The organism is Sphingobium aromaticiconvertens (genome assembly GCF_037154075.1).
GTDB classification, from domain to species: domain Bacteria; phylum Pseudomonadota; class Alphaproteobacteria; order Sphingomonadales; family Sphingomonadaceae; genus Sphingobium; species Sphingobium aromaticiconvertens.
The window spans coordinates 3,584,163-3,641,833 of the sequence record NZ_JBANRJ010000001.1; the positions used below are offsets into that span (position 1 = coordinate 3,584,163).

The window sequence follows — 57,671 nt, forward strand, 5'->3', positions numbered from 1 at the left end:
AAGGTCTGGTCGAAGGCCTGATGACCCGCGCCTGACGGTCGAGCGCCGCTGACCGGCTGAGTATTGTCTGGAGCCGGATGACTTGGGTTTCGCACCCGACCTCCGTTCGTTTCGAGCGAAATCGAGAAACGTCGCGCAACCCGTGAGGCCATGACAAAATCAAGCTATTATGTAGGTTGCAAACCCATTCCCTAAATGCCTGTCAGGGTTGGGAGCGGACAGTCGATCCGCCAGCTTTGCTAACAAATCACCATGCAGTTCAAGGCATTGACGGTGGGGTATGCTCATGGGCAAGCTTTCGGTCGTTCGATCGGCCACGGGCAAATGGCCGCACTGGACCTTATTATACGCGGGGCGGTGCATGACGGATAGGCACCGGCGCATTGCACAAATCTACGCCGCCTGCGGGCAGGTTATAGAAATCATCCTTGCGGTTGGCGCGGACCTTCAACCAGGCGGCGAAGCTGGCCGATGCGGTGTCCATAATCTGAAAGCGGGGTTGTTTGGCCGCAGGCAGATCGCTGCCCAGGCGAACCGAGAGAATCGGTATGGGACGCTCCTCTCCCTTGTAGAAGCCCAGGTCGCCCGATCCGCGCGGGAGGCTGGAGAGGACCTCCATCCCTTCTATCACCCTGCCGACCACAGCGATATTGCGATCGAGCTGGCGTGGTGCCTGACCGATGACAGCATAGAGCTCCGCGCCGGTGCCCGCGTCGGGCGACAGGTTGCGACCGACGCCGACCATCGCATAGCAATGCGGCAGCCAGGCCACCCGTTCATCCATTGCGACCGGCCAGCCATCGATGAAACCAGCCTTGCGCGCATAGCTGTCGGGATAGGGCAAGGGCGTGATGCGCGCGCCACCCAAGGCCGAGAGCGGCACCGTATAGGCTTCGACAAGGCCTGTTGGCATATCTGCGGGCAGCGGCTTCTTTTCGCTGCGGTCGCCCCACTGGACGACATAATTATCCTGCACCCGGTTGATGCTGGTTCCGTCCCACCAATGCGCGCGGGCAAGTGTGCGGATATTGGCGACATGCGCCCGACTGAAAACTGGCGCCAACTGGATGACGACGCGCCGGTCGTCCGGAAGCATCATCACCAGCAGGTCGTTAGCCGGAATGACCTGCCACGCGGTTGCGGGCGCCTGTGCGACCACGAAACTGGGCGTAACCGGCTCCGAATACACAGGCGCTGTTGCCAGCAGGGCAAGGGCAAATGACGATCCAAAAAGCGGGCGCATCATCGCATCAAGCCTGACGATATGGAGAAAGTAAAGACGGCCCCTTGCCTAGTGCCTCACCGCGCGATAGGGAGCCGCCTTCCAGTGCATGCGGAGCGGTGGCCGAGTGGTCGAAGGCGCTCGCCTGGAAAGTGAGTATACGCCAAAAGCGTATCCAGGGTTCGAATCCCTGCCGCTCCGCCAAGCAGTCCGTATCCGGACAGCATTATCCATCAAACCTCTTAAAAACGGCGCAGTTCTGCGCCCTTCCCGTCGTCAATCCGTATCGCAGATGACGACAGCTGCCGGGTGTGCGTCAGCATTCGACCTGGTTTCTCCGGCACCCATGTGCGAACTACGCTTCGGGCGGTCGGTCATATAGAAATTTATTGATGCCCGCTGCATAAAATCTTGGAGAGAATGGCTTTCATCGAGCTGTAATCTATGGAATATTTCTGAAATCCGACGACATTCTTCCAAATGCAGCAGCAGGTCAGAACAGGTAATAAATTGCTGAAAAAAACAAAGCGATCAGGCATAACTCTGCCTGATCACTTCAAAATGCCGTTTGGGGGTAATACTCGGTCAGAACGCCCGTTTTACGCCGTATTCCAGCATAACCTCCGTCTCAAGTGCCGTCACATCGATTTCGGAGATATCGGCGTTGAAGGCGCGTGATCCTTTCCGCGCTGCCATGAGCACCAGATCGATAAAATCCTGGCAAAGCAGGCGCCGGCATTTGTCCGATGTCAGCTCTATAAGCCGGGCCTCGAACAGGGTAACCTTCTCCCTTTTGCCCATATGGCTGATAATCCAGATCCGCTCGTTCGCCATGTCCATGACACGTGAATGCGGGTCGCCCACCGTTTCGCGGCCTTTGGTATCAGCGCTCAAGACCATGTTCTTCCAGATACTGGTTGAGTTCTCCCTTGCGCCGGAGCTCATTGATATAGGCCCTGTGCTCTTCCTTCATTTCATGTCGCCGGCGATTGTCACAGCGTGCCGCCGCTCCAAGGACGATTTCAATGGATGCCTTCGCGGCAAGCCGGTTGGCCGCCTTGCCCGTCATGAGAGCGAGCGCATTATAATCGAACAGGGTCATCGTGTCTGGACTGCCGCTCGAGTCCAGAGGCACCAGCCGGTTGGCCACGTCAAGAATGGCCAGATCAAAGTCTATCATCGTCTCGCGACGGACAATTTCCTTCTTGGGTCGTCCCCTTTTGTTGCCCGATACGCCCGGTCCGAACCGGCCACTCCTGTCCCGGTCGGTCATGACAGCGGATCCGGTTCGAGCGCTGCATCGGCGATGCGCTCCATTGCTGCCATCCGCCGTGCCTTGACCTCGGCAAAGGTTTCGCCGGTCGCGTCCAGAACCGCTGCCTTACGGGTCAGCATCTGCCAGCGGCGTATCGTCACAGCACAATAGCCCGGTTCATACTCGATCAGCCGAGCACGGCGCTTCGTCTTTTCCGCCGCGACCAGCGTCGAGCCCGATCCCCCGAATGGGTCGAGCACGATCTCGCCACGCTTCGAGGTATCCTTGATCGCATCCATCACCATCGGTACGGGCTTGACCGTTGGGTGCAGGGCCAGCTCGGCATTGGCGCCGGTCTTGGTGGCACCGCGATAGTTCCATATGTTGGTCCGGTAGCGGCCGTTCCTGCCAAGCTCCACCGTATTGAGATGCGGCGCTGTACCCACCTGTCAACGGGCACCGAAGTTTCCCTAAAAGTGGGCGCCTAAAATTCCCTGCTTTGGCTGGGCGGATTGATGTCGGTGATCAGCCGTACGCTTGATCGGATGGCGCCTTTAATGGTGGCCGCCCGCGCCGTTTCGGCGTTGGCGGCGGGTTGATGGGAGAGCTTGATCTGCTGTGCTCGGGTAGAAGGTCGGCATGCTGGCGCATGCGGTAGCTGGAGCCTTCGATTTGGACGACGACGGCATGGTGGAGCAGCCGATCGAGCAGAGCGGTGGCGACGACGGGATCGCCGAACACGTCGCCCCATTCGGCAAAGCCGCGATTCGATGTGAGGATCATCGCGCCTTTTTCATATCGCGCGTTGACCAGCTGGAAGAACAGATTGCCGCCACCCGGCGTGACCGGGAGGTAACCGATCTCGTCGACCACAAGCAGCGACGAGCGGCACAGGAACCGGATCTTCTCGCGCAGCACGCCTTCGCGCTCGGCCTTGGCGAGGATCGCGACCAAGTCGGCGAGCGGGATGAAGTAGACACTTTTGCCGGCGCGGACCGCCTCGACCGCGAGCGCGGTGGCGAGATGGCTTTTGCCGGTGCCGGGCGGGCCGAGCAGATGGACGACCTCGGCGCGGTTGATGAAGTCGAGCCCGGCGAGCGCCATGACGCGGCCCCGATCGAGCGACGGCTGGAACGAGAAGTCAAAGCCCGCCAGCGTCTTGAGGATCGGCAACCGCGCCATCCGCAGCGCCGCCTTGATTCGGCGGTTCTCGCGCAGGGACAGTTCCTCGGTGAGAAGATCGTCGATCGCCTCGATGCCGTCGATCTCGCCGCGCTCGATCCGCCGTAGCGTAGCATCGAGCATCTCGAGTGCGCGCGGCATCTTCAACCCGACCAGGCTGTGACGGATATTATCGACCCGCGATGCGCTGCTGGTGAGCGTCATGGCCGGCCTCCGATCGCGAGCTGGGCGCCGATCGCCTGATAAATGTCCAGCGGCCTCGTCGGCACATGGTCGCCGATCCGTCCGATGGTGATTCCGGCCGCGCTCATTGTCTTGCGCCTGCCGCTGCCGCCAGTGCGGTGGCTGCGATCGATGCGGTATTGCTTGCGGCCCTCGATAACGGGATGTTCGGCGACGACAGTACCGAGGTCGAGGATCCGGATCATGTCCGGCAGTTGTTGCACCTCGACCACGCGCCTAGTCCGGTCAGGTACGCTGTAATAGTTGCCGCCGATCGCGACGAACCCGTCATGGCTGACCCGCCGCTCGAGCTTGAGCACGGCGTCGAACCGATGTTCAGGCAGGGTCTGCAACTCGCCCTGCTCGGCAGCAAAGGCCTCAGCGATCACTTGCTGGGTGGTGCCATGGACGCGCACATTGGCGACCGTGTCGAGCCAGTCGATCAGCTGCGCGTTCAGATCCTCCAGATTGCGGAAGCGGCGCCCGACGAAGAAGTCCTGGCGGATGTAGCGGAACGGTCGCTCAACCTTGCCCTTCGTTTTGGCCCGGTATGGTCGACAAGCGCGCGGCTGGAAGCGGTAATGCCGCGCCAGCGCCAGCAGCGAGCGATTGTAGACGATATGCCCCTGATCGTCTTCGCCGGTTACTGCGGTCTTCATCCGGTCGTACAGGATCTCGATCGGCACCCCACCGAGCGCGTCGAACGCCTGCATATGGCACCGCAGCAGCGTCTGCAGATCCTGATGCAGCACATAGCGGGCGAACAGGAACCGCGAGTGTCCCAGCACCAGGCTGAACAGCCATACGATCCGCGTCGTGCCGGGATCGTCGGCGAAGTCGACCACGAACCGCGCAAAGTCCACTTGCGCCTGGACGCCCGCCGGCGTCTCAAACCGCACCTCGTAGGGCCTGGGCCCATTCTCGGGCCGGATCGCGGCGAGGTAACGCTTCACCGCGGTATAGGCGCCGACATAGCCGAGTTCGCGGATCTCGCGGGTCAGTCGCGCGGCGCTGAGCTCGGGATATGCGGTTACCCGCTCGCGCAGGAAGTCGAGATACGGTGCCAGCTTGCTCGGCCGCCCAACGCTACGCGGACCATAGGCCGGTGCCTCGATACCGCGCTCGATATATTTGCGGACGGTCTTCGGGTCACGCCCCGTCCGCCGCGCAATCGCGGTGATCGGGACACCCTGTCGGTGCAGCTCCAGAATCATCATCAGTTCTCCAAGTCGGACCATCGACACCGCCTCCCCGCAATGCGGAGATGGCATGGATGTCGGCGAAGCCCATTTTGCCGGGGCTAGCCCCGGCAAAATGGGCCGGCGGGTCAGCCAACCAGGGAATTTTCAAAGCCCACTATTGCGGAGAATTACACGCCCACTGACACCCACCTTCCACACGAACACCAGTTCATGCTGCGAACGATAGAAGCTGCCCATGCCGGCATTGTCCTTGGACCAGATGCACAGGTTCTTGAGTTCCGAATAGACTGCCTCTCCGGCCCTCATCATCTCGTTGATGTGTCGCCAGTCCATGCATTGATAGTGGATGGCGCCGTCGATGCTGACGTCAGCGGCGTTGCGGAACGCGGTTTCCAGAAAGCCCGAAAATTCATTCGTGCTCATCTCGCCGGTCGCCATCGCGAACTCGGCATGCTTCGTCTTGCCAAGGCCACCGACATGACCCTGGATCTTCACGTTGAACGGCGGGTCCGAGAATACCAGCCGCGCGCGTTCATCGCCCATCAAAGCAGCAAAGCTGGCTGGTTCCCGTGTGTCACCGCACAGCAGCCTGTGATTGCCCAGCACCCATAGATCACCCCGCTCCACCCCGCAGGTCTCGCGCCTGTCCACCTGAGGCAGTTTCTCAAGCTTTGCCTCCTCGGGCGCAGCCATGGTCAGCAGGTCGATCTCGGTTGTGGAAAAGCCGGTAATCTCGACATCGAAGGCAAGCTCGATCGCGTGCAGCTCCTCGAACTCGAGGCGCAGCACCTCATTGTCCCAGCCGGCATTTTGCGCGATCTTGTTGTCGGCCAGCGCATAGGCTCGCAGTTCCGCACCGGTCAGATCGGAGATCGGAATGACCGGTACATCCTCAAGACCCAGCAGCACGGCCGCCGCATGTCGGCCATGGCCAGCCACGATGACACCCTCACCATCCACGAGGATCGGATTGGTGAAGCCGAACTGGCGGATCGACGATGCGATCTGGCCCACCTGCTTCTCGCTGTGCTTGCGGGCATTGCGCTCGGCGGGTTTCAGCGCAGCCAGCGGGCGCAGTTCCACCTTGAGGGAACGGATAAGGCCGTCCCCCCGGTTAATGTTATCCATGTTCACTGGTTATCTCCCGATAAGGGGGGCGTCAGGGCTTGCGGATTGCTCCGGCAGACTGTGAATTGATCAGCGCCTCGATCAGCGCTGCCTGTTCCGGCATCTTCTCGCGGGCCATTTCGGTGATTTCCCGAAGAGCAGCTTCCCGGCTGAGAATGAAGAGGCCTTCGGGCAGGGCCTGGCAAAACACCGTTTCGCCGGAGGCAAGGCCATAGCGCGCCATGATTTCGTCCGGCAGCCCGATCCCGCCGTCATCGCCGATACGGGCGACGATCACCTCCCCAACGGCATCCCGCAGCGGGTGCGGCCTTTCAGCAGGAGCGGCCTTTTCGATCGCGCCTGCGCGCAACAGCACATTATAGACATGCTGATAGCGGATATCGAGATAGCGCCCGATATCGCCGGTGGTGACCCCTGCAGCATTGAGAGCCCGCACCTTGGCCGCCTTGCTGCCAAGAGTCTCGGTCAACCGGTCCATTTCCTCGTTCGTCATCACGCCTCCCCGATTTGATGGAGACGTTCCTATGCTATATATAGCATATGGTCAACAGCTACTCACTCGTCGTTAGCACAAGATCACTCCATGCCGCAGACTGCCAGTGCGGCCAGCAGGGATGCATCGATCGGTATTGGTGCAAGCCCGTCCTTCCCATACTGGCCCACCCGATAAATGTTGCTGTCTGGCAGTCCGTAGGACGCTGCTGCAGCGGACGCCCGATATATGAGGCCTTTTCCCGATTTCAGTTCGGCCAGCATCTCGCGCGCCTTGTCACCACTTGCCAGCGTACTGGTTGCGGTCGCTGCAAGGATCAGGCGACTGGTCAGGGCAGTCGTGTCCGCCAGAGCCTTTGTGACCGCATCATTGCTGCCCGGTGGTATGGCGGTACCGCCTGTACCCGCCGGATTATCCTCAGCCTTAAGTTCGCGGAAGGGCCGGTCGTCGACCCGCCAGACAATGGTTCCGGTAGGAAGGCGGAATCGGCCACCGCTGCTGACCCCGATCAGAAGGCCCTGCGCGCTGTTCATCTCGATGATGGGATAGAGGTAGCCGGTGCGGGAATAGCGAGTGCTGCCCACATAATCGAGCGCCGATACCACGCAGCTTGTTGCGCCGGTAATCGGATCCGCCGCGCGGGTGGCCTGCCAGGTGCGGGGCTGCTTCGCCTTCGCGCAGACATGGCTGGCCGGGATGGTGAGGGTCAGGAGGCAGGCGGTGCTCCACGCTGTCCGGATCATCGAACCAATCCTTCCCGAAGCTGCTGGACAAGCCGGTCGAGCAGAATCCGTTGTGTCGTGTCCGGCTCGCGCCCCGCAAACCGCTGGCGGCGGTGTTCGAGAAACAGGGTTAGCCAAAGCTCATGGGATTGGCCTGGCCAGAAACCGGATGCTGTTGCAGCTGCATGCCGCTCAAGCAGAAATTCGCTCGTATCGGTAAAACCCAGGTCATTCGCGAGGGCATAGCCGTCTATGAGATCAGCCAGCGCTGCGGAATGGTCCCAGTCGATCTCTTGGGGGATCGCGGCAAAGTTACCACTCCGAACTTCAGCGAGCCATGGCTCGAACGCTGTTTCATTCGCGGATGCCATCATCGCAATGAGACGCTCCCATTCAGGATCGGGCGCGGCACCGAAAAGCCGATCGACCAGATCCGCCACCTCGATTACAGGCTCAAAGCGCTGGACGGGAATGACGCGGTGAAGCGGGCGCTCGCCCTTCAGGCCGTCCTTGTTGCCCCGGCTGTGTCTGGCAGGCTTGTTACCAAGCGCAGGAATGGGCGATGCCGGCGTGCCTCCGAAGAAGCGGTAGCTGACCGGACGAAGCGTGGCGGGATCGTAGGTCATCCAGATGATGCAGGCCGAGGGCTTGTTCGCCAGATTGACATGGGCGGTGATCTCCCGGCTGGCGCCACCCTGTACCTGCGCCTTGAGCTGAATATGGCGCGTGACCCCACCCGCCTCGATCACCAGATCGTAGCCGTCGCGATCGCAATCGGTGCGCAGCAGTTCCCATGGCTGATTCCGTCGCAGCAGTTCGCCGGTAATCGCGCCGCTGAGATGATATTCGAGGGTTTTCTCGATCAGCATGGAATGGCGGGCCAGACGGCTGTTGGGGCTGGCAATCGGGGTGTGCATTGTCATCAACGCAAGCGCGCTCCTGTGTAAGAGAGCGGCGCGTCAGACGCTGGCCTCATTCGTCGCTCCTATCTCCTCTCGGGGCGACGGCCTGAAGCCGGATGCTAGTAAACCCTGGCAAAGCACAGAGCGCATGCGCCTTTACCGTTGCCGGCTGGACATGCGCGCATGCCACCCGGCCTTCGAATTGAGGACCGAGTTTGCTCTGCTTGAGGGGTTACTAGGCCCCACCTCCCGGTTTTCACGGGAAGCCACGCCACATTGCTCGACTTGACCGCGCAGGCAAGTGGAATGTGCGGGGCGACGCCATAGTTCTGGGATACAGGCAGGGGGCGACGACGGACACGACGCCATTTATTGATGGTGCAAGGGCACTACATCGCTCCCAAAGGCATGACCGCTAAATCATCGAAAGAGGTGGAATGTCCTGTGGGTATCATTGGGCGCGCCAGTTTTCGGTATAGTTTGGGACATTCGCGACCGTCCGCTTCCGGATCGCAAACCGAACGAAGCGGACATCGGTAGGCCGCTGTGCTCAAAGACCGCATTGCATTGTGTGGAGAGCGGTTCGCCTTAGTCTGAGAGCACCTTATGAGTCCAGCAAGCGCTTTCTAAACAGCGCCTTGACCAGCCGATCTTCGAGGATTCGCCCGACGACATAGAGAGTGGCGAAGATCGCCGCAAAGACATAGGCGGGCGTGGGCGAGGGCTTCTTATCTTTGTCCTTATCCGCGCCGTCTTTTTTTGGCTTTTCGGGTGCGGGGGCGCCCAGGGCCTTGTCTATCGGGTTTTGCGGCAGCGCCGCATCCTTCTTCGTGGACTTTTTAGACTTATCCACGGCTTCGGTCGACGGTTTTTCGAGATTGCCCACCGCTATGGTAAGCTGAGCGAAGCCCAGAAACAGCAGCGGCAACACAAAGCAGAAAAGCAATGCGCGGCTGGTCAGATGATAGTGCAGCACAGGCGCAGGCATGCCTTTTGCAATCTGCAGGACGCCACCATCGAAAACAGACATCTTGTCCTGGGCCGCCTGGTTCTTCTTGCGGAAAATCAGCGTGTCGTCTGTCCGTTCGTGGCTGGTGCCGGTCTGACGGAACAGGGGGGCGAGCCTGTCAAAGGCCTCATCGCTCGATTGCTCGGGAGCAAGCGTTAAGCTGCCCCTGATGTGCCAGATCCAGTCGATGAGATGCCGGTTCACATGATCTCCTTTCGAGAAAGCCTTTCGATGCTGGCTTGGTCAGCAAGGCTCATGCCGGGCCGCTCCTGACCTGGGCATGCCGAATGGGGTGAGGAAGGTGGTGCGGGCGGCGCAGCTCCATCACTCGGTCGGCACCGCTGTCCCCGGCCGGTCGAATCGCTCCTTGCCGAACCGTTCCTTGAGCGTCTTCCAGCCCTCGGTGAAGGGATAGGTCATCGTCTCGCGGATCGACATGCGGCGCCCGCCTTCCATGCCCAGCAGTTCCGCCTCGCCATCCACGCAGGTGCCGAACATCCGGTCGATGAAGACCCAGGTGCTGGCATAATTGCTGCGGGTGGCTTCATAGTCCTGCGAATGGTGCAGGCTGTGATGCTCGGTGGTGTTGAACAGGAAGCGCCACCAGCGCGGCGAGTTGAAGCGGACATTGATATGCTGATAGGTGCCGACCGCCAGGCCCAGCGTGCCGGCGAGCAGGGCAGCGCGCGGCAGGAAATCGAAGAATCCTCCGATGCCGAGCCCGATCAGGAACAGTTCGACGGGATTGCCGACCGCGCCCTTGTTGATGTTCAACTGGGTTATGTAGTGATGCGGCGCGTGGGTCAGCCAGAGCGGATACCAGTTATGCATCCCGCGATGCATCCAATATTGCCCGAAATCGAACATGAACGAGATCAGCAAGGCCTGCACCAGCAGCGGCAGGGCCATGAACCATGCCAGCTTGTCCCAATCAAAGGACTGCTGGACCGCTTCAATCATGGCTCCATCGCCGATGTAGGTGTCGGCCATGCGGAGCAGCGTATAGCCGAGCCCGACATAGAAGAGGTCGGTGACCAGTTCCTTCCAGGTCAGGCGCCAGCTTTCGTAGCGCGGGTTCACCCATTCAAGCGCCAGCAGCAGCACCTTGAAACCGATGCCGATGCCGATGGCGGTCGATGCCTTGGCGATGGAATTGGGCGCGTAATACCAGAACGCGATCAGCGCGAACAGCATCGTCGGTTGGAACCAAGTGAAGATGAACTGCTTGACGGGGCCACCTTCCACCCTGGGGATGTTCTCCCAGCCCACGGTCACCGGCGCCTGTGTTCCGATCATCCTTTTACCTACGCGAACTCCATCCATATCGCACGCCCTCGCAATGCTTGGTTGCTCTCTCCAATACTACTAACTTATGCAATCGTAATACCACGATGATTCCCCGTGTCTACACGCATAATGAGGTCGCCCTTGCCTCTTCGGGATAAAATGCTGGTCTGCTATTCCAATTCAGAACCCGAAGTGATTGGTCGCGTGGTCACGACCTGTGTCCTCTATCTTTCATTGCCTGCGGGGAACGACGCTCAACTTCTCTGGATATAGGCGCGCCAACCACCAAGATGGGTGATGTCCTCCGCATCGGTCAGAGCGCGAGGCTCGGCGACGAAGCCCTTGACGCTGGTGCCGTCACTGAGCGTCACCGTCCCAATCGCCAATGGAGCCGGAACCTCCACGACGAAGCTGCCGAACGCCGCGATGTCGAGCTCGTAGATCTCGACGGCGATGGCTGCTCCGTCCTCGCTGTGCACCAGCGCCGGCTTGGGCGGGAGGCTGTTCGCCATCGCATAGAGACGATAAGTCGGGGCGGTCTCGAATGCGCCCAGGAAGGTCGCGTTCCTTGAGGTCAGCTGCCAATGCAGCGGCATTCCCTCAAGATGGGCACCGACGACGGCCAGTTTCACGCTTTGCATTTTTCCCTCCATATCGAGTGATGGCGGGCAAGGGAGGTCGGCCGCCGTGAGATAATCGCCCGCCATGGCAAGCAGTCCCTGGTCGCCATCGGCGGGACCGATCAGCGTGATGCCGAAACCCGTGCCATTCGATCTTGCGCCCGCAGGGACGGCCACCGCCGCCATGTCGAGCAGGTTCACGAAATTGGTGTAGAGACCAAGATTGCTGTTCAGTGCGATCGGCGCTGCCAGCAATTCCGCCACGCGATAGGTGGTGCCGGTGGTCGGAAAGGCGAGCAGGTCGATCGCGTCCCATAAACCATCCGCACCGCGCTGGAGTTCGGCAAGACGATACATGCCGTTGAACAGTTCGATCGCGCTGATGTCCGCGCCCGGCGCCACGACGCTACGCACGGTTTCGTCGATGGCATCGGGATTGTTCGCCAGCAGCTCGGCGATGGCAGCGGTCCGTTCCGCGACCCATGGGCCGCCATAGAGGAGGCGTGCTGCCTCCAGCAGCGGGGCCATATCGACCTCCACGATCTGCGCTGTCCCGGCCAGCGTGCCGAGTGCGCGGTCATAGAGATATTCGGATTCGCTGTCGCCGAACCACGCACGTTGGTCGCGGCGGGGCACACCGATCCGGTTGGCTTGAACAGAGCGGTCTGCCTGCGGCTTTGAGTAGGGATCGGCGGGATCGAAGCCTGCAACGACGTCGTCGATGCGCCGTGCGTCCGGGACTTCGGTCGTGAACACGGTGATGCAGTCGAGCGTGCGGCAAGCAGGGACTAGGCCGCGCGTACTCCATCGGCCTTTGCTGGGCTTGAATCCGATCAGGTGATTGAACGCGGCGGGCACGCGGCCCGAACCCGCCGTGTCGGTGCCCAGCGCAAAGCCGACCAGGCCCGCGGCCACGGCGATGGAAGAGCCGGAGCTGGAGCCGCCGCTGACATAAGCCAGATTATAGGCGTTGCGAGGAACGCCATAGGGACTGCGTGTTCCGACCAGGCCGGTCGCGAACTGATCGAGATTGGTCTTGCCAATGCAGATCGCGCCGGCGGCAATCAGCCGCTCGACGACGCCGGCTGATGCGGCGGGTCGATAGGCGAAGGCGGGACAGGCCGCCGTCGTCTCGAAACCCGCGACGTCGATATTGTCCTTCACTGCGAAGGGGACGCCCGCCAGCGCTAACCGTTCTCCGGCTGCGATCCGCGCATCGACGGCCCGGGCGGCGGCGCGCAGCTCGTCTGGTGCGATCCGGCTGATCCATATTTGCGGCTGAACCGCGTCATAGGCAGCGAGGCGGAGCAGCGTCTCCTCTGCTTGCGCCAGAGCCGTTGATGTTCCGCCGTTCACGGCATCGGCGATTGAGGTCACTCCGCGCCGGTCGAGAGCGGTTTGCGGCGTGGTCACGGATGCCGCCTCAGCGCAAGCAGCGGCGTTCCGGGCTGCAAGGATTGGCGTTCCTGCATGTAGAGAGCGGCAATCGTGCCACTCCCCGGACTTTCCAACGGACATTCCATCTTCATGGCTTCGATCACCGCTATGATGTCTCCTGCTTTGACTGTGTCGCCCGGCGCCACCAGCAGCTTCCAGACGCTGCCTCCAAAGGGTGCCTCGATCAGATCCGCGCCCGCGGGCACCTCGATGGCGGCGGTGGCGAGAGCGTCGCCTTCGGTCCCGTCCGTCAGATCGGTGACCCGGTCGAATTCGCCACTGCGCTGCCATTGCGCGCGCTCTTCATCGAAAGCGGCCTGACGTTGCGCTTCGAAGGTCGCGATCGACCCGGCATTCCCCGCGAGAAAAGCGCGATAGTCGGCCAGACGGAATTCGGACTGCTCGACTTGGATGGATCGGCGGCCGGTAGGGAAGTCCCGGCGCCACTCGGTCAATTCCTCGGCACTGACCTTGAAGAAGCGGATCTGGTCGAAGAAGCGCAACAGCCAGGGTTTGCCCTCTATGAAGGCGTCGGTCTGGCGATGCGTGTTCCAGACCTGGATGGTGCGGCCGAAAAGCTGGTAGCCGCCCGGCCCCTCCATTCCGTAGATGCACATATAGGCGCCACCGATGCCCACGACATTGGGCGGCGTCCAGGTGCGGGCCGGGTTATATTTGGTGGTGACGAGCCGATGCCGGGGATCGACCGGCGTTGCCACCGGCGCGCCGAGATAGACGTCGCCCAGCCCCAAAACCAGATAGCTGGCGTCAAAGATGAGGCTTTCGACCGCATCGGCATCGGGCAGGCCGTTGATACGCCGGATGAACTCGATATTGTCGGGGCACCAGGGCGCGTCGTCGCGGACGGCGCCCATATATTTCTCGATCGTCTCGATCGTGGCCGGGTCGCGCCAGCTGAGCGGCAGATGCACGATGCGGGACGGGACCGAGAAATCCTCAAGATCACCCAGCCGATCTTCGGCCGCCATCAGAGCGGTCAGCGCGCCGGACTGGTCGAGCACGGTGCCGTCAAAATGCAGTTGCAGCGAACGGATGCCAGGCACGATGTCGATGACGCCCGGCAGAGCCTGGCGCACAAGTTCGATCATGAGCGCGTGGACGCGAATGCGCAATTCTATGTCCAGCACGATGGGGCCATATTCGACCAATATGTTGCGGTCGCCCTGCTGCCGGTAGACCGAGCGCGGGCGCCCTCCCGACGCCGGAATGTCGGCAAGGATTGGCGAAAGGGTGGCAATGTCGCGCGCCGGCCCTTCCGCAACAAGCGTCAAGGCGGCGCGATCCGCCGTTGCAGCGTCTTGCGGCGCGATCGGCACGAACCGGAGGCAGTCGCCTGGCGCGAGTTGCCCGATCTTCCAGCGATCCGCCGCGATCACGACGAACGGGCATACGAACCCGCCCAGCGAGGGGCCGTCAGGCCCCAGAATGATCGGCATGTCGCCGGTAAAGTCGACGGCGCCTATGGCATAGGGATTGTCATGAATGTTGGAAGGGTGCAGCCCCGCCTCGCCGCCGTCCGTCCGCGCCCATTGGGGCTTGGGCCCGACCAGGCGAACGCCGGTGCGGTTGCTGTTATAGTGCACCTGCCAATCAGCGGTGACGATCGTGGCGATGTCGTCGTCCGTGAAGAAGTCCGGTGCGCCATGAGGACCATAGAGAACGCGCAGCGTCCACGTCTCCGCGAATTCCGGCGTTGGCATGGGGGGCGCAGGGGTGCCGACCTCCGCCATACCCAGATGCAGCGTATCACCCGCGAGCAGCCGCCGCGCCGCATGGCCACCGAACTGGCCGAGTTCGAAGGTGCTGCGGCTGTCGAGATAGGGTGCGATGTCGAGACCACCGGCAAAGAGGATATAACCCCGAATGCCGCCGCCGGACGCGCGGCCCAGAGCGAGCGTCTGCCCTGCCTTCACCTCGATGGCTGTGCCACGTTCAACCGGTGTCCCGTCCAGCCGGGCCCCGAAATCAGCGCCGGTCAGGCACAGGCGTGCGGGGGAGTTGAAGAACAGGGTCGGCCCGCTGACCGTCATTTCGAGTCCTGCCGTGCCCTCGGCATTGCCAAGCAGCCGGTTCCCGATGCGAAAGGACCGATCGTCCATCGGGCCGGACGGTGGCACGCCGATAGCCCACAGACCCTGCCGGCCCGGCCAATCCTGTACAGTGGTTGCGGTGCCGCCGCTCACCACGCGAATGCTGCGTGGGTTGTAGGCGATCGTGTCGAGCAGCCGGGTCGAAACCTCTCCCTCGCAGAACGCCTTGGCTCGGACGACCTCGCGCAGCCAGCGAAGATTGGTCTCGATGCCGTCGACCTGGCTTTGGTCGAGCGCGGCCTGCATGGCTGAGATGGCCGCCTCTCGCGTGACTGCATGCACGATCAGCTTGGCGAGCATTGGGTCGTACCAGGCGCTGACCGTGCTGCCCGCCATGACCCAGGTCTCGGCGCGAATGTCCGGCGGGAAGCGCACGGCTGTCAGCGTGCCCGATGTCGGGCGATAATCGAGGGCGGGATCCTCGGCGTAGAGGCGTACTTGCACGGCATGGCCGCGCGGTGTCGGCGGCTCGGCGTCCAGGAAAGCGAAATCCCCTCCTGCCCCACGAATCATCCATTCGACGAGATCGATGCCCATCACCTCTTCGGTGACGCCATGTTCGACCTGGAGCCGGGTATTCATTTCCAGGAAGAAGAATTGCTGCCGCTCCGCGTCGAACAGAAATTCCACCGTGCCGGCGGAGCGATAACCGGCCGCTTCGCCAAGACGGACGGCGGCGGCGATGAGTGCGCTCCTTATGGTGGCGGGCAGGAGCGGCGCGGGGGCTTCCTCCACGACCTTCTGGTTCCGACGCTGAAGCGAGCAATCGCGCTCGCCAAGGGGCATGACGCGGCCGGCGCCGTCACCGAAAATCTGCACCTCGATGTGGCGGGCGCGGCCGACATAGCGTTCGAGGAACACGCCGGCATCACCGAAATTGCCTTCGCCCAGGCGCGCGACGCCCGCAAAGCCCTGCCGCACGGCGGCTTCATCCTCGCAGATGCGCATGCCAATGCCGCCGCCGCCGGCTGTTGCCTTCAATATGACTGGGTAGCCGATCTCCCGCGCGGCGCTTGCGGCCTCTTCCTCATCCGTCAGCAGCCCGGTTCCGGGCGCGAGCGGGACGCCATGCTCGGCCGCCAGCGCTCGGGCACTGTGTTTCAAACCGAATGTGCGGATATTCGCCGGTGTTGGGCCGATGAACACGATACCGGCAGCGGCGCACGCCTCCGCGAACTCCGCATTCTCGGCCAGGAAACCATAGCCCGGATGGATCGCGCCGGCGCCGGTCTCGCGCGCGGCCTTCAGGATCGCAGCGGTGTCGAGATAGCTCTCCGATGCCGGGGCGGGGCCGATGCAGATGGCGACGTCCGCCTGCGAAACATGGAGCGAGTCGACGTCCGCTTCGGAATAGACCGCGACAGAGCGCAGGCCCATATGGCGCAACGTCCGGATAATCCGGGTGGCGATCGCCCCCCGATTCGCGATCAGGACCGTGTCGAAGCTCATGCGGTGATGATCATCCGTACTGGCGTGGGATTGAAGCCATTGCAGGGATTGTTGATCTGCGGACAGTTTGACACGACGACGATGACATCCATTTCCGCGCGCAGATCAACCGTCAGGCCAGGCGCTGAAATGCCGTCGACGATGCCAAGCGCACCGTCTTCCTCGACGGGGACGTTCATGAAGAAGTTGATGTTGGAGACGATGTCGCGCTTGCCCCGGCCTTCGGTGAGATTGGCCTCAAGGAAATTCTCGACACAGGCATGCTGCGACTTGGTGTGGTGGCCATAGCGCAGCGTGTTGGATTCGCAGGAGCAGGCGCCGCCGATAGTGTCATGATAGGCGACCGACGTTGCAGCGATCGTCATCATCACGCGACCCTCATTCGACCGCAATTGAGTACCGGCGCGCAGGAACAGGTTTTGCTGTGCGGCAACCGTGTCCTGTGCGCTGTACCGTTCCGCGTCGTCGGCGGCGGCATAGAGAAGAAAATCGACGGCCTGATTGCCGTCAAGATCGACAATGCGAAGCGTCTGGCCCGCGGCGACATGGTGCAGCCAGGGCGCCCGCGCAGGCACGATCTCATCATGAACGACTGTGCCGGAAAGGCCCAGGATATGCGGGTCGATGGTCACTTCGGCCTCTTTCTCGCTAGCGACGGAAATAGTCTTCGACATTCAGGAAGGCGCGAAGTCCCTCCGGCGTTGCGGTGCGGACGGGATCGTCGGCGGGGGTGACGGCTCCACGCCACGCCGAAACGCGAAGCGGCGTGACCGTCCATTCGTCGCGCGGATCCAGAACATGCGGGCAATTGGCCAGCACGACGATGACGTCGATCTCCGCCCGCAGGATCATGGCTCGCCCAGGGGCATAGGGGCCCATGAGTGGCGTGATGGTCCCGTCCGCCTCGATCCGCGCACCCTTGAACAGGTTCACGCAAGGATGGACATCCCGCCGCTGCAGCCCATGCTTCGCCGATCCCAGTAGGAGGCGGTCGCGTCCGTTGGGAAAGGCGCCGCTATTGCGACCTTCTCCATATTTCGCATAGTTTGTCGCCGCATTGGAGGCGCCGCAAAATGCGTCATGTGTACTCGCTTCATCCTCCAGGATGCTCATGAGCACGCGCCCCATATCGGATAAAAGCAGCTTGCCTGCACCCAGATAGGCATTCCATTGTATCTTCACCGTGTCGGCAACGTTGAGCCGCTCGGTCGGCATCTCGGCATTGAAGATCAGCACCGACGCGCAGGCGTCGCCCTGCAGATCGACAAGGCGAAGACGGGACCCGCGGGCAAGCCTGCGGGTCGCATAGCCGCCCGCCGCAATCGTTTCCTCCCACAGCAGATCTTCGGCGGACATGCCAGCCGGGAGGTCATCGGCGACCGGCGGCAAGAGCGGCATCGCCTCCACAACCGTTCCCGCCATCGCGCGGGCATGGTCGCGCGCGGCCATAGGATCGGCAAGCGATCCCGTCATGCTGCGATGTCCTTGCTTACTTGTTTCTTACTGGAGGTTGCGGCCGGATTTTTTCCCAGGCCATCCTGCTCATGGAGTGGTGGAAGCAAGGCAGTTGTCGTCACCAGTTGCAGTTGATGCACGCCGCGGATGCCGCGCAACGCATCGCACATTTCCTTCAACCGCATGGCCGGCCCTTGCACCAGCAGCACTTCGAGCGACTGGTCATCCTCCAGAAAGACGTGCTGCGAAGAAATGACTTCCTTCAGATAATCCGCCTGGGTCTGGGCGAGCTGCTGCCGCACGCGGCCCCGGTCGCCCCGATAAACGATCGTGACCGTCCCCGCGAGCATGTTCTCGGGACGGGTTAGCGCCTCATGTTCGGCCAGCGCATGGCGGATCAGCTCCGCGATGAGCTGAGATCGGGAAGGCAGGCCGCGTTCTTCGACCATTATGTCCAGCTGGCGGAAAAGTTCTGCCGGAAGGCTCATGCTGAGCCGGGCAAGGCTAGTGGGTTCGGTGCTCATGCCGTAGCCTTCTCAATTATTACCAATGTCGTCAAGTTTAATACTCTCATCGATCACGTGCGGGGGCTGAGTCTTTTTGATAAGAGGCAAATCATAGACCGCCGTGGCGCCAAAACGGTGAGGTGCGTGCGGATCGCGGCGGCGCTTGTCCAGGGTCAGGACGCGGGTGCCCAGGGAAAAGGCTTCCCTGATATCATGTGTAACCATGATGACAGTTAGTGAATAGTCGCGCCATAATCGGGTTATGAGGGCGTGCATATCCGCCTTTATTCCAGGATCAAGCGCGCCGAAAGGTTCGTCGAGAAGCAGGATACGGGGCCGCTTGATCAGGGCCTGTGCGATGGCGAGCCGCTGCTGCATGCCGCCTGACATCTGCGCGGGATAGAGGTGGAGGCTGTCGCCAAGGCCCACTGCGCCCAGCATCTCTTCCGCCTCCGCGATGGCCGCGCGGCGGCGGGCGCCGAACAGCCGCGCTGCAATGGGGGCCTGCGCACATTCCAGACCGAAAACGGTGTTCCGCAGGACCGACAGATGTGGGAACACCGAATAGCGCTGGAACACGACGCCGCGATCCGGCCCGCATTCAGGTGTAAGGGGCGTGCCGTCGAGCAGGATCGAACCACGCGTCGGAACTTCCTGGCCCAGCACGACCCGCAACAGGCTGCTCTTGCCGGCGCCGGATGGCCCGATGATCGAGACGAAGGAGCCAGCCTCGATGTCCAGATTTACCCGCTCCAGCACGACCTTGTCGCCATATTCGACCCACAGGTTGCGAAGGCTCAGCAGCGCGCTCAATGGCTTGCCCCATGTGCCCAGGGAAAGAAGCGACGGCTGAACCACATCAGGATCATATCCATCACGATCGCCAGCAGCGCGATCCAGGCGACATAGGGCAGGATGATATCCATCGACAGGTAGCGGCGGACAAGGAAGATGCGATAGCCCAGGCCGATGTCGGACGCGATCGCCTCCGCCGAGATCAGGAAGACCCAGGCCGGGCCGAGCGACAGGCGCACCGCCTGGATCAGGCGCGGCATTGCCTGCGGCAGCGCAACGCGCAGCATCACTTGCCAACTACTGGCCCCCAATGTCTGGGCCTTGACGATCTGTTCCCGCGGGAGCGCGATAATGTGGGCCGCAACGTCCCTGATCATGAACGGCGCTATGCCGATGAAGATCAACGCCACCTTCGATGTTTCGCCAAGGCCGAAGGCGATGAACAATATCGGCAGCAGCGCGACGGGGGGGATGACCGCAATTCCCGTGACCAAGGGGCCAAAGGTGGCCCGTACCGGCGGAAGGACGCCCAGTAGCAATCCCACCAGCAGCGCTGAAAGGGCGGATAGACAAAGGCCTGTGCCCAGTCGCTGCAGACTGGCGACCGTGTCGGCCCAGAAGATCAGCTGGCCAGAAAGCTGGTCCGGCTGGAACAACAGCGCCGACATCGCATCGGCCATGTCGCCGGGCAGGGGCATTATCTTGTCGCTGGGGTTGGCCGCATGGCGGCTGGCCGCTATCAAGAGATAGACCAGCACCAACAGCAGGATCGGGATCGCGCCCAGCAGGACGCTGCTGCCCCGTCCGATGCGGCGGTTCACCCAGCGCATGACGCGATGGCCCCGTTCCGCCTTCGCCGCTCAGAGCTTACCATCGGCGGCCATCTGCATGTAGCTCGGATCGAAGCGCAAGGTCACATGGTTGGCATCGCCCAGCGTCTTGTTGCCTGGAAAGGACATGCCGACGGCGTCGGCGGATTTCGCCCCCTGACCAAAGAGGCCCTTTGAAAAACTGAAGTCCCGCACGCGCGTCATGGTGGTAATCAGCGCGGGAGAGGAAGTGGCCGCCACGGCAGCCTTCGGGTCGGCGTAAAGATAGGTGGTGGCAAGTTGGCCGTCGAAAAGATCCGGCTTGCTGCCTGCCAGCTTCGCCATGGCGGCCCGTGCCGCTTTTCCTTCCGCATCCTGCCGCTGCATCAGCGCGGTCGTCTCGTACCAGATGCCGACCAGGGCTTTTCCGAGATTGGGATTGGCCTTCAGCGTGGCAGTGTCGACGCACAGCAAATCCAGTATCTCGCCGGGAATTTGAGCTGAACTGAAGACCTGTTTCGCGCCCGGCGTTTCCTTCATGGCCGAAAGCTGAGGATTCCAGGCGGCTGCGGCCGTGACTTCCGGGGTTGCGAAGGCGCCGACAATGTCTGCGTCCGCCGTGTTCACTGTCTTGACGTCGGACAATTTCATACCGACGGAATTGAGACCGCGCGCGAGCAGGTAATGGGAGACGGAAAGCTCGACGAGATAGACCTGCCGGCCCTTGATGGCGGCAAGCGTGTCGGCGCCTTTCAGCATGATCCCGTCATTGCCGTTCGAATAGTCGCCAATGATGATCGCGCTGGTATCCTTGCCGCCCGCAGCCGGAATGGTGAGTGCATCCATATTCGCGACGGTCACGCCGTCCAGCTTGCCGGCCGTATATTGGTTCACCGACTCCACATAATCGTTCACCTGAACGATATTGATCTTGAGCCCGTATTTATCCGCCCATTTTTTCACGATGCCGGCCTGCTGGGCATAGGGCCACGGCATCCATCCCGCGTAGATCGACCAGCCAATGTTGAACTCTGCTCGAGGCTCCGGCGCCTTGTTCGATGTTTGCGAACAGGCCGCGGCCATCAATGCGCACGCCATGAGCGCGAGTCTTCCAAAGCCGCGGACACTGTCGAGCATGATTCGTCCCCTTTCGCACTGCAACATTGCCGCAAAACAGACCCTTGTCCATACATCATTATTACTATTGCAGCAGTTGGTAATATCAATATCATGGGTGCGTCGCGACTGGATCGTGTTCGATCGGAGAGGCATGCATCAAAGGCGTTTTGGCACAAGCCGCCAAAAATGCAGTCGGCAACGGGACGCGCAGATCCCAACGATAATCTCGATCGAGACACAGGGTGTCGGAAGGGGAATGAGCATGAAACGATCCGCTGGTTTGATACCATTGTTGGTAGCGCTCTGTGCCGCGGCGCCGCCGGAGCCGGCGGCGTTTCGCGAAAAGACCCTCACCGTACCGGGCTTTGCGGACTTTCTGGCGGTTGACGGCGACACCGTGTGGGCCACCAACGACGGTCGTGTCGAACAATGGTCGACCCAGGGCAAGCGCGCATCTGTCGCCATCCCGAAACCCTGCGGCGCCATGGCGGTGGCCTTCGGCTCCCTTTGGGTCGCCAACTGCAAGGACGGCAATTTGTACCGTATCGATGTGAAGACAGCGACGGTGCAGGCGATCATACAGACAGGTGTCGCCAACCCCAAGGGGGAGACGAACGTCGTCGCAGGCGCGGGTTCGATATGGGTGCCAAGCGAAGGGGCGGGAAAAATCGCCCGAATAGACCCGGCAACCGACAAGGTGACAGCCTCCATCGCTGTCGACCCCGGTACCTTCTATCTCGCCTTCGGGTTCGACGCCCTGTGGGCTGTGAGCAGCGACGAGCAGTCGCTTCAGAAGATCGATCCGCAGACCGACATGGTGACGAGCAAGGTCAAACTCGGCCGGCAACCCGGCTTTCTCGCCGCTGGCGAAGGGGCCGTCTGGGTACAGGAGCAAGGCGACGGCACGGTCGCGCGGATCGATCCGCAGACGGTCGAAGTGTCCGGCCGTGTGAAGATCGGCAAGACGCTGATCTATGGCGACATCGACGTGGGGGGTGGCAAGGTCTGGCTCCGCACAACTGAAGATCAGACCTTCGTGGCGATCGATCCGCTATCAACGAAAATACTTACGCGCGCCGGCAAGTCCTCCGGCAGCGGGGCTCTGCGCTACACGCCGTTCGGCATCTGGACATCTGCGCATGACGTGCACACCTTGTCCTGGTGGAGTGCAACGCGCGATGGGGAAAACTAGTGCGCCGATCCCCTTCGGGGCGAGCGGCTGGCGAATCGCTGGCAATGTGTGCGCTATAGATGCCCCGATACCGTTGGCTCACCCTTCGACCATGCGCGTTCCGGCGATTTCCTGAACGCCGTTCCGGGAATGTCCACTTTTCCTCGTCCAGCGCATCGGAACACCCTATCGGCTGGACGTTAAATTAATACTCTTGACGCAATTGGTAATATCAATACCGTAGGCTCCATCGCCAGAAAGAGCGACATTACTGAGACCAGCGAGAGGATTGAGATGTTAGGCCGCTATCCGGCTTAATGGGGAGATCTTTATGGATCAGAATCCGACCTGCAATGCTGCTGTCTCAAGCGATGCGCAACCCGTCGTCGATAGCGCTTCTGCCGGCCCAAGCCCCGATTGGAGCTATGGCCCGGCTGCCACGGCGAAAACGGACAATGCGGCAACGCACGGGAACGCGATCAAGATAGCCCTGATCAATCTCATTCCGCCCGCGATGATTGTGGTGGTCGTACTGTTCTGGGCGTTCGGCCCCAAGGCTTGGATCAAGAATGATTGGTCCATCCTCATAGCGGGCGGCCTTACAACCGCGTTCGTGCTTTCGCTTGAGGCGGTACTCGAGCGGTATGCAGGCTGGCGTTTGAACAAACGTGAATTCGCCACGGACTTCTTCTATCTGATCCTGGGTTATACGGCGATTTCCTGGGTTTCGAACAAGCTGGCCGAGGAGCCGTTGAAGGCGGTCAAGACTTCGCTCGGCATCACCACCGAATGGGCGACGCAACTGCCGTTCCTCGTTCAAGTTGTCCTGATGATTTTCCTTATCGAATTCGGTCAGTACTGGATGCACAGGCTGATGCACAATTGGCATCCGTTCTGGCTGACCCATGCGCCGCATCACCACATTACCCAGCTCAATGCGATGAAGGGTGCGGTTGGCAATCCCCTGGAACTGTTCCTGATCAGCCTCAGCGTGCTTGCCCTGTTCGATTTTCAGCAAGCCGCCATGTTCTGCGCAATTAACGTGCTGGGTGTGGTGTCCACCTTCGCCCATGCCAATGTGCGTTCCGACCCGCCGACGTTCTACTCCTTCTTCTTCACCACGGTCCGGCATCATAGCCTTCACCATTCGGTGGGCTACGAGGATACCCGCTGCAATTACGCCAATTCACTGATCCTCATCGATCGCCTCTTCGGCACCTATCGCGAGGGGGAATCAGCAATCGTCGGGCAGGACGAGCGCAAGAGGCTGTCGATCTGGGAGCAGTTCATGTTCCCGTGGCTGGGCTGGATCGACAAGATCAAGACAAGCCGAAGCAAGTCGATTTCCGCGGCCGGTTGACCCTTGGCGGGCAACTGACCGGATCGAACATCTCGACGAATTGGGAAGGTCGAGCATTAGGTACGCCAGCCAGCAACCGGAAAAGCGGTGGCCGGCGCATCGCAAAAAGGCCCTCAATCGAAGGGCCGCTCACGTTCTGGCGAGGAGACGCCAGGGCACGGGAGCATTCACCATAAAAAAGGGGCAAGCATATGTCATATCGCGCGAAACTGAGGACGGGGCTTCTATCGGCAACCATATTCACGAGCACGGCGCTCACCACGCCGGCGCTGGCGCAGCAGGCACAGGAAGCCGCCGCCGATCAGGATGCCAACACCATCATCGTCACCGGCACGCGCCGCAGCACGACAATCATGGAAGCCCCCATCAACATCTCGGCAGTTGGCGCCGATGAGATAGCGCGTCAGCGGATCGGCGATGTGCGCGATCTCGCCGATTTCACGCCCGGCCTCACAATTTCGGACACGGGCCCTGGAGGGACCGGCACGATCGTGCTTCGCGGCCTCAGCGCGTCGGATACCGCGTCGGACGGTGCCAGCTATGATGACGCGCTGGGCGTCTATCTGGGTGAGGTTCCGCTCTATTACGACTTCAAGTTGCTCGACATCGACCGCGTGGAAACACTGCTCGGGCCGCAGGGCACGCTCTACGGCCTCGGCACGCTTGCCGGCGCGATCCGTTACATCCCCAACCGGCCCAATGTGGATGCGTTCGAAGGGGAAGCGCATGGAAGTTTCTACGGCAAAAGCCACAGCGGAAAGCCCGGCTATCAGGTAGACGGCGTCATCAACATACCGATCGCCAGGGATTTCATCGCCTTCCGCTCGGCGACGGGCTATTATTACGATCCTGGCTTTATCGACTATCCGCTGTTGGTCCAGACGCCCGGCGTGTCGCTGCCCCAGCCGAGCGGCACCGGTGGCGTGACCGACGCGGGCTATGCGGCCAACCTGACCGGTCAAAAGGATCTCAACTTCGAAAAGACCTTCACCACCCGCAATCAGTTGCTGTTCACAAGCAGCCCCGACTTCTCGATGATTTTCACCTACGCCTATCAGCGGACCAAGACCGACGGCGCCCAGTCCAACAGCGCCGGCGTCCTGGGGACAGGCAAATATCAGAGCGGGGCCCGCTATATCGAGCCGGTCGATCGCCGTGCCCACCTCCTGAGCCTGGAAATCAACGCCAATGTCGCGGACATCGCCGATCTCGTCGCGACGACGGCCTACACCAATGTCAGGAACAGATCGCAGAGCGATAATACCGATCTGCTGCTTGATCTCGACTATGACTATGAGCTGTTTCCGGCCTTTACGAGCTGGAACGAGAGTGACTCCAGGCGCGAACAGTATAACCAGGAAATCCGCCTTGTTTCGAACCATGGCGGCCCGTTCAGTTGGGTGCTCGGCGGCTTCTACAATGAGCAGAAACTGCAGCGCGACTATGCCGAGCATGTGCCCGGCCATCCGTGGGTCGACCTGGCTACCAATCCCCAGGAGCTTGAATATGTCTCCTACACCACGTCGAAAGTGACCGAGCAGGCGGTCTTTGGCGAAGGCAGTTTCATGGTGACGCCCAAGTGGCAGGTGACCGCCGGCGCCCGCTATTTCAAATATTCATCGGACATTGCAGGGGCGGCAACGTTGCCGCTGCTCGGCCAGCCGCTCAGCCCCTATGATCTGCCTGTGAACGGCGGAAGCGCGAAAAAGGACGGTTGGGTGTGGAAGTTCAACACCTCCTATAAATTCAGCCCAAGCCTGATGGCCTATGCCACCTACAGCAAGGGCTATCGCATCGGCGGTCCGAACACGGTCGCGCCGTGCCAACTCCCCCTGCCTCCGGGGCAGAACATCTGCGCCCTTCCAGACGAACTGCAATATGGTCCGGACAGCACCAAGAACGCGGAGATCGGCATCCGCGCACAGCTGTTCGATCGCAAGCTGTCGTTCAACGTCAATGCCTTCCAGATAAAATGGCAGGGCATCCAGGTCGACTCCGCAACCGTCAATGGTATCGTCGGGATCACTGTGAACGGTGGCGCGGCCAAGTCGCAGGGCTTCGAAACGTCGTTCCAGTTCAAACCCATTCCTGAACTGTCGATTCAGGGCATCTATTCCTATACGGATGCCAAGCTGACCGAGGATGTGCCGGGCATCCTCACCATTCGCGAAACACCGGGCGACTATTCCAACCGCTTCGTTCAGCTCGACGCGCTCGATGGCGATCGCCTGCCAGGCTCGGCCAAGAACAGCGGCAGCCTTGGCGCGACCTACACCATGCCCGTGAAGGACGGGGCCATCATTGCCAACTGGACCGCGACCTATCGCGGGAACGTCGTATCGCGGCTCGGCTGGGATCGCGCCTATGGCGACAAGCTCCCCGGCTATGTGCTGCACCGCGCGACGCTATCGTATGAAACCGACACATACAGCCTCAGCCTGTTCGCCAACAACATCTTCGACAAATATGCGGTAGTCTCGGTCGGCCAGGACCGGTCGCGCATCGGCGTCAATGATGGCACCCTGGCGCGTTACTATCGGCAAACAGTGTTGAACCCGCGCACCTTTGGTATTGAGGCGCGGATCAAATATTGATGCAGGAAACGACCGAGGCGCTATCCGGAAACGGATGGCGCCTCGGGTTCAAGGGGCCGGTCTAAGCTTTTGTTTTTACACATTTTCCGAGTCGTCAGGTGATTCCACCTGACTAGAGCATCGTGCGAAAAAGTGGGCACCGGTTTTTCGCAAAAACGATGCGACAACAAACAACTAGAGCAAGCTGCCTGCGTCCGATTTAACGCAGCTTGCTCTAGAAAATGCTCTAACCGTCGCAGGTGATGTCACGCGCTATCTGAGCGTGATGTTCTGCGCTTCCAGCCAGGCTCGCGCTGGTTCCAGCGCTTCTTCATGGGATCGCCATCTTTCGACGGCATCGGCATTGATCGGCCGCCGTACCTGCGCCGCGCTGGGCGTTGCCACGGCGGCGCTGTTCTCGTGAAACGACAGGCAGGCCTCGTCCCACGCCAGGTCGCAATGCCGCAATAGTCGCTGCGTCTCCCCTTCCTGATCCGCGACCAGCGCTTCATAGGACAACTGCAATATCCTCCCCGGCCAAAGCGTGTCCCAAAGCCTCATCAACCGGTCGAAGCGCGCATAGTAGCGCGCCGTGTCCATCAGATCATGGGAATAGGCATAATAGGCCGACTGGCTGGCGAACAGATTCTTGTAGTTGCTCCAGATGGTGTCCATCGGATTGCGGCGCAGGCACAGGATGCGCGCATTGGGCAATGCCCGCGCGATATGGCCGATATAGAGGAAGTTGGCCGGCAGCTTGTCGATAAACCGGGCCTTGTCCCTGGGCCGATGATGGCGCGCGCGCTCCAGATAGGCGTCCCCGAGTGCAGCGGGATCAATCGCGCCGCTCGCCGCAACCGTGGCCGGGTCGATGACGACGCGCGATGGCGTAGCCGCGATCTGCTTGACCGCGAGCGGCATGGCCTGAAGCTCTCCGGCCGATCCGACATCCCGGTGCGAAGACAAAATGCGATCGACCAGCGTGGTGCCTGTGCGCGGCATGCCCACCACGAATATGGGCGCGGGATCGGCATTGCCCACGCCGTCTCCAAGAGCGTCCATACCGCTGCCGAACAAAGTTTCGATAGCGTCGAATATCGCGGCATCCTGAGCGAAGTCATAGCGGATCGCTTGTTTGTGCGCGGTGTTGGCCGCTGACAGATGCCGGAAAGCGCCGGCGGCATTACCTATGTCCTCCAGCTCCTTTGCTAAGGCATATCGAATGCGTAGCGTATCTTCGGGCCTTCGCGCGCCAGACAGCGCGGCTTCCAGTCTGGGCACATGATTGGCCTTTGCCGTCTGACGGGACAGAATGGCGAGGGCATAGTGTACGCGCGCGTCCCCCGGATTGCGCGCAAGGATCGCCTCATAATGTCGCCGGGCCTCTTCGACGCGACCGGTGAAACCGCATGCGGCCGCCAGATTATAGCGGAAATCGGGATTGTCCGGCTCGGCTTCAACAGCGCGGCCAAAGGGTGCCAGCGCCCCCTGATGATCGCCCAGCCGAACCAGGACGCATCCGATCGTGTCGAATGTCAGGGCATCCCGAGGGCCCAACGTCCAGGCGCGTCGTGCCGCCTCCCCGGCTTCGCCGTCGCGGCGCAGGAGGCTCAGCAGGCGGGCGAGTTGCGCGAGATGCTCCGCCTCCGGTTTGCGCGCCACGGCTTCCTGCAGCATCTCGACTGCCCGCGCCACATGACCTGATTGAGCGGCCGCCATGCCTAGCAGGAACAGGCCGGCAGGGTGCGACGGCTCGGCCAAAGCCATCGCTTTAGCCGCTTGGGCAGCCGCAGGCAGGTCGCTGCGTTTCAGTGCGTCCCTGGCCTGTGCCTCCAGCCGCGCACGATCTTCGTGGGGACGCGCATCACCCATCGAAGGCGGCATGACATTCGTCTTCGGTCGCTCGAACCATGTTGTAAGTGGCGTTCCCGGCCCCGTCCATGATCCGAAGATATATCATCCTTCTCGTTTGACCAATTTCGCCGACGTTCGCAAACGGGTTTCGATCGAAAAGAGGAAACAATGACCGCGCTAATTTCAATGGACGAGCGACGTGAGCACTTTGCTTATTGCGTTCAACTGTTTGGTGGCACCACTGCTTTCTCGCGGCGCCTTGGCATAGACGAGCGGGCCATTCGCCGTTTTATCAATGGCGAATGGCCTCTTGGTGCCGGACTTCTGGATGACACCGCAAAGGCATTACGCCTGCTCATCGCTGAAGCGGCCACGGCCGAAGCACAGATCGCTGCCACATTGAGCGTCCTGCCGACCGATCCGTCGTAGAGTACCCATTAGACTCGTCCCGGTTAGCGTTCGATAGCGGATGGTCAGGGCTGCGGCAGTTTCAGCCATTTTTTGAATTTCCCGGAAGCAGCAGTTCCGGCGATTGCATACCATTCATTGAAAGCTATGCCGGCCTGTCCGTGCCCTACCCCAAGGCCGACGCAATTCCTTTATGACGACGATTGGAGAGGGGCGGCCGCAATCTCTTCTACCAGCCAATCCCGAAAGCGCCGCATCGCGTCACTTTCGGGACGCGATATCAGGCGAGTAAGCCAATAGCGGCCGGCGTCGATCGTGACCGCAAAGGGCTGGACGAGCAGCTCAGACGCGAGTTCGCGGATGAACATCGCGGGCGGCGCGAGCGCGACGCCGAGGCCCGCGGCGGCCGCCGAGGCCATCAGCGCTGAACTGTCGAAAACGGGACCGCGGAGGACCGGGATGGGCACGCCTGCGGCGTCGAACCAGAGCGCCCATTCGTCCGAGCGGTACGAGCGCAGCAACCGTTCGTGGACGAGTTCGGCGGGGGATTTGAGCCGCGCGGCTATGTTGGGCGCGCAGACCGGCGCCATCGGCGCCGCAAGAAGCGCTTCGGCATGCGTCCCGTGCCACGCTCCATCGCCGAAGCGGATCGCGAAATCGAGTGCTTCGCCGGCCAGATCGACGCGATTGTTGTTGGTCGAGATGCGCAGGTCGATCGATGGATGTGCGCGGGCGAATGCGTCGAGGCGCGGGAGCAGCCAGCCGGTTGCGAAGGTGTCGACGACGCCGACCTTCAGCGCCTCGCGAAAGCGGCCATCGGTATATTGGTCGAGCGTCGCGGCGACACGGTCGAACGTATCGGCGAGCACGGGGACGAGCGCATGGCCCTCGTCGGTGAGCGCGAGGCCACGCGGCAGGCGGTGGAAGAGGCGAGTGCCGAGGCGGCGTTCAAGCTGTGCCACCTGATGGCTGACTGCGCCCTGGCTGACGCAAAGTTCGATCGCGGCGCGGGTGAAATTGAGATGGCGGGCTGCCGCCTCGAAAGCGCGAAGGGCGTTGAGCGGGAGTTGGGCGCGATCCATGACCTCTCATCAATTATTCTCATGGCTCTGTCGAGAAATCATGCTTTGTCGTGCGCGATCCCGATTGGCATCCCGGCGGTGAAGGGAGACAAAATGATCGCAATGATGATAACTACCGCTTGGCTCGCGGGTGCGAGCCATGTGCCGCTGCCCATTATGGAGGACGTGCATGCGCAGTGGATCGCCGGTGCGGCGAGCGTCGCGGCGGCGGGCGCGGATGACCCTTTGACGAGACCGATGGCCGTGGAAAGAGCCAGGGAATGGCTTGCGCCTTTGCCGCCCGAGAAGATTTTCGGGAACACTTATCTCGTCGGTTTCGGGGGGTTGAGCGTCGCGCTGATCGATACAGGCGCAGGGCTGATACTGGTCGACGGCGCGCTGCCGCAGGCGGCGCCGGCGATCCTGGACAATATTCGCAAGCTGGGGTTCGATCCTAAAGACATCAAATTTATTCTGAGCACGGCGAAGTGCTAAAGCTCGGCCGCACGGCGATCACTGCGTATGCGACGCCGGGGCATACGATGGGCAGCATGAGCTGGGGCTGGCAGGCGTGCGAGGGGAAAGCGTGCAGGGCGATCGTCTTTGCATCGAGCCTCAACCCGGTATCAGCCAATGACTATCGCTATACCGCGCCGTCGAGCACTGCGATCGTCAGAGGTTTCGAGGCTAGCTACAAGCGTATGGATGGGCTGGCGTGCGACATATTGATCTCCGCGCACCCCGATAATGCGGGCGAGGGGCGATATAACAACAATCCTGGAGCATGCCGCAGCTATGCCAGGCGGTCACGAGAACTGCTCGCGAAGCGGCTCGCCCGTGAGCGCGCCGGGACCGGGATGTAGCGTGTTTTTGCCCCTCCCTATGTCGCAGGCATGGGGAGATGGTAGCCCGGAGGGAAATAGGGGCGGCGTTATGTGTCGCGGCGCTTCTCCTCCCCACCCATCATCGCCGCGCCAGCCTGCTGCCCGAGGAGCAGGCGTTATTCGACAGCCATCGGCAATGGCAGCTTTCCTGCTTCAGCCTTTCCGAACCGAACAGACAGCTACCGGCCAGCCTTGACCGTCCAAGCCGGGAAAGCGGACGGTCAGCACCTGGGGATCGAAAATCAGTGGCTGAGCGTCCGGCAAGGGTCGATCTCGGTAGGTGGCAGTTGGGACATGCTGGCCGTCGCAAGATTGTCGCCGGACGGCGGCTATCGACGGAAGCGGACGTCCCGACGGGGGAACTCGCGGCAAGTCCGTACGGACAGGACATCTGGGATTGATGAGATGCCCGCGACGCGTACGCCATTGAACTCCGTCAACCAGTCGGTCCCTGGCGACGGTATCCGCAACTTGGCCAACGTGCCGCCCGATGAAGGATGTGTATGACCAGCGTAATCGTTTGGCAGGACCGGGAACTCGACGAGACGAACTTCGCCACCCCTTATGTCTGGGAGCGCGATATCTGGATCGCCGCCGACAGCCGCATCAGCACGCCATCCGAGGGACATCGAGGCGGTCGCCGCGTGCTGACCGATGTCGCGCCAAAGATCCTTCCCATCCACTTCGATCTCTATGAGCGTCCTGAGCACGGACCGGGCATCACCCATTGCTACGAAGGCGAGCTCGGCTTCGCCTATGCGGGCAACACGCTTCCCGCGAACATGACCTATTCGGCGGTGGTCTCGTCCCTGGCGCGAATGACGGCCGAATTTGATTCCGAGCTGCCTTCGCTCGAAGACATGGTCATCTTCATCGCCCGGGTCGGCGGCCACTACGCCCGCGAAACCGGCGCACCCTTCGAGGCATTCGTAACCGGCACCTGTCCGCGCGATCCGCACGGCGGCGCGCAGGTCTATCATCTCACGCTTTGGTCCAAGAAGCCGCCGGGCTATCACCGACTAAAGTTCGATGCCGATCATCGGATGTACCTGATGGGCAACCGCAAAGATGAATTGCGGCCGGTATGCCGCGCCGGTTTTGCCGCAGACATCAGCTACAATCCCACGCGTGCTCTCGTACAGCTGATCGAAGAGACCGAGGTCGGCGAGATCGGCGGCCTGCTATCGCTCGCTCGCATCGACAGCGCGGGCGGGATCACTCTGTTCCCGGGGTACGGCGCGGCAGAGTCTGGCGGGCGCCTTCCCGTCACCTTCGATGGCAATCAGTTCGGCTCGATTGGCGCGTTCGAGGTCGGCCTGCACAGGGGCTAAAGCTGGCGACGAGCCCCTATGTCTTCACCCGCTGTTGATGGCGGAGTAAAATGCCCCGGAACCGTTGCGGGGAAAATTACTGTGCCTTTGACACCCGCGACCAGGGGTTGCCGTTCTGGTCAGCCTCGATCTTGATCGAGGTGACCCGCCACGGCGCGCAGCTGACGATCTCCACCGCCTCCGGGTCGAATATCGCCATATTGTAGCCCTTGCGATCTCCGTCATCGCCGAAGTGGCTTTTGTAGCCGATCGCGTCGTACCCGGCGCTGCGGAACAGCTCTGCAAGGATTTGCGTCGGAGCATAGTCCGCGCGGTCATCCGAGGTGGTGACAGGTTGGGAGAACGCGTTGTCGATGTCGATCCAGACGGCCTTCTCCTTCTCCTCGGCCGTCAGCTCCCGCCCGCCCATCACATGACTGAACACGGGGCCGGCGAACGAGGACTGGCCATGCCCCAGCGAAAGGTCGAGCGTCTTCAGGGGCCGAAGAACCTTGCACATTGCCACCGAGACGTGGGCTCCAACCCACGGCCGAACTTCGGAGACCGCCGTTAGGACCGTCGTGCCGACGTACAAAACCGGGATGCCAGTGGGATTGGCCCGCCCTTCTCGGGCGCGGTCGGCGAGCGGCTTCATCCGGGAAGCGCCAAAGCCCCAGATGTCCTCCCCGATCCAGTTCCCTTCCTCGTCGGTCTGCTCGACCCAATCGACGCCCCGCTGCGCGCGATAGAGGGTATGTCCGGGCTTCAGCTCGCCATCCCGGTTCCGGATCGTCGCAAGTACGGTGTCGAGAAACGTCCGCTCGTCGGTGCCAAGAACATAGCGGCTCGTGAACCGCACATGCCGAGCAAAGCGCGAATAGCTATCCCAGTGCGCGAACTCGGCGTTGCTCATACCCACCCCTGCCAAATCGATTTCCGGTCGCTATCTATGTCACTGTCCGTCGTCAGAACATTTGGCACACGTCGCGTCGTAAATTAGCGGAGTGCGGGCCTCGTCTTGGGGTTGATGTTAAGCGGCGAGCCTGCGGTGTTGCAAGCGCCGATATTCGATGGTCTTTCGCTTGATCCTTTCGCGCTGTTTGATGATGGCGGGAGCCCTGCCGAGGTAGGCGTCGGCGGGCGTCACGTTGTTCAGGCTCTCGTGGTAACGCTGGTTGTTGTAATGCTCGACGAAGGCCTCGATCTGGGCCTCAAGGTCGCCGGGCAGGAAGTAGTTTTCCAGCAGGATGCGGTTTTTCAGGGTTTGGTGCCAGCGCTCGATCTTGCCTTGGGTCTGGGGGTGCATCGGAGCGCCGCGTACATGGCTCATCTTCTGGGCATCGATGTATTCCGCCAGTTCGCCCGCGATGTAGCTGGGGCCGTTATCGCTGAGCAGCCTGGGCTTGTGCAGCACGGTGGCGCTGTCGCAGCCGGAAGCCTTAAGGGCCAGGTCCAGCGTGTCGGTGACATCCTCGGCGCGCATGTTGGTGCACAGTTTCCAGGCGATAATGTAGCGCGAGAAGTCGTCGAGCACGGTCGACAGGTACATCCAGCCCCACCCGATGATCTTGAAGTAGGTAAAATCGGTCTGCCACATCTCGTTCGGACGCGTGGTCTGGGTATGGAAGCGATCGGCGGCCTTGATCACCACATAGGCCGGACTGGTAATCAGATCGTGGGCCTTCAACAGGCGGTAAACGGTGGCCTCCGACACGAAGTAGCGCTTCTCGTCGGTGAAGCGCACCGCCAGTTCGCGCGGTGACAGCTCGCTGTAATCCAGCGCCATCTCGACGATCTGGCCCTGGATATCGTCGCCGATGCGGTTCCACACCCGACTCGGCGCCGATGGCCGATCTTCCAGCGCCTCCGGCCCGCCTTCGACGAAGCGATCGTACCAGCGGTAGAACGTCCGGCGGGGGATGCCGAGTTTGTCCAGCGTGTGCTTGGCGGGCAGGTGCGACTGCTCGACGATCCGGATGATCTCGAGCTTTTCGGATGCGGGATACCTCATTCGTCGTCGCCCCCATCCGCGATCATGCTTTTTTTAAGCAGGCGGTTTTCCAGCGTCAGGTCGGCCACGCATTCCTTCAGGGCACGGGCCTCGCGGCGCAGATCCTGCACCTCGCCAGTGGTCGCAGCACGGGCGGTGTCACCGGCCAGGCGCCGCTTGCCCGCTTCCATGAACTCCTTCGACCAGGTGTAATACAGGCTTTGGGCAATGCCTTCCTTGCGGCACAACTCGGCGATGCTGTCCTCGCCGCGCAGACCGTCCAGCACAATACGGATCTTGTCTTCGGCTGAGAAATGGCGCCGGGTCTGCCGCCGGATATCCTTCACAACACGCTCAGCAGGGGCCTTTGTCGGCGAATTTTTCAAGGAGGGTTTGGGCTTCATCTTCGTTCCTTCGTCACTACGACGAAGCCCAAACCCTCCTTAATTTACAACCTCAAATCTGTGCCATTGGTGCTGACGGCGGACAGCGCCAGTGCGGAGGGCGGGGCGACTGGCTCGCTCTACGAGCAGGCTTTCATGAGCCGCTTCGATGAAACCGTCGAGGAGATGCTCGCCCATATCGACGATCTGGGCGGGCCGCGTTCCTACGGCAATTATCCGGCCGGCTGGGGATGGGCGATGGGCGCGCCGTTTCAATATTACAAGCAGACCGCCTCGCATCTGGGCGGCGTGCGCAACGATCTGGTCATCTCCTGGCCCTCGCGCATCAAGGATGTGGGCAAGGTGCGGACACAGTTCCATTTCGTATCGGACATTGTGCCGACTATATTGGAAGCGACCGGAATCAAGGCACCAGAGACGCTGGAGGGCGTGCAGCAGAAGCCGCTGGACGGCACCAGCATGACCTACAGCTTCGACAATGCCAGAGCGCCCTCGCACCGCCGCACGCAGGTGTTCGAGACGATGCAGAATCTGGCCATCTATCATGACGGTTGGTGGGCCAACACGACTCCGCTTGAAGCCCCTTGGGACTTCTTCAAGCCGGACCAGAAGACCGGCGGCGACAATCGCGAGTGGCAGCTTTATGATCTGCGCAAGGACTATGCGCAAGCGGTCGACCTGTCAAAACGGGAGCCGACGAAGCTGAAGGAAATGCAGGCGCTGTTCTGGTCAGAGGCGAAGGCGAACAATATCCTGCCGATCCATGCGCCATGGGAGGGGCCGAAAGGGCGGCCGACCGCACTGCCGCCGGGCAAGAGCTTCACCTTCAAGGGGCCCATCTCGCGCCTCCCAACGACTGCGGCGCCCAACATGATCGGCAAGTCTTTCACCATTGTCACCGATGTGGACCTGAGTGGGGCTCAGGCGAGCGGCGTCATCGTCACTCATGGCGGCAGGTTCGGCGGCTATGCCCTCTATCTGGATAAGGGCGTGCCGGTCTTCCACTATAATGCGCTGGGAACCGAGCAATATAACATGCGCGCGGCCGCGCCGCTTGCGCCTGGACGCCACAGGGTCCGCGTGACATTTCAGATTGAAAAGCCGGTCGCGGGCTCGGGCGGCGAGTTCCGAATGGCGTTGGATGGACAGGACGCGGCTTCGGTCCACGCGAAGCGGACGATCGCGACCCGCAACTCGCTGCGCGAGGGACTCGACATAGGGCAAGATACGCTGACCCCGGTGACGGACGCCTACTCCATCGAGAACAGCGGGCTTCAGGGGCGCGTCAACGATGTTACTTTCACGCTGGGCGATTGACGGGGCCGGCGGGATGACGCTCATCTCCGGCGGCACCTTCACTAGGGGATCCAACCGCTTCTACCCCGAGGAAAGGCCCAAGCGGAATGTTCGCGTCGATGCCTTCTGGATCGATGATGCGCCGGTGACGAACCGCGAATTTTCGGCCTTCGCCCGCGCCACTGGCCAGGTCACCTTCGCGGAGATCGCGCCAGATCCGCGCGATTATCCCGGCATGCCGCCCGAACTGGCGCAGCCCGGATCGCTGGTATTCAACAAAACGCGCGGACAGGCGACGTGGCTTATTTGCTTTGAATGCCTGCGCTCCAATATCCCGGAACTACGTTGGCCTCAGTCTCAGCGGCATGCACATGCCATCCACGATCTGCTCCATCGTATCTTCCAGCGCGTCCTGGAAGGATTCACCAAAGGCGGATTCATCTGTCCCATGATGACGCATCAAAATATTAAGGAACATAAGGCTGACGCTTATCAGCCTCCGCTGCGCAACATAGGGTGGAAGATAGTCGACCCGCTCACGCATTAGCCGCAATGCCAGTGTCAGATTGGGTGGTTCCGAGCCGCCGAAATCCCCGAATTCAGGAGAGCGGCTCTGAAGAAGATATTGGCTCAGGAAACTGGCATAGGAATGGTTGCCGTCAGCATCTTGTAGATCAAGTTGTGGCAGGAGGATGATTTCTAAAATGGTTCGAGCATCCTTCAGACGATCGCCGATCCTGGCCAGGTGCAGCATTGCTCCGCGAGCCGTTTCCATCTGATCCATCCGGTAGTCGAATATTGCCCGAACCAGGCCTTCGCGGGAGCCAAAATGATATTGCACCGCGGCGTGATTGCCCTGCCCCGCTTTTGTGGCGATTTCTCGCATAGAGGCGCCATTGATCCCGTTTTTTGCAAACAGCTGCTCACCGGCCAGGATAAGGCGCGTTTTTCCGTCGATTATGTCGGCTGACACGGCTTCATCGATCTTAATTTTCGCGTTCGCCAATGCACGATCCTAAAACATGTGTAATATTTTTCCTGGCCGCAGACGTAAGTTGGTGGGATAACGAGCGCAATTATAGCCAGTTTTTTTTGCTACACAAATTTTCGCGAAACCTCAACGGTTTCTGGCGACGCCGCGCCCCTCCCTCGACCCCGTTTGGCCGGAAATCAAACATGCACTTTGCTGCCAAGCTCATTCCATAATTTACACTTGACTTAAAATAGGCTGTGGGATTATCACCCTAATCGTCATTAGATAGCGTCATGCCGGAACCCGCACGAGAAGATGGGAAAAGCTGGTGCGATGCAATCGACGCTTAAGGAGAGAATTCATGGCGATGGAAACCGGCCTCATCTTCCACCCCTATATGCGCCCCGGACGCACGGCGAAGCAAACGTTCGAATGGGGTGTCCAGAACTCCGTGGCCTGCGACAAGGCGGGCTTCACATCCATGATGATCTCCGAACATGCGTCGCAGATCTGGGAGAACATCCCTAACCCCGAGTTGATCATGGCCGCGGCCGCGTTGCAGACCAGCCAGATCCGGTTCGCGCCGATGGCGCACATCCTGCCACATCAGCATCCGGCGAAGCTGGCGGTGATGATCGGTTGGCTTTCGCAAATCCTGGAAGGGCGTTATTTCCTGGGTATCGGCGCCGGCGCCTATCCGCAGGCATCCTATATGCACGGCATCAAAGATGCAGAGCCGCAGATGCTGAACGAGATGGTCCGCGAATCCTTGACCATCATGGAAAAGATCTGGAAGCGCGAGCCCTTCTTTTATGAAGGTAAATTCTGGGATGCAGGCTTTCCCGAAGAAGCGCCTGCCGAGACCGAGGACGATGAGCAGCACCTGCTCGCGAATTTCGCACCTTATAACGGCGCATTGCCGGAAATCGCGGTCACCGGCTTCAGCGCCAACTCCCCGTCGATGAAGCTTGCGGGCGAGCGCAATTTCAAGCCGGTCTCGATCTTCTCGGGTCTGGACGCGCTAAAGCGTCACTGGGAAATCTATTCGGAGGCCAATATCAAGGCGGGCTTCACGCCAGACCGTCAGCGCCATGCCGTGTCGCAGACGGTGTTCTGCGCCGACACCGACGCGGAAGCCAAGCGCCTGGTCATGGAAGGGCCGATCGGTTACTGCTTCAACAAATATCTGATCCCGATCTGGCATCGGTTCGGCATGATGGACGGCTTCGCCAAGGACGCGGGCATCGATCCGGCCGACGCGGATCTGGAATTCCTGGTCGACAACGTCTTCGTCGTTGGTTCGCCTGATACCGTGGTCGACAAGCTCAACACGCTGTTCGAAGGATGCGGCGGCTGGGGAACCCTCCAGGTTGAATCGCACGACTATTATGACGATCCATCGCCATGGTGGAACTCGCTGGAACTGATCGCCAAGGAAGTGGCGCCACGGGTTAAACTGCCCGGCGCAAAAGCAGCGGTAGCGGAAAACATAGCCGCCTGAACGCGATAGATGACAAAAAGGGCGGGGAGTGAAATCCCCGCCCTTTGGCATGTCTGTTGGGAACAGGCCCACTTCACGTTGATCCGTTCGTTGCGAACGGGATGTTAGGGTTTCATTGCCCTTTAAACAGCGTCAGAATTGCTATTGGCAAATCCGTGCAGCAACAGGTCCGCCGCCTGTTCCGCGATTTGGGCTGGCCCTAATTTGCCCGGACGATACCAGGAAGAGCAAGATTCCAGCATGGCGATCAGGAACTTCCTGACCACGGTCGCATCGAGCGCCGCAGTCGCGCTACCGTCCGCTTGGGCCGCGACGATGAGGTCGCGCCAATAATTGTCGAAGCTGGAATAGGCGGCCAACACCCGCCGCCGCATTTCGTCCGGCAGGTCGTCGAACACGCGCGCAACGGCGGAGGAATAATCGTCACCGGACAGCAGGAAGTCGATATGCGCCACGATCGCGGCCCTGAGGCGTACCAAAGGGCGCGCACCTGGTCCCAGGACTTCGACGCGGGCCACAATATGGCGGCTGTTGTGATAAATGCCTTCCATCATCACTTCCTCGACCAGATGATCCTTGGACGGAAAATGATGATAGATGCTGGGCGCCAACATCCCGGCGCCCTTGGCGATCTCGCTCAGTTTTGCGCCAGCCAGCCCCTTTTGCCGGAGGACTGTCGCCGCGGAATCGAGAATCCGCGTTCGGCCATTATCTGCGTGTACCATGGCCTCCCTTAGCAAAAATAAGTGGTAAAGACAGTCCTATGGGTGGCTTTGCGCCTTATCCGGCATAAGCGCAGTTAGGCACGCCGGGTGCGGGCGGGTTCAGTATCTCGAATAATCCCCCCGCAAGAGGCTGTTTCGCGAATGTTTCTGCTGAAAAACCTTGCGATCCGGTAATCAGGAACAATCGCGAACAGTCGCTGCCGCCGAAGGCCGGGCGAAGCCCCCGGCGCACGGGCAAGCGTCGTTCCTCCAGCAAAGTCGCGTCCGGCGCGAACCGCCGCAACACCCAGCTTTCATAGAAGGCCATCCAGATACAGCCATCGACATCCACCGCCATGCCATCGGGATAGCCATCCTCCGGCTTGAAGTTCAGGAAGTCGCGCCGGTTCGACAAGATGCCGTCGTCCGAAACATCATAAGCCCAGCTGACCAGCGGCATGGAATCGTTCACATAGGCGGTCCGGCCATCCGGGCTGAACGCCGGTCCATTGGCCGTCACGATATTGCGCTCCTGCGTGCTGACGCTGCCATCCGCGTCGAGCCGATAAAGTTCGCCGGTGTTGCGCACGTCCAGATTGCCGAGCGTGCTTTCCTTATCGTCCGTCGTGGTGCTTTCGTCCCACTGGCTGGAATCGCAGGAGCCGGACCAGTAGCGACCTTGACGATCAGTGACGCCATCGTTGAGCCGCGCAATCCTGGGATTGGGTATCGGATGGATGAATGGCGCATAGATCTGCCTGTGGGGATCTGCATGCGCGAAGCCGTCGGCGCAGGAGGCAATGAATCCGCCACTGGCGCGCGGCGCGATCGCGCTGATCCAGGCTGGGGCGGCCCAGCGTCCGGTCTGGCCGCTGTCCAGATGAAACCAGTTGATGCTGGGTGCTTCGATATCGACCCAGTAGATGCAGCCGTCCCGCTCGTCCCAGACCGTGCTTTCGCCCAATATGGCCTTGGCATCCCACAGGCAACGCCAGCCTTCACCTTCCATCATCGCATCATCCTGTCTGCCGTCATAGCTTGACTACCGGGTCGCCAAAGGGTTCGTCGCGCTGGCGGACCGCCTCCTTCAAACCCTCGTTCCGTACCGTGTCGTTGAATCGCGTGCGACTGGCCGCGAGGTGCCCGCGCGCATCCATTTCCGCAGCCATGCGCTGCAAGGTGCGTGCCCCCATCAGCTCCAGGCCGATATTGACGATCCGCTTGTTGGCGCTCAGAAGATCGGTGTCGATCTGCGCGAGCCGGGTCGCCAGGGCGGCGACTTCCGCATCCAGCTGGTCGGCAGGAACCGCCTTGAGCGCCAGCCCGATCCGGGCGGCATCGCTACCCCGAATGGAATCCCCGGTCAGCAGCAGCCGCTTGGCCCATTGCGGCCCCACCAGATACAGCCACATATGGCTTGGGAGCGACCCTTGCGAGCGAGCAGGGGGAAAGCCGAACAAGGCGTCATCCGCGCAGATCACCATGTCGCATAGCAGAGCCAGGTCAGTCCCGCCCGCCAGGCAACGGCCATGGACTTGGGCGATGACGGGCTTGTGCATGTCGAACAGCGCCATGCGGAGCCGCTGCGCCTTTTCCTGATGCCAGCTATCGTCGTCGAATTTCGCACGACCGCGCTTGTGATCGATCTGTCCTGGTATCGGCTGGTCGTATTTTTGAAGGTCATAGCCGGAACAGAAATCCGGCCCAGCCGCCTTCAGAACGATGGCATGGACGCGATTATCCTCGTCCGCCTCCCATAGCAGGGCACTCAGCCGCTCCTGCAATGGCTCGCTTAGCGCATTGCGCTTTTCGGGTCGATTGAGGGTGATCCAGGCCGTACCGTCACGGACTTCGTACAGCACCGGCTGCGCAGCATCTTCCATGTTCATCCTCTTATCCCGCCCACAGCCAAGGTATCAGCAGATCAGGCCACCGATTGCAGCGGGGAAGGTGCTGCGATTGGCGCAGAAACGTCGATGTCCTTCAAATGCGGCAGAACCTTGCGCGCGAAAAGCTCATAATTGTCGCGACCGACATCGAAGGGCATGTCGCCAAACTGGGTATAGACGATGAAGCTGCCGACCTCGAAGCGATCGACCATCGCCTTCATCTTTTCCACAACCTCCTCTGGACGCCCCCAGATCTGGAGGTCAGCGAGGAAATTATTGAATTTTTCGATACCATGTTTCTCCACGCTGTTGGCCAGCGCGCCATAATATTCATAGCCTTCGATCTTCTCGAATTCCTTGTTCCCAAACTGGTAGAAGGAGGATGTCGATCGGGCATATTCGAGCAGATATTTGTCGCGCATCTCCTGCGCCCTGGCCGCATCTTCATTGACCGCGACGAAAGCGACGACGACGGGCTTTGGCGCCGGTCGTCCTTGCATGGCGAAGAATCGGTCGCGATAGCTGGCGATATCTTCCGCCACCCGGTCCCAGGGCTTCTGGGCAATGACCATCAAGCCGACATCCAGGTTGGCCATCAGCTTGACCGACTCAGGCGATACGGCCGAGGCGAACACGCGGCCGCGATAGCTGGCATAAGGGCGCGGGCGCAGTTCGACGCGTGGCTGTTGCAGATATTTGCCGTCATATTCCATGACGCCGGTTTCCAGCGCTTCCAGCAGCGCTTCGGCATATTCGCGAAATCGCTGACGCGCTTCGCCCATCGGGACCTGAAACCCGTCAAACTCACCTTTGCCCAAGCCGCGACCAATGCCCAGAATAGCGCGACCTTCGGACAACTGGTCGAGCAGGAGGAAGCTTTCGGCGATGCGGACCGGGTTCTGCCACGGCAGCACTGTGACGGTCGTGCCCAGCTTGATCCGCCTGGTCTTGGCGGCGACCCAGGACAGGAACTGGGGCACGTTGGGCGTCATCATATAGCCTGTAAAATGATGCTCTGGCGTCCAGACGGAGTCGAAGCCACGATCTTCCGCCCCCGCCGCCAGTGACAGTTCGTGCCGGAAAACCTCTATATCGCTGACCTGATCCTTCAGATTCTGGAACGTCAGCCCCAAACCCACATCCATATATGCCTCCAAAACATCCTGCTTAATTTAACTAATCAAAATTAGGCCAGCTTGGCAAGTCCTTTGCTAAAACTTTGCAGGCAGGCCGGATAAACACCACCATGAATTGCCGACTTTTGAACGCCGGGTTATGGAATAAATCGTCCATTTTTTCGCGATATTCTCTGATTTTAGGCCCTGTGGCGGCAGGCCGTTTCATCCAGGGGCGCCAGATGCGAAAAATCGATGCTGCTTGACGCAAAAGTTCAAAAGCGGCATATTAATCGTAATTAGGTAAAGGAGAGATGTTGCGGTGATCGAGGCGATAGCTGATCGGCGTCAGGCCATGTCTGATCGACATCCTGTCTGGGAAGAGATGACTCTCGACGCGTATCTTGCGCGAACGCAGCGGTATTTCGCGGCAAAGCCCCTCGTCATCACTGATGCAGAAACGCTGGATTATGCTGCGGTCCACAGTCAGTCAGAGCGCTTCGCCGCGGCCCTTTCCGGCCTCGGGATCGGCCGGGGCGACCGGGTCGGACTGCTGCTCGCCAATTATCCGATCACGGTATCGCTGATGTTCGCGATATGGCGCGTCGGTGGCGTCGCCGTGGCCATCAACACCCTCTATAGTCCCAGGGATCTGGAATATGTGGCGCGCGAAGCGGGCTGCAATCTCCTCATCAGCATGGCGCGCTTCGGGTCGCGCCGCTATGACCGGGAGCTTGATGCCCAAATGCCGGGATGGCGGTCTGGCGATTGCGCCGCCTTGCCGGAACTGCGCGGTGGGCTGGTGTATGACGTAGAAGCGCCGCAGGAATTTATCGCCCCCCTCCCGGTGGGCACATTGCCGATACAAGGCGCGGACCCGCACGATCCCGCCGTCATCATGTTCACGTCGGGCACGACAGGATCGCCGAAGGGGGTCTTGCAAACCCACGATAATCTGTTGCGAGCCGCCTATGCGGGCGCCTATCATCAGGCGTTCGATGAAGGCCGACGCGCGGTTTTCTCGCTCCCCCTCTATCATGGCTTCGGCCTGGTCGTTGGCCTGCTGTCGGGCATGATCGTGGGGGGATCGATCGTTCCCCTGCTTCGGTTCGATGCGGATGCGCTGCTGTCGGCGACACAGCGCCACCGCGCCACATATCTGATGGGCGTGCCGACCATGACGATCGCGATGATGGAGCGGGCGAAGGTCAAAACCTATGACCTGAGTTCGCTCACCGCCGTCCACAGCGCCGCAGCGCCCACTCCGAGCTGGGTCTGGCGCGACATCCAGGAGATATTGGGATGCAGGGAGATCTTCACCAGTTACGGCCAGACCGAAGCGACCGCGACAATCGTCTGCACTCAGCCCGATGACTCGATCGAGGTCGTGGCCGAGACGCAGGGCTGCATCGTCCAGGCAGGCGTTGCCGGGATCGCGGAACAGGATGGCAGGATCTGCGAATTCAAAACCATCGATCCCGTCACCGGCGCCGACCTGCCAACGGGCGTCGCTGGCGAACTTTGCACAAGAGGCCCGATGAACAGCCTGGGCTATTTCCGCCGCCCGGAGGAAACGGAGAAACTCTTCCTGCCGGGTGGATGGCTGCGTACCGGGGATCTGGGCCAATTCCGGCCTGACGGCAACCTGTTCCTGACCGGTCGGTCGAAGGAATTGTACAAGAGCCGGGGGGAGCTGGTTTCACCCAAGGAGCTGGAACAACTCGCCACCACCCATCCCGCGATCGCGCAGGCCTTTTTTATCGGCATGCCCGACGATCGCTGGGGCGAGTGCGGCTGCGCCTGGATCGTCCTTGCAGAAGGTCAACCCCTGTCCGAAGACGATATCCTCGCCTGGCTGAAACCGCAGGTCGCCGGGTACAAGCTCCCGCGCGACATCTGGTTTATCGCGGAAGCGGACTTGCCGAAAACCGGCACAGGCAAGGTCCAGAAGAATGGTTTGAAAGAGATGGCGCTGGCCCATCTCGCCGCACAACGAGGCGCGGCCTGAGAGCGAAGCCGAAACATGGAAAGAGTGATCGATGAGTAGCGAAGGCATTTCGTCCATAGAGGACATCATTCACGACGCGATAAATGGGCTTCCCTATATTCTGGTCGACGCGGACGATCGCGAGAATGAAGGGGATATCATTATCCCGGCCCAGTTCGCGACCCCGCGCCAGATCAACTTCATGGCAAAGCATGCGCGCGGACTGATTTGCCTGGCGATGACAAAGGCGCGCGCAGAGCAGTTGAAGCTGCCACCGATGACGATCAATAATCAATCCGGCCACGGCACTGCGTTCACCGTGTCGATCGAGGCGCGAGAGGGGGTGACCACCGGAATTTCGGCGCAGGATCGCGCGCATACGATAGCGGTCGCCGTCGATCCAACGAAGACATCTGCCGACATCGTATCGCCGGGGCACATATTTCCCCTCACGGCGCGCGACGGCGGCGTCCTTGTACGGGCCGGTCATACCGAAGCGGCCGTCGATATCTCTCGCCTGGCCGGCCTGACGCCGGCGGGTGTCATCTGCGAAGTCATGAACGATGATGGCAGCATGGCGCGCCTCCCCGAACTGCTGGTCTTCGCGAAAGAGCATGGATTGAAAGTTGGCACCATAGCCGACCTGATCGCCTATCGTCGGCGTTTCGAAAAACTGGTGGAGCGAGTGGCGAGTGCGCCTTTTCATAGCTTCTATGGAGGCGATCTCACGATACACGTTTATCGAAACCTGGTCGATGGCGGCGAACATGTCGCGCTCGTCAAGGGCGAGGTACGTCCGGATCTCGACACGCTGGTACGCGTACACCAGGTCGATATGGCGACGGACATGCTCGGCTGGTCCCAGGCCCATCCCGATTATGTGCCGCAGGCGCTGAAAGCCATTGCGGCGCATGACGGTCAGGCGGTCGCCGTCTTCGTGCGTGATCCCAGTCCGGATTCCATCTCGAAGCGGATCGAGGGCGGGCGCAAGACCTATCACGACACCAATGCCACGCGCGATTACGGCATAGGCGCGCAAATCCTGCTGGACCTGGGTGTTCGGCAGATGACCTTGCTCACGTCGAGCAAGGCAAAATTGGCGGCGCTCGAAGGATTTGGCCTGACCGTCGTCGATCGCAGGCCATTGCGCGATTCCGATGTGACGGCCGAGCGTCTATTGGCCGATTGAAATAGGGGGCGACGTTGATCGCCCCCTATTTATCCGTTCACAACAGCGGTACGACTTTTCCGTAACGGCCCTTGTGGAACAGCAAGGGCGCGCCGGGGTGATGGATGTCGAGGGCGTGAACTTCGCCGATGGCGATATAATGATCGCCCGCTTCATGGATCGCATGGAAAGAACAGTCGATCCATGCCAGCGCGCCGTCTAATATCGGCGCGCCGCGTGCCGACAAATGATGGGGTACGGCCTCGAACTTGTCGGGAGCCTTGGACGCCAGAGTCCGGCACAATTCTTCCTGATCGTCTGCCAGCACATTCACGCAAAATCCGCCACAGGCTTCGATCTTGGGCCAACTGGATGAGGCCTTGTCGGGGAAGAAGGCGACCAGCGGCGGGTCCAGCGAGACGGAAGTGAATGACCCGACGATCATCGCGGCGGGCGTCCCGTCCTGCTGCGTCGCGGTGATGGCGCATACGCCCGTCGGATAATGGCCCAGTATCTGCCGGAAGGCAGCGGCGTCAGCGGCGATCGACATGTTTCCCTTCAAACCTCCCAGACCAGCGGAATATCTTCTACCGCCGACACGATACCGGCATGATAGATGGGCGCCGCCCCTTCCTTCAGGGCAAAACGCGGAATGCGGGCCAACCACTCCTGCAACATGACAAGCACTTCCATACGCGCCAGATGCATGCCGGCGCAGCGGTGTGGTCCCTGCGCGAAGGTAGAATGCGCAACGTTCCTGCGTGACAGATCGACCTTCAGGGGGTCTTCATGTTGCGTATCGTCCAGGCCATGCAGCGCCGTCGGCAGGAGTATGAGGTCGCCTGCCTTGAGCTGCGTGCCGAAATATTCCATATCCTCGACGACGTAGCGCGCATCGGACACTACCGCGAAGCGGCGGAACATCTCCTCCACCCCGCGCTGCAGCTTCATCGGCTCGGCCACCATCTCAGCAACCGTTTCAGGATGGCGCGCGAGATAGATCATCATGAAGCTGAGGAAATTGACGACAGTATCAAGGCCGCCGAGCAGCAGCAGCGACACCAGGCCGAGCATCTTGTCCTCCGGCATCGGCGCGCCGTTGATTTCGCTATTCACCATCTGCGTGATGAGATCAGTGCCGGTGCCACCCCGCCGCTCCGCAATGATAGGCGCAACATAGGCAAAGAAGCCCGCATTCGCGGCTTGTAGCGATTTCCCTTGCTCCTCCGGCGTGTTTCCCGATGGGCGGGTCATTTCCTTTGCCAGCAGGTTGAGCCTGGCCGCGTCCTCCATCGGCAGGCCCGCCAGCGCCAGAAACACCTTCACTGGAAAGATGTTGGCAAAATCCCTGGCGAAGTCGCACTGGCCACTGGCGGCGAAACCCTCGATCAGTTCGATCGCCACGGCCCGCACATCGCTTTCGACCTTGCGTATCTGGGCAAGGTTCAGACCCTTGTCGATGACCTTGCGATAGGACGTATGTTCGGGCGGGTCCATCTTTGTGGGCACCATGTCATAGGCTTCGCCGGCTTCGCGCGGCACCCATATGACCCGACTCGAAAAGCGGTCGGGACTACGATAAACCTCATCGATCAGTTCGCCGCGCGTCGCGATCCAGTGGCCGCCGGTGAAGGGCGTCCAGACCAGCGGCGGCGTATCGGGCTGCTGCACCTTTTTCCACGCTTCATGCACCCCTTCCTCGATGCCATCGAGCGCATAGATGTCGACTTCGCGCACCAATGGGGCAGGAACATGGTCGGGAATTGGCATACGGTGTTTGGCAGATGGCGGGGCTATCGTATCGACGTTCATGCCAGCGTCCTCTCTCAAGCGATGTTGGGATCGATGACGGCCTTGGTGGCGACGCCATTCTTCGTGACAGCGAGTGCTTCAGCCGCCTGACCGATGCCGAAACGATGGCTGACGAGGCCAGCAAGCGGTACGCGATCTTGCACCCGCGCCGCGAACTGCATCCCCTGATAGTAATTTTTAGGCGCCGGGAAAGACGCGCCGCCGATTGTCAGGTTCTTCAACGTCAAATCGCGCGGAGAGATAGGCTGGGTGCCGATCGCGCCCCATAGTCCCAGGATGATATAGCGGCTGTGGATGCCGCTGATGTCCACCCCTTCGGGGAACGCAGGCAAAGCGCCCGCCGCCTCGATGACGATGTCCGGTCCCTGTTTCCCGATCAGATCATAGATTATCCGTTTGCGCTCATCGGCCGGCAGGCTGAGCGACACCGTAGACGTGGCGCCCAGGGTAATGGCCGCGTCCAGACGCGCCTGCGCGCCGTCGATGACTATTATTTCTCGTGCGCCCGCCTGCGCCGCGACCAGTACTGCCGACAATCCTACTGGTCCCGCGCCCTGCACGACTACGGAATCGCCGAAACGAACCGGACCGCAACGATCGAAGCCACGCAGGACGGTCGGGAGCGCACAGCCCAGAGCGGCGATCGCTTCCGGTTGCGCCCCGTCCGGCAGCCGATAAAAAGGCATGTTGTTTGGCAACCAGGCATATTCCGAATAGCTGCCCCAGTTAGGCTTTGCGGCATCCTCGAAATATTGGCTGTTCTCACACGGCGTCTGTTCCAGGACGGTGCAGGAATAGCAGCGATGGCACAGTGCAATCGGCGACCAGATGACAAGATCGCCAACCTTTACAGGCGTTCCGGCGTAGTCGCTCGAGACGCCAGCGCCGAGCTGCGTGATCTCGCCAACGCCCTCGTGCCCCAGGATGATCGGGAAAGGCATCTCGCCCGCTTCCCCGGTAAGGATATGGACATCACTGCCGCAGACGCCGCCCAATATCGTGCGGACAAGCGCGCCGCCCGGCTCGGGCGCATGAACCTCGACATCCCATGTTTCCAGTCGGTTCTTTTCAACGAGCACTGCGGCTTTACCGTACATGGCCTATCCTCTCGACAACGACCCAATTTGGCCATGCCATCTTGCTATCATGGCGTCGCGCCAGCGTAATCCAGCGTTCAATCGCAATCAAGCTAATCGTAATTAGATAAAAGATGCAAGAGCGAATCTGTGTAGCGCTACGCCACCCCCTTCATGCGTTTACCACCGTGGTGCTGAAAATTTCATTATATCGTTGTAATATAATAATTATAAATCGCTACGGCGACAGTGGGGCTTCGTGAAAATGGGTGTGATTTGCAGGCCGTTCTTGACTTCTCGATCAGGTGCCGATTAGTATAATCATAATTAGGCTGAGGCAGATCGGCCATTAGCAACAGGAGAAATTATGGGCCGCCTTACCGGAAAAACTGCCGTCATTACGGGTGCGGCGCGCGGAATGGGGGCGTCGCACGCCCGTCTCTTCGCGCAGGAAGGCGCCAAAGTCATCCTCACCGACCATAATGTCGAAGGCGGGGAAGCGCTGGCGCGTGAGCTTGGCGACGCGGCGATCTTTGTGGCCCATGATGTCACCCAGCCGGAATCCTGGGCCAATGTCATCGCGACAGCCGTGGACGCCCATGGCACCATCGACATTCTGGTCAATAATGCGGGCATATTGGGTCCGATGGCGACTACCGCCGACCTTACCGAGGATGGCTATGCGTTGGTGTGCGCCATCAATCAACATTCCGTTTTTTACGGCATGAAGGCTGTCCTGCCGGTAATGGTCAAGGCCGGACGTGGGTCGATCGTCAACATCTCGTCGATCGCGGGGATGGCTGCGAACTACGGCTTTCCAAGCCTCGCTTATGTGGCGAGCAAATTCGCCGTGCGCGGCATGACGAAAGCGACGGCGATCGAATATGGCAAACATAATATCCGGGTAAATTCGGTCCATCCCGGCTTCATCCAGACACCGATGATGGTCGAGGCGACCGATGAGGTCGGGGGGGAAGCGCTCGCCCAAATCCCGCTTGGGCGCATTGCCGAGCCGATCGAGGTATCGAACCTCGTCCTGTTCCTCGCCTCCGACGAATCGTCCTACATCACAGGGGCGGAACATCTCGTCGATGCAGGCATGTTGGCGCATTAGGCGCTAGACGGAGGAAACAGTCATGGCATCGATCGAATTAGACATTCGGGGAAGCGTGGCTGAGGTTCGCCTGAATCGGCCGTTGGTCCTCAACGCAATCAATGCGGAGATGGACCGGGCGCTGGCGCAGGCATGGGCGCGGATTGATGGGGATACTGACATCCGCGTCGCAATTCTTACCGGCGCGGGAGATCGCGCATTCTGCGCAGGGGCGGATATTTCGGAGCCGCCCTCTGGACAGGATGGACTCTCGTTTGGCGGCGGGCTGACAGGCATTGGCGGTCGGCTTGTGCCGTTGCAAAAGCCGCTGATAGCCGTGGTGCATGGCCGTGTCCTTGGCCTCGGTTTCGAACTTGCGATGTGCGCCGACATTCTGGTCGCGGCGGACGATACGCAGTTCCGCCTGCCAGAAGCACGCGCGGGATTCATCAATCATTGCGGCGTGGTGCATCGCGCCATCCGCCAACTTCCTCATCATGTGGCATTGGCGATGATCATCGCGAGTGAGCCGCTCGATGCTGCCCGTGCCTTGCAGCTTGGGCTGGTCAATGAAACCGCTGCTGTCGCGGATCTGGCCGTGGTGACTGACCGATGGGTCCAGAAGATCCTCGCTTGCGCTCCGATGGTAGCCCAAGGCGCGAAGCAGGCGGCGCTTTTGGGTCTGGAATTTGGCCTGGAGGCGGCGCTCGATCGACGATATCCGCTCATCGATGCCTATGCGGTGACGGACGACTGCAAGGAAGCAGCATCAGCGTGGAGGGAGAGGCGATCGCCGGAATGGCGAGGCCGTTAAGGCCAGCAGCCTCGCTCCGCGCGCCTGGATGGGCGACCGGGGATGATGATCCGATCCACGCATTTTCCTGTCGAACGGTCCGTGAAAGGCTGCGTGGTCCCAGCGGGAACCGTCACGGGACCGAATGCCAATTTACTACTCAAGGAAAGGTACCGCTCTGATGGAATTGCATAACAAGAAGATCATCGTAACTGGGGCGGCGCAGGGCATTGGGGCATCTGCCCTTCGTGCCTATGTCGCGGCAGGCGCTCAAGTAGCTGCGATGGATATCGACGCTGAACAGGGCGCGGCAGTTGCTGCAAGTGCGAATGCCGCAGGTCCAGGCTCGGCATTTTTCATCAAATGCGATGTGGGCGACCGGATGGAAGTCGATGCGTCTTTCGATGCAGCCGTTGGCCGGATGGGCGGACTGGATGTACTGGCACATATTGCTGGCGTCCATCGCCATGCAGCCACGCATGATGTGCCCGATGACACGCTGTCCTGGCTCTTCAATATCAACGTCAACGGCACGATCTACACCAATGGGGCGGCGTATCGCCACATGCCAGACGGTGGCTCGATCATCAATTTCGGGTCTGAATCCGGGCTGACGGCCGAAATCAACAACGCCGTCTACGGCGCGTCGAAAGCGGCGGTCCATGCCTGGACACGCATCGTGGCCCGCTAATGGGGCAAGCGGGGCATTCGCCTGAACGCCGTGCTGCCCTATATCGTCACACCCATGTATGCTCGGTTCCGCGAGGCACTGTCAGATGAGGATCTGGCCGCCCATGACAGGGCTACGGCTGAGCAAATCCCTCTTGGCGGAAAATTCGGTGATGCTGATACCGACCTGGCGCCCGTGCTGCTATTCCTGGCCGGCGATGGTTCCCGCTTCATCACGGGCCAACTCATCCCTGTCGATGGCGGGCTGATTTCGGTTCGGTAACGGGTGCTGTGAGCCGGAGCGCCTCGGATCGATCTTGTCGACCGTGCCGGGGCATACCCTCGACCATATCTGTCTGCGGGTTGGTTCGTTTGATGCGGAGATGATCCGCGCCAACTCGTCGCCGTTGGTGTGGGTGTGCGTCCGATATGGGGCGCTTCAGCTCAACCGGCTACGGCCTGAGCCTTTATCTACGCGATGATGAGGGTAACGAGATCGAACTACGAGGATGATTGGCGCAGGTTAAATGAACGGCCTCGCCCCGGGATTGGCCCAAGCCTTTGTAATCTGGCATGTTGGTGGCGGATAGCGGGCCGGTTGATACTGGAGCCTGTATGGGCAGGAACAAGACGTCCCTGCCCACCATGAACGCGGCTTCAGAACCGGTAGGTAACTTCAGCGCCAAATGTCTGGGGCTCACCCCAGATCGCCGTGTTGAAGCCACCGCTGCCGCCTTCGACATAACCCGAATTATAATAGAATTCGTCGAGAAGGTTCTTGGCATAGGCCGCGACGGAGAATTTACTTCCCATGACGTCGTTCCAGCTCAGTCGAACATCTACGGTCACATAGCCAGGCAATTGGGTGCGCGGCGTTATCGAGCCTTCATTGTTCGAAAAATGTGTCGACGTCTGGCCAAACACGTCAGTACGCAGCTTCACCTTACCCACATCGTCCGACAGCGGCATGGTGACTTCGGCAAAGACCGAGCCCGCCCATTTAGGCGCGTCGGAATAGCTGTCGAAAGGAATGATCGGCCCGCCCAGTGGTGCAAGGTCGACGATGTTCTTGGTAAACTTCGCGTCCGTATAGGCACCCGATATGCCGAACTCCAGCCAGTCGCTGGGCTTGACGTTAGCATCGAACTCCACACCTTGAATGCGCTTTTCAGGGACGTTCACGGTGAAGGCCGAAGGGCCTGCGCCAAGATCGACGAACAGCGAATGCTGTGCGTCCTTCACGATCTGGCGATAGACGGCCAGATTGACCCGTGTAGGCACAGCGCCCAGATAGCCGTTGAACTTGTAGCCCAGTTCGAAGTCATAGGTATTTTCATTGCCGAAGAAATTGGCATTGTTGAATGGTGCAACTGCGCCGTTGAAACCACCAGCGCGGAAGCTGCCACGCTGCGCGAAATAGAGCATGTTGCTGGAATTGATCTGATACTGGATATTGAAGGTCCAGCTCGGATCCTTGAGCTTGGCTTCCTGTTTAAAAGGCGTGGAGCCGCTCAGATTGAAGAGGCTTCCGGTTTTCTGGCGCAGGCTCACCGTCTCCCAGCTATAGCGTCCGCCAGCCGTCAAGCTCAGCTTGTCGGTCAGCGCATAGGTCAACTGGCCGAACACCGCCTTCGACTCGTTTCCGACTTCATAATTATAGGCGATGTCCGCTAGCGGGGTCGGAAGTTCCGCACCAACGATCACCGGAATATACTCCTGTTTCGAGGTGTCGGAATAGAACACGCCCAAGATATATTCGAGACCGCCGGTTTTTCCTTGCAGCTGAATCTCATTCGACAGTCGCGTGGTCTTGAACACTTCGCCACCGGGAGGGCCGTTGCCTAGACCAGACCGATTATAGAGGCTCAAAGAACCGAATGGCGAACCGGTAAGAATACCCGGCGTGCGTGCGAACGCATCTGCATAGTTGAAGATGTTCTTGAGAACGATATCGTCACCTATTTCCGCTTCTACGGTATTGGTGATGAATGCGGTATGAGCCTTGTGCGGAAGGTCGTAGCTTAGCCACACCTTATATGGGTTTGCTTGCTGCCATGCCAGATAGCCGGGCACCGCGCCTGGCCAGGTGCCGTCGCCGCGCGGCCCATCACCGATCAATGGAGCAAAGGGGCTATTCACGCCGTAAAGCGTGTCGAGGGTGCTATTGAGGACATATCCATTGTTGGTCTCACCCACCGAATGATAGGAGTAGAGGCCGCCGGCCCCTTCGGATCCGCCGAAATCGCTATATTGTGCAACGGTCGTCATCTTGAAACCGTCCGACGGTTCGAGCACGACCGTGATACGGCCGGAAAGCGAATCTGTGTCGCCCAGCGTATTGCCGGTCTTGATGTTGCGGATGTAGCCATCCTGCTTGTTATAGTCGCCGGCGACACGGACTTTGATGATATCAGAAACCGGAATATCCAGAGCGCCCTGAACCTGGACATAGTTACGCTGACCGCCCTTGACGGTCAGGAAACCACCGAAGTCGTTACCCGGCTTGGTTGTTTCATAGAGGATCGCGCCGCCGGTCGCGTTGCGACCGAACAAAGTGCCCTGCGGTCCCTTGAGGACCTGCACCGAACTGAAGTCGAAAAAGGCCGTCGACGTATTGCCTTCGGTGGCTGGCGCTTCGTTGATATAGGTCAGAACGGCGGGGCTGGATCCCGAAAATGGATCGAGCGTCTGTCCGCGCAGCGTGAAGTTGAGCTGGTTCGAGTTTTGGCCGCTCTTGACGACCAGTCCAGGGACCAGAGCAGCAAGATCCTGCTCGCTCGAAACATTGCGCGACTGAAGCGTTTCGGCATTGAAAGCGGAGACGGCTACGGGAACCTTCGACAGCGACTGCTCGCGGCGCTGGGCGGTTACAACGATGTCGGCTGGGGCCGCAACTTTTTCATTGCCCTGAATTTCGCCTTCAGCCGCCGGCGTTTCCTGACCATAAGCAGGGACTCCGGCAAGAAACCCTATACTCGCGATGCCGCAAGCCAACTGCTGTCTAACATTCATCACTCTCTCCCATTTTAGCGCGCCCTGCAGGCATCTTCGACCCAATCAAAACTAACAATGATTAGGCTGATGTCAACTGATAACGCCTGGGATGGTGACCGTTTCTTGGGAGAACGAAGCCAATGAGGACATCACGAGTGATGGCGGCCATTTTTATGGCTATAAACCAGTGATATAAGTAAAAACCATCGACCTTGAGATTAAAGAAAAATTCCGGATGATGTTGGGCAGCAGTTAGCTGGCAGAGTCAAATGAGGCGAACTCAAATTAGGCTTCACCGTCGTGGTGCTTTATATGGTCGTTCAAACAGATCGATGATTGTATGACTGCAGCTTTCTTAGCCGGATATGACACGGAGAAGCAGTCGGTGATCTGCTGAAAGACCACGTTGGGTCGACATCCGTCGACCGCCATTGGGACTAGGGTCAGGACTCATTGATTGATCCAGAATATAACGGTCGCGGCGATGCAGATGGCGGACATGAAGGTATGGGCGCAACGATCGTAGCGCGTGTGGATGCGCCGCCAGTCCTTGATCCTGCCGAACATATTCTCGACTTTGTGCCGCTGTCTATAGAGCGCCGTGTCGTGTGGAATGGGCACTTTCCGGTTCCCCTTTGACGGGATGCAGGCCGTGATCTTGCGGTCGGCCAGTGCCGCGCGGAACCAGTCGGCGTCATAGCCCTTGTCGCCCAGCAGGACCTTTGCCTTCGGGAAGGCATCGATCATCAGTGCAGCGCCCTTATAATCGCTCATCTGCCCTTCACTGAGCAGCATGATGAGCGGTCGGCCTTTGCCATCGCATACGGCATGTAGCTTGGAGTTCAGGCCGCCTTTGGTGCGTCCGATACGTCGGGGAACATCCCCTTTTTAAGCAGGCTTGCCGCCGTCCGGTGTGCTTTCAGGTGGGTTGCATCGATCATCAACTGGTCGGGCTTGCCGCCCTTTGCTGCCAAGCCAGCGAAGATTTTGTTGAACACGCCGAGCCTGCTCCAGCGGATGAAACGATTGTAGATCGTCTTGTGTGGGCCATACTCCTTGGGCGCGTCGCGCCACATCAGCCCGTGCTTGATGACGTAAATGATCCCAGACACTATCCGCCGATCATCCACTCTTGGCACCCCATGAGACAAGGGAAAATACGGCTCGATCCGGCGCATCTGCGCCTCACTCAGCAGAAACGGAACATCCATCGGCAGCGCCTCCTAACGCTGCTATTGAATCAACCCATCACCCAATGCGCAAGCAATTTAACAGGTCCTGACCCTAGGTCACCGACCCAATATGGCGCAGCCATATCCTGATTGAAGCGAGTTGCACTGAGGCGAGGAAGTTATGGTCGCGCTTGTCAGCGGGTTGCGACGGTACGGAAATATTTGAGTTTATTGAAGAATCGTTCAACGAGATTGCGGTATCGTTAGAGGAACGGGCTGAAAGCCGGGATGTGCTTACGGTTTGGCATTGGCTTGACGCAGGCCCATGCGCCGCGTGCGGCCAGAACGGCGCGCATGGCGTCGCTGAGTACTGTCAAAGCAAATGCACGAAGCACCCGGGGATGCGCGGTAGGTGGGTTGCATGGCCTAACCGCCATGTCTCCAAAAACCCAAATGCATCGGTAAGAGAGCAGTTCGCTTAAGACTGACACCACCGCCATTTACGCCAGAAAACCACTGTATTTCTGTAAATTAGACGATCGCGCGTTGAGTTTCCCACCGTCCTACCCGCCATAATTTTGCTACTGGATGATATTAATTGGCGCTGATCACGCTTCGATCGCGCAATTTGCGGCGTGTCCTAAGCACGATTCCGACGCCTGCTATGTCGGCCTGTTGCTTCCATATGCATCTGGCAAAAGGGAAGCGCTGGAGCAATTTACTACTCAATTGGTCGAGAAAGCGGAGCAGCTTGGCGCGGATTCGTGCGACTGCCATTGTCGCTTGTTCATCTGGCAGCCATCTTGGGAACAGAGTACAACTTTTGTAGAGGCGAGACATGAGCATCGAAAAACGTGTGGATCGGCTTCAACGCAAGATTGCCGCAATTCTGAATGACGACAAGCGATATGCCGTAGCGCAACGTGTCAGGGATCTTGGCTATATAGACTTCCGCGACTTCTATCAGGCCCAACCTGCCCCTGCGCACGTGTCTGCCGTCGAAAATCTGCTCAGATTCGATCGGTGACGCCCCTTGCCATCCGGTGACGATAGTCGAAGACCGGTTCACCTGGGTCGGATCGCCGATCAGTTGCATGAGTTGGACGTTCGATCCGATCTTCGATCGCAGCGCCTTGAGATTGCCGACTTCGAAAGACTGGATGACAAGCGGCGCCCTGGAAAGATAGGCACTCTTCGCAATGCGATCGAGCAGACGCCCTTCCTGCGACAGGCCAGGACCCGCGAAATAAGTGGGATGCTTGATTTCGGGGATCAGACCGATTGTGCGTCCTCGGGCGGCGGCTTCCGCTGCGACAAAATTAGCGATTTCTTCCAGCGAGACAATTTGAAAATGACTGTCATAGCCTCGGCTCTCGGGCCGCACTGCGCCCATTCGAATAAGCAACCGCCCAGATCTAGGCAGAGAAAATCAGTATTCGGTGGTCGTTGTCCAATCGGAATTGCAGGACTGGCCGGACATAAGACAGCGGTGCGCGATGAAGTCGTTGTCGTTGCCGACGAGCAGGAAATAATCGGCGGGATGATCCGGCTCCAAGGTCGAAAGCAGATCCGTCGCTTCCCATTTCTCGGACAGCGCATCGACGCTCAGCCCGACGCGCGCGAGTTGGACGGGATTGAGCATGTTCTTCGGCGGCGAGACATTTCTGCATCAGCGCCCTGCATTATCGAACTGGGTTAGCCGGGCCGAACAGGTGCGGCCTGATGCGGTATGGGCGCTCATTTCGTGATGCAAATCCTGCCTCCAAGAACGCGCGATAAAAAATTTGGCGGCTTTGCATCGCGATTCCCGAAACTGCCTTTCTGCGATCGGCCAGCTTGATGGCAGACCATAGAAAAGCTGCCATTCCGCACCTGAGGACATGAAATTGGCGTCTAATCGGCAACAAAGGGTCGCTAGCAGGCAAGCCTCGCCCAACGCAAAATACTTACCCTAATCCAGCCCGAACAACCGCCCCAGCGATTTGTCCAGCATCAGCAATTGCCACAACAGCCGACCATGATCGGCCAAGCCTGACTTGTGATCGGCGGCGACCTTCGCCAGCATCTTCGTATCGAACCATTCGGTCCGCGCCAGCGCCGATCCGCCCGCAACGCCCGCCGCTTCCCCGGCCAGCGGGCCACGGAACCAGTCGCTGATCGGCGTCACGAACCCCATTTTCTGGCGATAGAGAATGTCCTGGGGCAGGAACGCCTCCATCGACTTTTTCATCAGATATTTGCCGCTATTGCCCCTGATCCGCTGGGACACGGGCAGGCGCGCAGCAAATTCGACCAGCCGGTGATCGAGCAATGGCTCGCGCGCCTCCAGGCTGACGGCCATGCTCATCCGGTCGGTTTTCGTCAGGATATCGCCGGGCAACCAGATGCGAAGATCGGCATATTGCGCGCGGTCGAGCGGATCGCGCGCGGGCGCGTCGCGCATCGCCTTCACATAGCGGTCCTCGGCCCGATGCCCCGCTATATGCCCGCGCATCTCCGCACTGAACAGTCGCTGGCGCAAGGCATAGGGCGTGACCCCGACCGACGCGGCATAGGCCTCTTCCCCGCTACCCGCCAATTCCAGAAAGGTCGACTTGGCCCGCAAGCCACGCGGCGCCCAGTCCGCCTTGGGATAGAAACGCCCCAGCGTACCGAATAAAGGCTGGCGCACGGACGCGGGGATCAAGCCGCGTATCCGCTCCCCCTGCATCTGGAATCGATGGCGGCGATAACCCGCAAAGGCTTCATCCGCGCCGTCCCCTGACAACGCCACCGTCACCTGCTCGCGCGCCAGTTCGCACACCCGATAGGTTGGCAGCGCCGACGCATCCGCGAACGGCTCATCGAAATGATGGGCGAGCGTATCGATCAGCGCATAATCGTCGGGCGACACGATCCGCGTGCGGTGGTCGGTCGCAAAACGCCGCGCGATGCGGTCGGCATAGGCCGTTTCGTCCAGCGCCGCGACGTCGAAGCCGATGGTGCAGGTCTTGACCGCCTTGTTCGATGCCTCGGCCATCAGCGCGACGACGCTGCTGCTGTCCACGCCGCCCGACAGGAACGCGCCCAACGGCACGTCCGCGACCATGCGCGATCGGACGGCCTGCCGCATCAAGGCGACCAGTTCCTCCTCCAGCGCCTCGGCCTTCTTCGTCGTGCGATCGGCGAAGCTGACGTCCCAATAGCGTGTCGGCGCCAAGACAGGCCGCCCGCGCACCAGCCGAAGCGTCTCCCCCGCCCCCAGCTTTTTCACACCCGCGACCAGACAGGCATCGTCGGGCACATAGCCATAGGCCATATAATCCTCGACCGCCGTCAGGTCCGGCGCGCGGCGCAGTAACGGATGGGCGAGCAGCCCCTTCAATTCCGATGCGAATATGACGCTGCCATCGGGCAGGCTGGCATAATGAAGCGGCTTTACCCCCAGCCGGTCGCGCACCAGCCAGATTGCCTGCGCTCGCGCGTCGAACAGGGCAAAGGCGAACATGC

General features: G+C 60.4%; 49 protein-coding genes, 1 tRNA gene and 4 pseudogenes (2 of these 54 cut by a window edge). 16 read left to right on the forward strand and 38 right to left on the reverse strand.

Annotated elements, in window-relative coordinates; translation table 11 throughout:
- A protein-coding gene (gene purQ, locus WFR25_RS17095; protein ID WP_336972523.1) for a phosphoribosylformylglycinamidine synthase subunit PurQ crosses the window boundary here: on the forward strand, positions 1-35 show its end. 640 nt of this gene lie to the left of the window's left edge; 35 of the gene's 675 nt are visible here — the last part of the coding sequence; its start codon lies beyond the left edge, outside the window; it ends in the stop codon at positions 33-35.
- A gap of 308 nt (positions 36-343) precedes the next feature.
- Here purQ and WFR25_RS17100 read toward each other — a convergent pair whose 3' ends face one another.
- Positions 344-1,246 (reverse strand): peptidylprolyl isomerase, encoded by a 903-nt coding sequence (locus tag WFR25_RS17100; protein WP_419723165.1) that lies wholly within the window; start codon positions 1,244-1,246, stop codon positions 344-346.
- 89 nt (positions 1,247-1,335) lie between these two features.
- Here WFR25_RS17100 and WFR25_RS17105 point away from each other — a divergent pair.
- A tRNA-Ser gene (locus WFR25_RS17105) sits at positions 1,336-1,426 on the forward strand.
- A 381-nt stretch (positions 1,427-1,807) separates the two neighbouring features.
- Here WFR25_RS17105 and WFR25_RS17110 read toward each other — a convergent pair.
- The 19 genes from WFR25_RS17110 to WFR25_RS17200 form a co-directional block, all read right to left on the reverse strand.
- Positions 1,808-2,116 carry a hypothetical protein gene (locus WFR25_RS17110; RefSeq protein WP_336972524.1) on the reverse strand — a complete coding sequence of 103 codons (309 nt, stop codon included), beginning with the start codon at positions 2,114-2,116 and terminating at the stop codon, positions 1,808-1,810.
- Positions 2,106-2,495: a DUF5681 domain-containing protein gene (locus tag WFR25_RS17115; protein ID WP_336972526.1), complete on the reverse strand. Its 390-nt coding sequence runs from the start codon at positions 2,493-2,495 to the stop codon at positions 2,106-2,108. Before WFR25_RS17115 ends, WFR25_RS17110 begins: the two co-directional genes overlap by 11 nt.
- Positions 2,492-2,923, reverse strand: a complete 432-nt coding sequence (locus tag WFR25_RS17120) for a DNA-methyltransferase (protein ID WP_336972527.1) — start codon at positions 2,921-2,923, stop codon at positions 2,492-2,494. Before WFR25_RS17120 ends, WFR25_RS17115 begins: the two co-directional genes overlap by 4 nt.
- Before the next feature lie 79 nt (positions 2,924-3,002).
- Complete coding sequence (gene istB / locus WFR25_RS17125) at positions 3,003-3,863, reverse strand: IS21-like element helper ATPase IstB (protein WP_336971434.1); 861 nt, start codon at positions 3,861-3,863, stop codon at positions 3,003-3,005.
- Positions 3,860-5,119: an IS21 family transposase gene (gene istA, locus WFR25_RS17130; protein WP_336971437.1), complete on the reverse strand. Its 1,260-nt coding sequence runs from the start codon at positions 5,117-5,119 to the stop codon at positions 3,860-3,862. Before istA ends, istB begins: the two co-directional genes overlap by 4 nt.
- Positions 5,120-5,227: 108 nt before the next feature.
- Complete coding sequence (locus WFR25_RS17135) at positions 5,228-6,211, reverse strand: ParB/Srx family N-terminal domain-containing protein (RefSeq protein WP_336974941.1); 984 nt, start codon at positions 6,209-6,211, stop codon at positions 5,228-5,230.
- A 31-nt stretch (positions 6,212-6,242) separates the two neighbouring features.
- Positions 6,243-6,704, reverse strand: coding sequence for a hypothetical protein (locus tag WFR25_RS17140; RefSeq protein WP_336972528.1), 462 nt, complete (start codon positions 6,702-6,704; stop codon positions 6,243-6,245).
- 83 nt (positions 6,705-6,787) lie between these two features.
- Complete coding sequence (locus WFR25_RS17145) at positions 6,788-7,447, reverse strand: hypothetical protein (RefSeq protein ID WP_336972530.1); 660 nt, start codon at positions 7,445-7,447, stop codon at positions 6,788-6,790.
- Positions 7,444-8,349 (reverse strand): hypothetical protein, encoded by a 906-nt coding sequence (locus WFR25_RS17150; protein ID WP_336972531.1) that lies wholly within the window; start codon positions 8,347-8,349, stop codon positions 7,444-7,446. The genes WFR25_RS17145 and WFR25_RS17150 overlap by 4 nt, the downstream gene beginning before the upstream one ends.
- A gap of 583 nt (positions 8,350-8,932) precedes the next feature.
- Positions 8,933-9,541 carry a hypothetical protein gene (locus tag WFR25_RS17155; RefSeq protein ID WP_336972533.1) on the reverse strand — a complete coding sequence of 203 codons (609 nt, stop codon included), beginning with the start codon at positions 9,539-9,541 and terminating at the stop codon, positions 8,933-8,935.
- Positions 9,542-9,661: 120 nt separating this feature from the next.
- The gene (locus WFR25_RS17160) at positions 9,662-10,660 is read right to left on the reverse strand and encodes a sterol desaturase family protein (RefSeq protein ID WP_336972536.1); all 999 of its coding nucleotides are present in this window, start codon (positions 10,658-10,660) and stop codon (positions 9,662-9,664) included.
- 218 nt (positions 10,661-10,878) lie between these two features.
- Positions 10,879-12,657, reverse strand: coding sequence for an allophanate hydrolase (gene atzF / locus WFR25_RS17165; protein ID WP_336972537.1), 1,779 nt, complete (start codon positions 12,655-12,657; stop codon positions 10,879-10,881).
- Positions 12,654-16,241, reverse strand: coding sequence for an urea carboxylase (uca, locus tag WFR25_RS17170; protein WP_336972539.1), 3,588 nt, complete (start codon positions 16,239-16,241; stop codon positions 12,654-12,656). Before uca ends, atzF begins: the two co-directional genes overlap by 4 nt.
- Entirely contained in the window at positions 16,238-16,873 is a 636-nt protein-coding gene (locus tag WFR25_RS17175; protein WP_336972540.1) for an urea amidolyase associated protein UAAP2, read from the reverse strand. Before WFR25_RS17175 ends, uca begins: the two co-directional genes overlap by 4 nt.
- A gap of 16 nt (positions 16,874-16,889) precedes the next feature.
- The gene (locus WFR25_RS17180; RefSeq protein WP_336972541.1) at positions 16,890-17,714 is read right to left on the reverse strand and encodes an urea amidolyase associated protein UAAP1; all 825 of its coding nucleotides are present in this window, start codon (positions 17,712-17,714) and stop codon (positions 16,890-16,892) included.
- Positions 17,711-18,220: a CopG family ribbon-helix-helix protein gene (locus WFR25_RS17185; RefSeq protein ID WP_336972543.1), complete on the reverse strand. Its 510-nt coding sequence runs from the start codon at positions 18,218-18,220 to the stop codon at positions 17,711-17,713. Before WFR25_RS17185 ends, WFR25_RS17180 begins: the two co-directional genes overlap by 4 nt.
- A gap of 12 nt (positions 18,221-18,232) precedes the next feature.
- Entirely contained in the window at positions 18,233-19,015 is a 783-nt protein-coding gene (locus tag WFR25_RS17190) for an ATP-binding cassette domain-containing protein (RefSeq protein WP_336972545.1), read from the reverse strand.
- Positions 19,012-19,827: an ABC transporter permease gene (locus WFR25_RS17195; protein WP_336972547.1), complete on the reverse strand. Its 816-nt coding sequence runs from the start codon at positions 19,825-19,827 to the stop codon at positions 19,012-19,014. The genes WFR25_RS17190 and WFR25_RS17195 overlap by 4 nt, the downstream gene beginning before the upstream one ends.
- 30 nt (positions 19,828-19,857) lie before the next feature.
- Positions 19,858-20,943 carry a putative urea ABC transporter substrate-binding protein gene (locus WFR25_RS17200; protein ID WP_336972548.1) on the reverse strand — a complete coding sequence of 362 codons (1,086 nt, stop codon included), beginning with the start codon at positions 20,941-20,943 and terminating at the stop codon, positions 19,858-19,860.
- Between the two features lie 244 nt (positions 20,944-21,187).
- Between WFR25_RS17200 and WFR25_RS17205 the strand changes: the two genes are divergently transcribed.
- From WFR25_RS17205 to WFR25_RS17215, 3 genes are all read left to right on the forward strand, one after another.
- Complete coding sequence (locus tag WFR25_RS17205; protein WP_336972549.1) at positions 21,188-22,117, forward strand: Vgb family protein; 930 nt, start codon at positions 21,188-21,190, stop codon at positions 22,115-22,117.
- Positions 22,118-22,427: 310 nt separating this feature from the next.
- A complete protein-coding gene (locus WFR25_RS17210) occupies positions 22,428-23,456 on the forward strand; it encodes a sterol desaturase family protein (protein ID WP_419723166.1) in 1,029 nt (342 codons plus the stop codon).
- Positions 23,457-23,647: 191 nt separating this feature from the next.
- Positions 23,648-26,050 carry a TonB-dependent receptor gene (locus WFR25_RS17215; protein ID WP_336972550.1) on the forward strand — a complete coding sequence of 801 codons (2,403 nt, stop codon included), beginning with the start codon at positions 23,648-23,650 and terminating at the stop codon, positions 26,048-26,050.
- Positions 26,051-26,302: 252 nt separating this feature from the next.
- Here the strand turns inward: WFR25_RS17215 and WFR25_RS17220 are convergent, their stop codons facing one another.
- Positions 26,303-27,913 (reverse strand): tetratricopeptide repeat-containing sulfotransferase family protein, encoded by a 1,611-nt coding sequence (locus WFR25_RS17220; protein WP_336972552.1) that lies wholly within the window; start codon positions 27,911-27,913, stop codon positions 26,303-26,305.
- Positions 27,914-28,051: 138 nt separating this feature from the next.
- Here WFR25_RS17220 and WFR25_RS17225 point away from each other — a divergent pair, with 138 nt between their 5' ends.
- Positions 28,052-28,312 (forward strand): hypothetical protein, encoded by a 261-nt coding sequence (locus WFR25_RS17225; RefSeq protein WP_336972554.1) that lies wholly within the window; start codon positions 28,052-28,054, stop codon positions 28,310-28,312.
- A gap of 170 nt (positions 28,313-28,482) precedes the next feature.
- Here WFR25_RS17225 and WFR25_RS17230 read toward each other — a convergent pair whose 3' ends face one another.
- Positions 28,483-29,373: a LysR family transcriptional regulator gene (locus WFR25_RS17230; protein ID WP_336972555.1), complete on the reverse strand. Its 891-nt coding sequence runs from the start codon at positions 29,371-29,373 to the stop codon at positions 28,483-28,485.
- 156 nt (positions 29,374-29,529) lie between these two features.
- Between WFR25_RS17230 and WFR25_RS26645 the strand changes: the two are divergent.
- Together WFR25_RS26645 and WFR25_RS17245 are read left to right on the forward strand one after the other, a co-directional pair.
- A pseudogene (locus tag WFR25_RS26645) lies at positions 29,530-30,215 on the forward strand (MBL fold metallo-hydrolase).
- Between the two features lie 524 nt (positions 30,216-30,739).
- Positions 30,740-31,567: a hypothetical protein gene (locus WFR25_RS17245; RefSeq protein ID WP_336972561.1), complete on the forward strand. Its 828-nt coding sequence runs from the start codon at positions 30,740-30,742 to the stop codon at positions 31,565-31,567.
- A 76-nt stretch (positions 31,568-31,643) separates the two neighbouring features.
- Here WFR25_RS17245 and WFR25_RS17250 read toward each other — a convergent pair whose 3' ends face one another.
- Positions 31,644-32,459 carry an RES family NAD+ phosphorylase gene (locus WFR25_RS17250; protein WP_336972562.1) on the reverse strand — a complete coding sequence of 272 codons (816 nt, stop codon included), beginning with the start codon at positions 32,457-32,459 and terminating at the stop codon, positions 31,644-31,646.
- A gap of 117 nt (positions 32,460-32,576) precedes the next feature.
- A protein-coding gene (locus tag WFR25_RS17255; RefSeq protein ID WP_336967452.1) for an IS3 family transposase occupies positions 32,577-33,940 on the reverse strand; the annotation gives its coding sequence in 2 pieces (ribosomal slippage) (positions 32,577-33,590 and positions 33,593-33,940; 1,362 coding nt in all).
- 135 nt (positions 33,941-34,075) lie between these two features.
- On the opposite strand from WFR25_RS17255, the gene WFR25_RS17260 reads away from it, so the two are divergent.
- Both WFR25_RS17260 and WFR25_RS26650 read left to right on the forward strand, forming a co-directional pair.
- Entirely contained in the window at positions 34,076-35,257 is a 1,182-nt protein-coding gene (locus WFR25_RS17260) for an alkaline phosphatase family protein (protein ID WP_336972563.1), read from the forward strand.
- A 13-nt stretch (positions 35,258-35,270) separates the two neighbouring features.
- Positions 35,271-35,423 (forward strand): annotated as a pseudogene (locus WFR25_RS26650) (SUMF1/EgtB/PvdO family nonheme iron enzyme); the annotation flags it as partial.
- 153 nt (positions 35,424-35,576) lie between these two features.
- Here the strand turns inward: WFR25_RS26650 and WFR25_RS17270 are convergent.
- Positions 35,577-36,242: a TetR/AcrR family transcriptional regulator gene (locus WFR25_RS17270; RefSeq protein ID WP_336972565.1), complete on the reverse strand. Its 666-nt coding sequence runs from the start codon at positions 36,240-36,242 to the stop codon at positions 35,577-35,579.
- A gap of 328 nt (positions 36,243-36,570) precedes the next feature.
- Between WFR25_RS17270 and WFR25_RS17275 the strand changes: the two genes are divergently transcribed.
- Positions 36,571-37,710 (forward strand): LLM class flavin-dependent oxidoreductase, encoded by a 1,140-nt coding sequence (locus WFR25_RS17275; RefSeq protein WP_336972566.1) that lies wholly within the window; start codon positions 36,571-36,573, stop codon positions 37,708-37,710.
- A gap of 122 nt (positions 37,711-37,832) precedes the next feature.
- Here WFR25_RS17275 and WFR25_RS17280 read toward each other — a convergent pair whose 3' ends face one another.
- Genes WFR25_RS17280 through WFR25_RS17295 form a run of 4 tightly spaced genes read right to left on the reverse strand, consistent with a single transcriptional unit; the run spans position 37,833 to position 41,448 of the window.
- Complete coding sequence (locus tag WFR25_RS17280; RefSeq protein ID WP_336972568.1) at positions 37,833-38,435, reverse strand: TetR/AcrR family transcriptional regulator; 603 nt, start codon at positions 38,433-38,435, stop codon at positions 37,833-37,835.
- 55 nt (positions 38,436-38,490) lie between these two features.
- Positions 38,491-39,426: an SMP-30/gluconolactonase/LRE family protein gene (locus tag WFR25_RS17285; protein WP_336972569.1), complete on the reverse strand. Its 936-nt coding sequence runs from the start codon at positions 39,424-39,426 to the stop codon at positions 38,491-38,493.
- A 19-nt stretch (positions 39,427-39,445) separates the two neighbouring features.
- Positions 39,446-40,303 carry a crotonase/enoyl-CoA hydratase family protein gene (locus tag WFR25_RS17290; protein ID WP_336972570.1) on the reverse strand — a complete coding sequence of 286 codons (858 nt, stop codon included), beginning with the start codon at positions 40,301-40,303 and terminating at the stop codon, positions 39,446-39,448.
- Between the two features lie 35 nt (positions 40,304-40,338).
- Positions 40,339-41,448, reverse strand: coding sequence for an LLM class flavin-dependent oxidoreductase (locus WFR25_RS17295; protein ID WP_336972573.1), 1,110 nt, complete (start codon positions 41,446-41,448; stop codon positions 40,339-40,341).
- 292 nt (positions 41,449-41,740) lie between these two features.
- On the opposite strand from WFR25_RS17295, the gene WFR25_RS17300 reads away from it, so the two are divergent.
- Positions 41,741-43,426, forward strand: coding sequence for a class I adenylate-forming enzyme family protein (locus WFR25_RS17300; RefSeq protein ID WP_336972575.1), 1,686 nt, complete (start codon positions 41,741-41,743; stop codon positions 43,424-43,426).
- A gap of 31 nt (positions 43,427-43,457) precedes the next feature.
- The gene (gene ribB / locus WFR25_RS17305; RefSeq protein WP_336972578.1) at positions 43,458-44,594 is read left to right on the forward strand and encodes a 3,4-dihydroxy-2-butanone-4-phosphate synthase; all 1,137 of its coding nucleotides are present in this window, start codon (positions 43,458-43,460) and stop codon (positions 44,592-44,594) included.
- 37 nt (positions 44,595-44,631) lie between these two features.
- Here the strand turns inward: ribB and WFR25_RS17310 are convergent, their stop codons facing one another.
- Genes WFR25_RS17310 through WFR25_RS17320 form a run of 3 tightly spaced genes read right to left on the reverse strand, consistent with a single transcriptional unit; the run spans position 44,632 to position 47,482 of the window.
- Positions 44,632-45,123 carry a flavin reductase family protein gene (locus tag WFR25_RS17310; protein WP_336972580.1) on the reverse strand — a complete coding sequence of 164 codons (492 nt, stop codon included), beginning with the start codon at positions 45,121-45,123 and terminating at the stop codon, positions 44,632-44,634.
- An 8-nt stretch (positions 45,124-45,131) separates the two neighbouring features.
- A complete protein-coding gene (locus tag WFR25_RS17315; RefSeq protein ID WP_336972582.1) occupies positions 45,132-46,385 on the reverse strand; it encodes a cytochrome P450 in 1,254 nt (417 codons plus the stop codon).
- Positions 46,386-46,399: 14 nt separating this feature from the next.
- Positions 46,400-47,482, reverse strand: a complete 1,083-nt coding sequence (locus tag WFR25_RS17320) for a zinc-binding dehydrogenase (protein ID WP_336972583.1) — start codon at positions 47,480-47,482, stop codon at positions 46,400-46,402.
- 346 nt (positions 47,483-47,828) lie between these two features.
- Here WFR25_RS17320 and WFR25_RS17325 point away from each other — a divergent pair, with 346 nt between their 5' ends.
- The 3 genes and pseudogenes from WFR25_RS17325 to WFR25_RS17335 all read left to right on the forward strand — a co-directional run bounded on the left by WFR25_RS17325 (position 47,829) and on the right by WFR25_RS17335 (position 50,299).
- Positions 47,829-48,575, forward strand: coding sequence for an SDR family NAD(P)-dependent oxidoreductase (locus tag WFR25_RS17325; RefSeq protein ID WP_336972585.1), 747 nt, complete (start codon positions 47,829-47,831; stop codon positions 48,573-48,575).
- Between the two features lie 22 nt (positions 48,576-48,597).
- Complete coding sequence (locus tag WFR25_RS17330) at positions 48,598-49,368, forward strand: enoyl-CoA hydratase-related protein (RefSeq protein ID WP_336972587.1); 771 nt, start codon at positions 48,598-48,600, stop codon at positions 49,366-49,368.
- A 160-nt stretch (positions 49,369-49,528) separates the two neighbouring features.
- Positions 49,529-50,299: pseudogene (locus tag WFR25_RS17335) on the forward strand (SDR family NAD(P)-dependent oxidoreductase).
- Between the two features lie 374 nt (positions 50,300-50,673).
- On the opposite strand, the gene WFR25_RS17340 reads toward WFR25_RS17335, so the two are convergent.
- The 6 genes and pseudogenes from WFR25_RS17340 to WFR25_RS17365 form a co-directional block, all read right to left on the reverse strand.
- Positions 50,674-53,028 carry a TonB-dependent receptor gene (locus WFR25_RS17340; protein WP_336972589.1) on the reverse strand — a complete coding sequence of 785 codons (2,355 nt, stop codon included), beginning with the start codon at positions 53,026-53,028 and terminating at the stop codon, positions 50,674-50,676.
- Between the two features lie 432 nt (positions 53,029-53,460).
- Positions 53,461-54,221 (reverse strand): IS5 family transposase gene (locus WFR25_RS17345; RefSeq protein WP_156028742.1). Its coding sequence is split into 2 segments (ribosomal slippage): positions 53,461-53,888 and positions 53,888-54,221, totalling 762 coding nucleotides; the frame shifts between segments, so codons are not numbered across the junction.
- 73 nt (positions 54,222-54,294) lie between these two features.
- A pseudogene (locus WFR25_RS17350) lies at positions 54,295-54,445 on the reverse strand (IS5/IS1182 family transposase); the annotation flags it as partial.
- A 524-nt stretch (positions 54,446-54,969) separates the two neighbouring features.
- Complete coding sequence (locus WFR25_RS17355; RefSeq protein WP_336972591.1) at positions 54,970-55,575, reverse strand: PI-PLC domain-containing protein; 606 nt, start codon at positions 55,573-55,575, stop codon at positions 54,970-54,972.
- Positions 55,576-55,611: 36 nt separating this feature from the next.
- The gene (locus WFR25_RS17360) at positions 55,612-55,824 is read right to left on the reverse strand and encodes a hypothetical protein (protein WP_336972594.1); all 213 of its coding nucleotides are present in this window, start codon (positions 55,822-55,824) and stop codon (positions 55,612-55,614) included.
- Between the two features lie 309 nt (positions 55,825-56,133).
- Positions 56,134-57,671 carry the 3' portion of an XrtA/PEP-CTERM system amidotransferase gene (locus tag WFR25_RS17365; RefSeq protein ID WP_336972595.1) on the reverse strand. Its footprint extends 361 nt past the window's final position, so only the last 1,538 of its 1,899 coding nucleotides appear in the window; its start codon lies off the right edge, out of view; it ends in the stop codon at positions 56,134-56,136.

Coding starts and splice junctions, on each gene's coding strand:
- WFR25_RS17180 (WP_336972541.1), bottom strand. CDS start 17,714: ATGACGGGATCGCTTGCCGATCCTATGGCCGCGCGCGACCATGCCCGC.
- WFR25_RS17200 (WP_336972548.1), bottom strand. CDS start 20,943: ATGCTCGACAGTGTCCGCGGCTTTGGAAGACTCGCGCTCATGGCGTGC.
- WFR25_RS17205 (WP_336972549.1), top strand. CDS start 21,188: ATGAAACGATCCGCTGGTTTGATACCATTGTTGGTAGCGCTCTGTGCC.
- uca (WP_336972539.1), bottom strand. CDS start 16,241: ATGAGCTTCGACACGGTCCTGATCGCGAATCGGGGGGCGATCGCCACC.
- WFR25_RS17135 (WP_336974941.1), bottom strand. CDS start 6,211: ATGGATAACATTAACCGGGGGGACGGCCTTATCCGTTCCCTCAAGGTG.
- WFR25_RS17320 (WP_336972583.1), bottom strand. CDS start 47,482: ATGTACGGTAAAGCCGCAGTGCTCGTTGAAAAGAACCGACTGGAAACA.
- WFR25_RS17140 (WP_336972528.1), bottom strand. CDS start 6,704: ATGACGAACGAGGAAATGGACCGGTTGACCGAGACTCTTGGCAGCAAG.
- WFR25_RS17210 (WP_419723166.1), top strand. CDS start 22,428: ATGGATCAGAATCCGACCTGCAATGCTGCTGTCTCAAGCGATGCGCAA.
- WFR25_RS17215 (WP_336972550.1), top strand. CDS start 23,648: ATGTCATATCGCGCGAAACTGAGGACGGGGCTTCTATCGGCAACCATA.
- WFR25_RS17230 (WP_336972555.1), bottom strand. CDS start 29,373: ATGGATCGCGCCCAACTCCCGCTCAACGCCCTTCGCGCTTTCGAGGCG.
- WFR25_RS17355 (WP_336972591.1), bottom strand. CDS start 55,575: ATGGGCGCAGTGCGGCCCGAGAGCCGAGGCTATGACAGTCATTTTCAA.
- WFR25_RS17330 (WP_336972587.1), top strand. CDS start 48,598: ATGGCATCGATCGAATTAGACATTCGGGGAAGCGTGGCTGAGGTTCGC.
- WFR25_RS17185 (WP_336972543.1), bottom strand. CDS start 18,220: ATGAGCACCGAACCCACTAGCCTTGCCCGGCTCAGCATGAGCCTTCCG.
- WFR25_RS17325 (WP_336972585.1), top strand. CDS start 47,829: ATGGGCCGCCTTACCGGAAAAACTGCCGTCATTACGGGTGCGGCGCGC.
- WFR25_RS17150 (WP_336972531.1), bottom strand. CDS start 8,349: ATGACAATGCACACCCCGATTGCCAGCCCCAACAGCCGTCTGGCCCGC.
- WFR25_RS17315 (WP_336972582.1), bottom strand. CDS start 46,385: ATGAACGTCGATACGATAGCCCCGCCATCTGCCAAACACCGTATGCCA.
- WFR25_RS17340 (WP_336972589.1), bottom strand. CDS start 53,028: ATGAATGTTAGACAGCAGTTGGCTTGCGGCATCGCGAGTATAGGGTTT.
- WFR25_RS17295 (WP_336972573.1), bottom strand. CDS start 41,448: ATGGATGTGGGTTTGGGGCTGACGTTCCAGAATCTGAAGGATCAGGTC.
- WFR25_RS17275 (WP_336972566.1), top strand. CDS start 36,571: ATGGCGATGGAAACCGGCCTCATCTTCCACCCCTATATGCGCCCCGGA.
- WFR25_RS17160 (WP_336972536.1), bottom strand. CDS start 10,660: ATGGATGGAGTTCGCGTAGGTAAAAGGATGATCGGAACACAGGCGCCG.
- WFR25_RS17115 (WP_336972526.1), bottom strand. CDS start 2,495: ATGACCGACCGGGACAGGAGTGGCCGGTTCGGACCGGGCGTATCGGGC.
- WFR25_RS17290 (WP_336972570.1), bottom strand. CDS start 40,303: ATGAACATGGAAGATGCTGCGCAGCCGGTGCTGTACGAAGTCCGTGAC.
- WFR25_RS17220 (WP_336972552.1), bottom strand. CDS start 27,913: ATGCCGCCTTCGATGGGTGATGCGCGTCCCCACGAAGATCGTGCGCGG.
- WFR25_RS17310 (WP_336972580.1), bottom strand. CDS start 45,123: ATGTCGATCGCCGCTGACGCCGCTGCCTTCCGGCAGATACTGGGCCAT.
- istB (WP_336971434.1), bottom strand. CDS start 3,863: ATGACGCTCACCAGCAGCGCATCGCGGGTCGATAATATCCGTCACAGC.
- WFR25_RS17250 (WP_336972562.1), bottom strand. CDS start 32,459: ATGAGCAACGCCGAGTTCGCGCACTGGGATAGCTATTCGCGCTTTGCT.
- ribB (WP_336972578.1), top strand. CDS start 43,458: ATGAGTAGCGAAGGCATTTCGTCCATAGAGGACATCATTCACGACGCG.
- WFR25_RS17145 (WP_336972530.1), bottom strand. CDS start 7,447: ATGATCCGGACAGCGTGGAGCACCGCCTGCCTCCTGACCCTCACCATC.
- istA (WP_336971437.1), bottom strand. CDS start 5,119: ATGGTCCGACTTGGAGAACTGATGATGATTCTGGAGCTGCACCGACAG.
- WFR25_RS17360 (WP_336972594.1), bottom strand. CDS start 55,824: ATGCTCAATCCCGTCCAACTCGCGCGCGTCGGGCTGAGCGTCGATGCG.
- WFR25_RS17225 (WP_336972554.1), top strand. CDS start 28,052: ATGACCGCGCTAATTTCAATGGACGAGCGACGTGAGCACTTTGCTTAT.
- WFR25_RS17260 (WP_336972563.1), top strand. CDS start 34,076: ATGAGCCGCTTCGATGAAACCGTCGAGGAGATGCTCGCCCATATCGAC.
- WFR25_RS17245 (WP_336972561.1), top strand. CDS start 30,740: ATGACCAGCGTAATCGTTTGGCAGGACCGGGAACTCGACGAGACGAAC.
- WFR25_RS17280 (WP_336972568.1), bottom strand. CDS start 38,435: ATGGTACACGCAGATAATGGCCGAACGCGGATTCTCGATTCCGCGGCG.
- WFR25_RS17195 (WP_336972547.1), bottom strand. CDS start 19,827: ATGCGCTGGGTGAACCGCCGCATCGGACGGGGCAGCAGCGTCCTGCTG.
- WFR25_RS17100 (WP_419723165.1), bottom strand. CDS start 1,246: ATGATGCGCCCGCTTTTTGGATCGTCATTTGCCCTTGCCCTGCTGGCA.
- WFR25_RS17285 (WP_336972569.1), bottom strand. CDS start 39,426: ATGATGGAAGGTGAAGGCTGGCGTTGCCTGTGGGATGCCAAGGCCATA.